At 73.0% G+C, this 46,113-nt stretch carries 53 protein-coding genes, 1 pseudogene and 1 riboswitch (1 of these 55 only partly in view); of the genes and pseudogenes, 34 read left to right on the plus strand and 20 right to left on the minus strand.

Annotated features, from left to right (window positions below; genetic code table 11):
• Nucleotides 1–541: the 5' portion of an aminoglycoside phosphotransferase family protein gene (locus ACFYOS_RS24300; RefSeq protein ID WP_387145829.1), read on the minus strand. 440 nt of this gene lie to the left of the window's left edge; the window shows 541 of its 981 coding nt (coding positions 1–541); the start codon lies at nt 539–541; the stop codon falls past the left edge of the window.
• Nucleotides 542–604: 63 nt separating this feature from the next.
• Here ACFYOS_RS24300 and ACFYOS_RS24305 point away from each other — a divergent pair, with 63 nt between their 5' ends.
• From ACFYOS_RS24305 to ACFYOS_RS24335, 7 genes are all read left to right on the plus strand, one after another.
• On the plus strand, nt 605–1,141 hold the full coding sequence (locus tag ACFYOS_RS24305) for a DUF4240 domain-containing protein (protein ID WP_387145831.1): 537 nt from the start codon (nt 605–607) through the stop codon (nt 1,139–1,141).
• A 93-nt stretch (nt 1,142–1,234) separates the two neighbouring features.
• Nucleotides 1,235–3,112, plus strand: a complete 1,878-nt coding sequence (gene lepA, locus ACFYOS_RS24310; protein ID WP_387145834.1) for a translation elongation factor 4 — start codon at nt 1,235–1,237, stop codon at nt 3,110–3,112.
• A gap of 275 nt (nt 3,113–3,387) precedes the next feature.
• Nucleotides 3,388–3,669 carry a GlsB/YeaQ/YmgE family stress response membrane protein gene (locus ACFYOS_RS24315; protein WP_387145836.1) on the plus strand — a complete coding sequence of 94 codons (282 nt, stop codon included), beginning with the start codon at nt 3,388–3,390 and terminating at the stop codon, nt 3,667–3,669.
• 230 nt (nt 3,670–3,899) lie between these two features.
• Nucleotides 3,900–5,192 carry a sugar ABC transporter substrate-binding protein gene (locus tag ACFYOS_RS24320; protein WP_387145839.1) on the plus strand — a complete coding sequence of 431 codons (1,293 nt, stop codon included), beginning with the start codon at nt 3,900–3,902 and terminating at the stop codon, nt 5,190–5,192.
• Nucleotides 5,189–6,175 carry a carbohydrate ABC transporter permease gene (locus ACFYOS_RS24325; RefSeq protein WP_387145842.1) on the plus strand — a complete coding sequence of 329 codons (987 nt, stop codon included), beginning with the start codon at nt 5,189–5,191 and terminating at the stop codon, nt 6,173–6,175. Before ACFYOS_RS24320 ends, ACFYOS_RS24325 begins: the two co-directional genes overlap by 4 nt.
• The gene (locus ACFYOS_RS24330) at nt 6,172–7,002 is read left to right on the plus strand and encodes a carbohydrate ABC transporter permease (RefSeq protein WP_387145845.1); all 831 of its coding nucleotides are present in this window, start codon (nt 6,172–6,174) and stop codon (nt 7,000–7,002) included. The genes ACFYOS_RS24325 and ACFYOS_RS24330 overlap by 4 nt, the downstream gene beginning before the upstream one ends.
• Before the next feature lie 46 nt (nt 7,003–7,048).
• Nucleotides 7,049–7,693: an MOSC domain-containing protein gene (locus tag ACFYOS_RS24335; RefSeq protein WP_387145848.1), complete on the plus strand. Its 645-nt coding sequence runs from the start codon at nt 7,049–7,051 to the stop codon at nt 7,691–7,693.
• Nucleotides 7,694–7,717: 24 nt separating this feature from the next.
• Here the strand turns inward: ACFYOS_RS24335 and ACFYOS_RS24340 are convergent, their stop codons facing one another.
• On the minus strand, nt 7,718–8,515 hold the full coding sequence (locus tag ACFYOS_RS24340; protein ID WP_387145978.1) for a hypothetical protein: 798 nt from the start codon (nt 8,513–8,515) through the stop codon (nt 7,718–7,720).
• Between the two features lie 177 nt (nt 8,516–8,692).
• Nucleotides 8,693–9,502: an enoyl-CoA hydratase-related protein gene (locus ACFYOS_RS24345; protein WP_387145852.1), complete on the minus strand. Its 810-nt coding sequence runs from the start codon at nt 9,500–9,502 to the stop codon at nt 8,693–8,695.
• 19 nt (nt 9,503–9,521) lie between these two features.
• Between ACFYOS_RS24345 and hemW the strand changes: the two genes are divergently transcribed.
• A complete protein-coding gene (gene hemW / locus ACFYOS_RS24350; protein ID WP_387145855.1) occupies nt 9,522–10,745 on the plus strand; it encodes a radical SAM family heme chaperone HemW in 1,224 nt (407 codons plus the stop codon).
• A gap of 38 nt (nt 10,746–10,783) precedes the next feature.
• Here hemW and ACFYOS_RS24355 read toward each other — a convergent pair whose 3' ends face one another.
• Nucleotides 10,784–11,308: a DUF4870 domain-containing protein gene (locus ACFYOS_RS24355; protein ID WP_387145858.1), complete on the minus strand. Its 525-nt coding sequence runs from the start codon at nt 11,306–11,308 to the stop codon at nt 10,784–10,786.
• 194 nt (nt 11,309–11,502) lie between these two features.
• Between ACFYOS_RS24355 and hrcA the strand changes: the two genes are divergently transcribed.
• The 3 genes from hrcA to ACFYOS_RS24370 all read left to right on the plus strand — a co-directional run bounded on the left by hrcA (nt 11,503) and on the right by ACFYOS_RS24370 (nt 14,477).
• Entirely contained in the window at nt 11,503–12,525 is a 1,023-nt protein-coding gene (gene hrcA / locus ACFYOS_RS24360; protein ID WP_387145861.1) for a heat-inducible transcriptional repressor HrcA, read from the plus strand.
• Nucleotides 12,526–12,598: 73 nt separating this feature from the next.
• Entirely contained in the window at nt 12,599–13,741 is a 1,143-nt protein-coding gene (dnaJ, locus tag ACFYOS_RS24365) for a molecular chaperone DnaJ (protein ID WP_387145864.1), read from the plus strand.
• Nucleotide 13,742: 1 nt separating this feature from the next.
• The gene (locus ACFYOS_RS24370; RefSeq protein ID WP_387145867.1) at nt 13,743–14,477 is read left to right on the plus strand and encodes a 16S rRNA (uracil(1498)-N(3))-methyltransferase; all 735 of its coding nucleotides are present in this window, start codon (nt 13,743–13,745) and stop codon (nt 14,475–14,477) included.
• A gap of 121 nt (nt 14,478–14,598) precedes the next feature.
• Here ACFYOS_RS24370 and ACFYOS_RS24375 read toward each other — a convergent pair whose 3' ends face one another.
• The gene (locus tag ACFYOS_RS24375) at nt 14,599–15,360 is read right to left on the minus strand and encodes an SDR family NAD(P)-dependent oxidoreductase (RefSeq protein WP_387145870.1); all 762 of its coding nucleotides are present in this window, start codon (nt 15,358–15,360) and stop codon (nt 14,599–14,601) included.
• A gap of 46 nt (nt 15,361–15,406) precedes the next feature.
• Between ACFYOS_RS24375 and ACFYOS_RS24380 the strand changes: the two genes are divergently transcribed.
• The 8 genes from ACFYOS_RS24380 (at nt 15,407) to ACFYOS_RS24415 (ending at nt 22,898) form a co-directional block, all read left to right on the plus strand.
• Nucleotides 15,407–15,757, plus strand: a complete 351-nt coding sequence (locus ACFYOS_RS24380; protein WP_387145873.1) for a histidine triad nucleotide-binding protein — start codon at nt 15,407–15,409, stop codon at nt 15,755–15,757.
• 21 nt (nt 15,758–15,778) lie between these two features.
• Nucleotides 15,779–17,155, plus strand: coding sequence for a serine hydrolase domain-containing protein (locus tag ACFYOS_RS24385; protein ID WP_387145876.1), 1,377 nt, complete (start codon nt 15,779–15,781; stop codon nt 17,153–17,155).
• A 168-nt stretch (nt 17,156–17,323) separates the two neighbouring features.
• Nucleotides 17,324–18,379 (plus strand): PhoH family protein, encoded by a 1,056-nt coding sequence (locus ACFYOS_RS24390; protein ID WP_387145879.1) that lies wholly within the window; start codon nt 17,324–17,326, stop codon nt 18,377–18,379.
• 17 nt (nt 18,380–18,396) lie between these two features.
• Complete coding sequence (gene ybeY, locus ACFYOS_RS24395; RefSeq protein ID WP_387145882.1) at nt 18,397–18,870, plus strand: rRNA maturation RNase YbeY; 474 nt, start codon at nt 18,397–18,399, stop codon at nt 18,868–18,870.
• The gene (locus tag ACFYOS_RS24400; RefSeq protein ID WP_387145981.1) at nt 18,846–20,255 is read left to right on the plus strand and encodes a hemolysin family protein; all 1,410 of its coding nucleotides are present in this window, start codon (nt 18,846–18,848) and stop codon (nt 20,253–20,255) included. The genes ybeY and ACFYOS_RS24400 overlap by 25 nt, the downstream gene beginning before the upstream one ends.
• Complete coding sequence (locus ACFYOS_RS24405) at nt 20,248–20,634, plus strand: cytidine deaminase (protein WP_387145885.1); 387 nt, start codon at nt 20,248–20,250, stop codon at nt 20,632–20,634. Before ACFYOS_RS24400 ends, ACFYOS_RS24405 begins: the two co-directional genes overlap by 8 nt.
• Nucleotides 20,635–20,639: 5 nt before the next feature.
• Nucleotides 20,640–21,542, plus strand: coding sequence for a GTPase Era (era, locus tag ACFYOS_RS24410; RefSeq protein WP_387145983.1), 903 nt, complete (start codon nt 20,640–20,642; stop codon nt 21,540–21,542).
• Nucleotides 21,543–21,734: 192 nt separating this feature from the next.
• The gene (locus tag ACFYOS_RS24415; protein ID WP_387145888.1) at nt 21,735–22,898 is read left to right on the plus strand and encodes an acyltransferase; all 1,164 of its coding nucleotides are present in this window, start codon (nt 21,735–21,737) and stop codon (nt 22,896–22,898) included.
• Between the two features lie 81 nt (nt 22,899–22,979).
• Here the strand turns inward: ACFYOS_RS24415 and ACFYOS_RS24420 are convergent, their stop codons facing one another.
• Nucleotides 22,980–23,777 (minus strand): DUF4097 domain-containing protein, encoded by a 798-nt coding sequence (locus ACFYOS_RS24420; RefSeq protein WP_387145892.1) that lies wholly within the window; start codon nt 23,775–23,777, stop codon nt 22,980–22,982.
• A 102-nt stretch (nt 23,778–23,879) separates the two neighbouring features.
• Here ACFYOS_RS24420 and recO point away from each other — a divergent pair, with 102 nt between their 5' ends.
• The 5 genes from recO to ACFYOS_RS24445 all read left to right on the plus strand — a co-directional run bounded on the left by recO (nt 23,880) and on the right by ACFYOS_RS24445 (nt 26,950).
• Nucleotides 23,880–24,755 carry a DNA repair protein RecO gene (gene recO, locus ACFYOS_RS24425; RefSeq protein ID WP_387145895.1) on the plus strand — a complete coding sequence of 292 codons (876 nt, stop codon included), beginning with the start codon at nt 23,880–23,882 and terminating at the stop codon, nt 24,753–24,755.
• A 32-nt stretch (nt 24,756–24,787) separates the two neighbouring features.
• Nucleotides 24,788–25,564 carry an isoprenyl transferase gene (locus ACFYOS_RS24430; RefSeq protein WP_387145899.1) on the plus strand — a complete coding sequence of 259 codons (777 nt, stop codon included), beginning with the start codon at nt 24,788–24,790 and terminating at the stop codon, nt 25,562–25,564.
• Between the two features lie 69 nt (nt 25,565–25,633).
• Nucleotides 25,634–25,819 (plus strand): hypothetical protein, encoded by a 186-nt coding sequence (locus ACFYOS_RS24435; protein ID WP_363880164.1) that lies wholly within the window; start codon nt 25,634–25,636, stop codon nt 25,817–25,819.
• A 139-nt stretch (nt 25,820–25,958) separates the two neighbouring features.
• Nucleotides 25,959–26,183, plus strand: coding sequence for a thioredoxin reductase (locus ACFYOS_RS24440; protein ID WP_387145903.1), 225 nt, complete (start codon nt 25,959–25,961; stop codon nt 26,181–26,183).
• Complete coding sequence (locus ACFYOS_RS24445) at nt 26,180–26,950, plus strand: pirin family protein (RefSeq protein WP_387145906.1); 771 nt, start codon at nt 26,180–26,182, stop codon at nt 26,948–26,950. The genes ACFYOS_RS24440 and ACFYOS_RS24445 overlap by 4 nt, the downstream gene beginning before the upstream one ends.
• Nucleotides 26,951–26,953: 3 nt before the next feature.
• Here the strand turns inward: ACFYOS_RS24445 and gndA are convergent, their stop codons facing one another.
• Both gndA and ACFYOS_RS24455 read right to left on the minus strand, forming a co-directional pair.
• Complete coding sequence (gene gndA / locus ACFYOS_RS24450) at nt 26,954–28,396, minus strand: NADP-dependent phosphogluconate dehydrogenase (protein ID WP_387145909.1); 1,443 nt, start codon at nt 28,394–28,396, stop codon at nt 26,954–26,956.
• Between the two features lie 108 nt (nt 28,397–28,504).
• Entirely contained in the window at nt 28,505–28,801 is a 297-nt protein-coding gene (locus tag ACFYOS_RS24455) for an MTH1187 family thiamine-binding protein (protein WP_387145912.1), read from the minus strand.
• 242 nt (nt 28,802–29,043) lie between these two features.
• On the opposite strand from ACFYOS_RS24455, the gene ACFYOS_RS24460 reads away from it, so the two are divergent.
• Entirely contained in the window at nt 29,044–29,280 is a 237-nt protein-coding gene (locus tag ACFYOS_RS24460; protein ID WP_387145915.1) for a hypothetical protein, read from the plus strand.
• Nucleotides 29,281–29,339: 59 nt separating this feature from the next.
• Here the strand turns inward: ACFYOS_RS24460 and ACFYOS_RS24465 are convergent, their stop codons facing one another.
• The 3 genes from ACFYOS_RS24465 to ACFYOS_RS24475 all read right to left on the minus strand — a co-directional run bounded on the left by ACFYOS_RS24465 (nt 29,340) and on the right by ACFYOS_RS24475 (nt 32,248).
• The gene (locus ACFYOS_RS24465; RefSeq protein ID WP_387145918.1) at nt 29,340–30,140 is read right to left on the minus strand and encodes an energy-coupling factor transporter transmembrane component T family protein; all 801 of its coding nucleotides are present in this window, start codon (nt 30,138–30,140) and stop codon (nt 29,340–29,342) included.
• Nucleotides 30,137–31,564, minus strand: coding sequence for an ABC transporter ATP-binding protein (locus ACFYOS_RS24470; protein ID WP_387145921.1), 1,428 nt, complete (start codon nt 31,562–31,564; stop codon nt 30,137–30,139). Before ACFYOS_RS24470 ends, ACFYOS_RS24465 begins: the two co-directional genes overlap by 4 nt.
• 99 nt (nt 31,565–31,663) lie before the next feature.
• Nucleotides 31,664–32,248: an ECF transporter S component gene (locus tag ACFYOS_RS24475; RefSeq protein ID WP_387145924.1), complete on the minus strand. Its 585-nt coding sequence runs from the start codon at nt 32,246–32,248 to the stop codon at nt 31,664–31,666.
• A 74-nt stretch (nt 32,249–32,322) separates the two neighbouring features.
• Nucleotides 32,323–32,430: riboswitch (TPP riboswitch) on the minus strand.
• A gap of 89 nt (nt 32,431–32,519) precedes the next feature.
• Here ACFYOS_RS24475 and ACFYOS_RS24480 point away from each other — a divergent pair.
• The 5 genes from ACFYOS_RS24480 to ACFYOS_RS24500 all read left to right on the plus strand — a co-directional run bounded on the left by ACFYOS_RS24480 (nt 32,520) and on the right by ACFYOS_RS24500 (nt 37,740).
• A complete protein-coding gene (locus ACFYOS_RS24480; protein WP_387145927.1) occupies nt 32,520–33,344 on the plus strand; it encodes an alpha/beta fold hydrolase in 825 nt (274 codons plus the stop codon).
• Nucleotides 33,341–34,153, plus strand: coding sequence for an aminoglycoside N(3)-acetyltransferase (locus ACFYOS_RS24485; protein WP_387145930.1), 813 nt, complete (start codon nt 33,341–33,343; stop codon nt 34,151–34,153). Before ACFYOS_RS24480 ends, ACFYOS_RS24485 begins: the two co-directional genes overlap by 4 nt.
• Complete coding sequence (locus tag ACFYOS_RS24490) at nt 34,150–34,899, plus strand: sugar isomerase domain-containing protein (RefSeq protein ID WP_387145933.1); 750 nt, start codon at nt 34,150–34,152, stop codon at nt 34,897–34,899. Before ACFYOS_RS24485 ends, ACFYOS_RS24490 begins: the two co-directional genes overlap by 4 nt.
• 150 nt (nt 34,900–35,049) lie before the next feature.
• Nucleotides 35,050–35,553, plus strand: a complete 504-nt coding sequence (locus ACFYOS_RS24495; RefSeq protein WP_387145936.1) for a DUF6328 family protein — start codon at nt 35,050–35,052, stop codon at nt 35,551–35,553.
• Nucleotides 35,554–35,673: 120 nt separating this feature from the next.
• Nucleotides 35,674–37,740 (plus strand): acyl-CoA dehydrogenase family protein, encoded by a 2,067-nt coding sequence (locus ACFYOS_RS24500; protein WP_387145939.1) that lies wholly within the window; start codon nt 35,674–35,676, stop codon nt 37,738–37,740.
• Nucleotides 37,741–37,781: 41 nt separating this feature from the next.
• Here ACFYOS_RS24500 and ACFYOS_RS24505 read toward each other — a convergent pair whose 3' ends face one another.
• The 8 genes from ACFYOS_RS24505 to ACFYOS_RS24540 form a co-directional block, all read right to left on the minus strand.
• Nucleotides 37,782–37,952, minus strand: coding sequence for a hypothetical protein (locus ACFYOS_RS24505; protein ID WP_387145942.1), 171 nt, complete (start codon nt 37,950–37,952; stop codon nt 37,782–37,784).
• Between the two features lie 9 nt (nt 37,953–37,961).
• Nucleotides 37,962–38,567 carry a hypothetical protein gene (locus tag ACFYOS_RS24510; protein ID WP_387145944.1) on the minus strand — a complete coding sequence of 202 codons (606 nt, stop codon included), beginning with the start codon at nt 38,565–38,567 and terminating at the stop codon, nt 37,962–37,964.
• A gap of 47 nt (nt 38,568–38,614) precedes the next feature.
• Nucleotides 38,615–39,007 (minus strand): Fur family transcriptional regulator, encoded by a 393-nt coding sequence (locus ACFYOS_RS24515; RefSeq protein WP_387145947.1) that lies wholly within the window; start codon nt 39,005–39,007, stop codon nt 38,615–38,617.
• Nucleotides 39,004–39,306: an ArsR/SmtB family transcription factor gene (locus ACFYOS_RS24520; RefSeq protein WP_387145949.1), complete on the minus strand. Its 303-nt coding sequence runs from the start codon at nt 39,304–39,306 to the stop codon at nt 39,004–39,006. The genes ACFYOS_RS24515 and ACFYOS_RS24520 overlap by 4 nt, the downstream gene beginning before the upstream one ends.
• 44 nt (nt 39,307–39,350) lie before the next feature.
• Complete coding sequence (locus ACFYOS_RS24525; protein WP_387145952.1) at nt 39,351–40,235, minus strand: metal ABC transporter permease; 885 nt, start codon at nt 40,233–40,235, stop codon at nt 39,351–39,353.
• Nucleotides 40,235–40,996, minus strand: coding sequence for a metal ABC transporter ATP-binding protein (locus tag ACFYOS_RS24530; protein WP_387145954.1), 762 nt, complete (start codon nt 40,994–40,996; stop codon nt 40,235–40,237). The genes ACFYOS_RS24525 and ACFYOS_RS24530 overlap by 1 nt, the downstream gene beginning before the upstream one ends.
• Entirely contained in the window at nt 40,993–41,934 is a 942-nt protein-coding gene (locus ACFYOS_RS24535; RefSeq protein ID WP_387145957.1) for a metal ABC transporter substrate-binding protein, read from the minus strand. The genes ACFYOS_RS24530 and ACFYOS_RS24535 overlap by 4 nt, the downstream gene beginning before the upstream one ends.
• Before the next feature lie 74 nt (nt 41,935–42,008).
• Entirely contained in the window at nt 42,009–42,266 is a 258-nt protein-coding gene (locus ACFYOS_RS24540; RefSeq protein WP_387145960.1) for a DUF6703 family protein, read from the minus strand.
• A 27-nt stretch (nt 42,267–42,293) separates the two neighbouring features.
• On the opposite strand from ACFYOS_RS24540, the gene ACFYOS_RS24545 reads away from it, so the two are divergent.
• The 4 genes from ACFYOS_RS24545 (at nt 42,294) to dusB (ending at nt 45,942) form a co-directional block, all read left to right on the plus strand.
• Nucleotides 42,294–42,635 (plus strand): antibiotic biosynthesis monooxygenase family protein, encoded by a 342-nt coding sequence (locus ACFYOS_RS24545; RefSeq protein WP_387145963.1) that lies wholly within the window; start codon nt 42,294–42,296, stop codon nt 42,633–42,635.
• A gap of 25 nt (nt 42,636–42,660) precedes the next feature.
• Nucleotides 42,661–43,221 carry a hypothetical protein gene (locus ACFYOS_RS24550; RefSeq protein ID WP_387145966.1) on the plus strand — a complete coding sequence of 187 codons (561 nt, stop codon included), beginning with the start codon at nt 42,661–42,663 and terminating at the stop codon, nt 43,219–43,221.
• 117 nt (nt 43,222–43,338) lie between these two features.
• Complete coding sequence (locus ACFYOS_RS24555) at nt 43,339–44,718, plus strand: glycine--tRNA ligase (protein WP_387145969.1); 1,380 nt, start codon at nt 43,339–43,341, stop codon at nt 44,716–44,718.
• A 51-nt stretch (nt 44,719–44,769) separates the two neighbouring features.
• Nucleotides 44,770–45,942 carry a tRNA dihydrouridine synthase DusB gene (gene dusB / locus ACFYOS_RS24560; protein ID WP_387145972.1) on the plus strand — a complete coding sequence of 391 codons (1,173 nt, stop codon included), beginning with the start codon at nt 44,770–44,772 and terminating at the stop codon, nt 45,940–45,942.
• Between the two features lie 77 nt (nt 45,943–46,019).
• Here dusB and ACFYOS_RS24565 read toward each other — a convergent pair.
• Nucleotides 46,020–46,113 (minus strand): annotated as a pseudogene (locus ACFYOS_RS24565) (phytochelatin synthase); the annotation flags it as partial.

The raw sequence follows: 46,113 nt of genomic DNA on the forward strand, positions 1-46,113 counted from the left end.
GCTCGCGGCCGGCGGCCACCTCGCCCCACCACAGGATGTCGTCGCGGGCCAGGTCGGCGAGGCGGGGCAGCCCGAGCGTGACGAGGTCCGCCGGCGGGGCGGCGAGCGCGGCGGCGACCTCGGCGTACGCGGCGAGAGCGGCGTCCAGCTCGGCCGGGTCCCAGGGCAGCCGGGGGGTGCGCCCGTCGACGGCCGTCAGGGCGAGCGCGTACCAGCCGGCCTCGGTGAACGCCCAGCGTGGCCGGGGAACCGGCAGGCCGGCGGGGAGCCGAGCCAGGATCGCGGCCTCGTGGGCGTACCAGTCGACCAGGTGCCGCTGCCCGGCCAGTGCGGCGGCTTTGACGAAGACCCGGTCGCCGTCGGGGCCGGTGAGCACCGCGGCGAAGCCCCGGGTGAAGCCGGCACCGGCCACCCGGACCGCGGTCGGGGTGCCGCCGAGCCGCGCGGCGACCGCGTCCCGCAGCCCGGCCGGGAGCGCCGCCCAGTCGGGGCGGACGGCCGTCGCGTCGTACGGCACCGGGGGGAGGGAGATCCTGCGCACCGGTCCATGCTGCCCCACCGGCGCGGAGCCGGCTGTCGGTCCGCTCTGCCAGACTGGCCAGCCATGAGGACCGACGAGTTCTGGCAGCTGATCGACTCCGCCCGCGCCGGGGCCGGGGGCGAGCCCGACGCGGTGGCCGCTCGGGCGGTCGCCCTGCTCGCCGAGCGGGCCCCGGACGAGATCGTCGGGTACTTCCAGCACCAGCGGCGGGTGCTCGCCGCCTCGCACCAGGTCGACCTGTGGGGCGCGGCCTACCTGATCAACGGCGGTGCCTCGGACGACGGCTTCGAGTACTTCCGGGGCTGGCTGATGACCCAGGGCCGGGCGGTGTTCGCGAAGGCGGTGGCCGACCCGGACTCCCTGGCCGAGCTGCCCCAGGTCCGGGCCGCGGCGCTCAGCGGCGAGGAGTTCGAGTGCGAGGACATGCTCGCGGTGCCGTGGGAGGCGTACCGGAAGGCGACCGCGGCCGAGCTGCCGGCGGACCGTGAGCCGGCCGCGGAGCCGGACCTCAACGACTTCTGGGACTTCGACGACGAGGACGAGGCACGGCGGCGGCTGCCCCGGCTCGCCGCCCTGTTCGTGGCGCCGCCCGAGGAGTGACGGGGGAGGACCGGCGTCCCGCGCGACGTGGGAGCATAGAGGGGGCCGGCGTCGCGCCGGCCCGCTCACGTCAGCCGACCAGAACGGACCGCTGTGCCACCGACGCTCGATCCCGGCGCGAACGCTCCTGGTGCCACCGACCCGGCGCGCATCAGGAACTTCTGCATCATCGCCCACATCGACCATGGGAAGTCGACCTTGGCCGACCGGATGCTGCAGCTCACCGGCGTGGTCGACCCCCGGCAGATGCGCGCCCAGTACCTCGACCGGATGGACATCGAGCGCGAGCGTGGCATCACCATCAAGAGCCAGGCCGTCCGCATGCCGTGGACCATCCGGGAGGGCGACCGGGCCGGCGAGACCGCCGTGCTCAACATGATCGACACCCCGGGCCACGTCGACTTCACCTACGAGGTGTCCCGGTCCCTCGCGGCCTGCGAGGGCGCGATCCTGCTCGTCGACGCCGCGCAGGGCATCGAGGCGCAGACCCTCGCCAACCTCTACCTGGCCCTCGAGAACGACCTGCACATCATCCCGGTGCTCAACAAGATCGACCTGCCGGCCGCCCAGCCGGAGAAGTACGCCGAGGAGCTCGCCCACCTGATCGGCGGGGACCCGGCGGACTGCATCAAGGTCTCCGGCAAGACCGGTGAGGGCGTGCCGTACCTGCTCGACGAGATCGTCCGGCAGTTCGTGCCGCCGGTCGGCCAGGCCGAGGCCCCGGCCCGGGCGATGATCTTCGACTCGGTGTACGACGTCTACCGGGGCGTGGTCACCTACGTCCGGGTGGTCGACGGCCGGATCGGCGCCCGCGACCGGATCAAGATGATGTCCACCGGCGCCACCCACGAGCTGCTGGAGATCGGCGTCATCTCCCCGGAGATGGAGAAGGCCGACGCGCTGGGCGTCGGCGAGGTGGGCTACCTGATCACCGGCGTGAAGGACGTCCGGCAGTCCCGGGTCGGTGACACGGTCACCATCAACGCCAACCCGGCGAAGGAGGCGCTCGGCGGCTACAAGGACCCGAAGCCGATGGTCTACTCGGGCCTCTACCCGATCGACGGCTCCGACTATCCGAACCTGCGCGACGCCCTGGACAAGCTCAAGCTCAACGACGCCGCGCTGACGTACGAGCCGGAGACCTCCGGGGCGCTCGGCTTCGGGTTCCGCTGCGGCTTCCTCGGCCTGCTGCACCTGGAGATCATCCGGGAGCGGCTGGAGCGGGAGTTCAACCTCGACCTGATCTCCACCGCGCCGAACGTGGTCTACCGGGCCGTCCAGGAGGACGGCGAGGAGATCGTGGTGACCAACCCGAGCGAGTACCCGACCGGCAAGATCGCCGAGGTGTACGAGCCGACGGTGCGGGCCACCGTGCTCACCCCCAACGACTACGTCGGCGCGGTGATAGAGCTGTGCCAGGGTCGCCGGGGCAGCCTGCTCGGCATGGACTACCTTTCCGCCGACCGGGTGGAGCTGCGCTACACCCTGCCGCTGGCCGAGATCATCTTCGACTTCTTCGACCAGTTGAAGAGCCGCACCAAGGGGTACGCGTCGCTGGACTACGAGCCCTCCGGCGAGCAGGTGTCCGACCTGGTCAAGGTGGACATCCTGCTGCACGGCGAGCCGGTGGACGCGTTCAGCGCCATCGTGCACAAGGACAAGGCGTACAACTACGGCACCACCATCGCCGCGAAGCTGCGCGCCCTGATCCCGCGCCAGCAGTTCGAGGTGCCCATCCAGGCCGCCATCGGCAGCCGGGTGATCGCCCGGGAGACCATCCGCGCCATCCGGAAGGACGTGCTCGCCAAGTGCTACGGCGGTGACATCAGCCGGAAGCGCAAGCTGCTGGAGAAGCAGAAGGAGGGCAAGAAGCGGATGAAGATGGTGGGCCGGGTGGAGGTCCCGCAGGAGGCCTTCATCGCGGCGCTCTCGTCGGACACCGGCGACGCCAAGACGGCCGGCAAGAAGTAACCGCCCGACGCCGACGCACGGCCGGCGCCCCGCTCGCGGCGACCCGTACCACGGGTCCGTCCGCCCGGGGCGCCGGCCGTTTCGCGTACCTGGGCTGTCAATGCGAAACCACCGGCGGCCGGCGCATGTCCGGGGAGAAGGCCCTGGTCGGAGCTGTTTGGTGGGGTTCGTCATCGAATTCGGTTTGGGTTTTCGGCCGCTCGGGAACTTAGCGGTCACGACAGCGGACACACGACACCGTGTGACACATCTTGAGGATGAGGAGGAGAGCGACCATGACCGTCTGGGGCATCATCACCGCGCTTTTCGTTGGTCTGATCGTCGGCGCGCTGGGTCGCCTGGTCGTTCCGGGCCGGCAGAACATGCCGATGTGGCTGCACATGCTGATCGGCGTGGGTGCGGCGCTGCTCGGCACCGTCGTCGCCCGGGCTCTGGGTATCGCCACGGCGACCGCCGGTATCGACTGGATGGAGTTGCTGGTGCAGGTCGTGCTGGCCGCCATCGCCGTGGCCCTGGTGGCCGGCGTGGGTCGCCGGCGCCACCTCTCGCGCTACTGACGCACACCCCCGAAACGCCCCAGCGGGCGCCCGGCCTGACGGTCGGGCGCCCGCTCGCGTCTGCCCCACCCGTCGTGAGCTGCCCGGACGGCACCCCTGCCGTCCGGGCGGCAGCCTGCGATACCGTCGCCTCGCCCGGACGTCGCGAGTACCCCCTGTTGTAAAGGAAATTTTCCTACTAAGGTGCGGCGGGGAAGGTTAGTGCCAAGCGGCGCGAGGGGAGATGTGGCGTGAACAGGTGGAAGCGGCTGGCCCCGGTCACCGCCATCGTGGCCTCGGCCGCGATGGTGCTGGCCGGGTGCGGTGGCTCCGGCGACGACGACAAGGCCGCCGACAACAGCAAGCTGACGGTCTGGATGATGGGTGAGGGCGGCGACGCCCAGACCAAGTTCCTCGACGGCGTCGAGGCCGAGTTCAAGAAGAAGCACCCCGAGACCGACGTCGTGGTGCAGTACATCCCCTGGCTCGAGGCGCCGAAGAAGTTCCAGGCCGCGCTCGCCGGTGGTGAGGGACCGGACGTCACCGAGCTGGGCAACACCGAGACCCAGGGCTGGGCGGCGCAGGAGGCTCTCGCCGACGTCACGGGCAAGTTCAACGGCTGGGGCGAGGGCAAGGACATCCTCCCCGACCTGGTGAAGAACGCCCAGCTCGACGGCAAGCAGTACGGCGTCCCGTGGTACGCCGGCGTCCGCGCCATCTACTACCGCACCGACTGGTTCGCCGAGGCCGGCGTGAAGCCGCCGACGACCTGGGACGAGCTGGTCGCCACCGCGAAGGCCGTCCAGGCCAAGAAGCCGGGCACCTACGGCATCGCCCTGCCCGGCAACTCCGAGCTGCCGTTCTACTCCTTCCTGTGGGCCTCGGGCGGCGAGATCGCCACCAAGCAGGGCGACACCTGGAAGTCCGGCTACAACACGCCCGAGGCGCAGAAGGCGGTCAAGTTCTGGACCGACCTGGTGACCGTGCACAAGGTCGCCCCGCCGGCCGCCGCCAACTGGAACGAGATCGACGCCCGGACCCAGTTCTCCACCGGCAAGGCCGCCATGGCGTTCGCCGGTAGCTGGCAGGGCGGCGCGATGAAGAAGGACAACCCCGCCATCGAGAAGGTGTGGGGCACGTTCCCCATCCCCGGCCCGGACGGCAAGCCGGCCCCGGCCTTCGCCGGCGGTTCCGACATCGCCCTGTGGAAGGACAGCAAGAAGCAGGACCTGGCCTGGGACTACCTGACCGTGCTGCTGAGCAAGCAGAAGGACCAGGAGTTCGCCAGCAGCCTCGGCTTCTTCCCGGTGTACAAGGACCTGGTCAGCGGCGGCAACTACGCCAACGACAAGGTGATGGCCGCGTTCGCCACCGCCATGCAGAACACCAAGCTGACCCCGCTCACCCCGAAGTGGGTCGAGGTCAGTCGCACCAAGACGGTGACCCAGGCGATGAACAGCTCGGTCATCAAGGGCCAGAAGACGGTCGAGAAGGCCACCGCCGACGCGGCCACCGAGATGGAAAGCATCCTCAACGCCAAGTGACCACGCTGACCGAGGCCACCGGCACAGCCGCCGCGCGGGAGACCCCCGCGCGGCGGCGTCGCCGCGTGGATCACCTGCCGTACGTACTGCTCCTGCCCTGTCTGGCGATCATCGCGGGGCTGCTGCTCTGGCCGCTCGGCCAGGTCGTCGCGATGTCCTTCTTCAAGCTGGACAGCGTCCGGCAGCTGCGCGGAGACCGCGAGTGGCCGTGGGTGGGCCTCGCCAACTACGCGCAGATCCTCGGTGACCCGTTCTTCCGTACGGTGCTGCGCAACACTGTGCTGTTCGCCGCGGCGAACGTGGTGCTCACGATGATCCTGGGCACCCTGGTCGGGCTGCTGCTCAACCGGCTCGGCCGGAAGATGGCCACCTTCGTGGCGAGCTGCGTGATGCTGGCCTGGGCCACCCCGGCGCTCACCGGCACCATCGTCTGGAAGTGGATCTTCGACGACACCAGCGGCCTGGTCACCTGGTTGTTCAACGCACTGCCGGACGGGCTCTCCACCGCGCTCTTCGGGCGCAGCGACTGGACCGGCTACGGCTGGTTCAACGACCCGCTGCTCTTCTTCGCGATCCTCACCCTCGTGGTGGTCTGGCACTCGTTCCCGTTCATCGCGGTGAGCGTGCTGGCCGGGCTGAAGAGCGTGCCGAGCGAGCTCCAGGAGGCCGCCCGGGTGGACGGAGCCGGGCCGTGGCGGGTCTTCTGGTCGGTCACCTTCCCGATGCTGCGCCCGGTCTTCGGCATCCTGGTGGTGCTCTCCACGATCTGGGACTTCAAGGTCTTCACCCAGCAGTTCGTGCTGGCCGGCGGCACCCAGGACCGGTCGACGTTCATGCTCTCGATCTACTCGTACGCGGAGGCGTTCTCGCCGCCGCCCAAGTACGGCCTCGGGTCGGCGATCGCGGTCATCCTCACCCTGATCCTGCTCGTGGTGACCGCCCTGTACGTCCGCATGGTGCTCCGGCAGGAGGACGAGGCGTGAAGAAGATCGCCCTCAACGGTGCCGGCCTGCTGGTCGCGCTCTTCGCCGCGTTCCCGGTCTACTGGATGGTCGCCACCTCGCTGAAGCCCAACCGGGAGATCTTCTCGGCCACCCCGCATCCGGTGCCGACCGAGCCGACCCTGGAGCACTTCCGGGAGATCCTCACCGGCAACCTCATCCCGGGCGTCACCTTCACCGACTTCTTCCTCAACAGCGCCCTGGTCGCGGTGGCGACCGTGCTGCTCAGCGGGCTGGTCGCGCTGCTCGCAGCGACCGCGGTGGCCCGGTTCCGGTTCCGGCTGCGCACCACGTTCCTGATCCTGCTGCTCGTGGTGCAGATGATCCCGCTGGAGGCGCTGGTCATCCCGCTCTTCCTGATGATCCAGCGGCTCGGGCTCTACAACACCCTGCCCAGCCTGATCCTGACCTACCTCGGCTTCTCGCTGCCGTTCGCGGTCTGGATGCTGCGCGGCTTCGTGGCCGCGGTGCCGAAGGAGCTGGAGGAGGCGGCGGCGATCGACGGCGCCAGCCGGATCCAGACCTTCCGCAAGATCCTCTTCCCGCTGGTCGCACCCGGGTTGGTGGCGACCAGCATCTTCTCCTTCATCACCGCGTGGAACGAGCTGATCTTCGCGCTGACCTTCATCAACGACCAGGACCGGTACACCCTGCCGGTCGCGATGACCTTCTTCTTCGGGCGGGACGACACCGCCTGGGGATCGGTGATGGCCGCCTCGACGCTGTTCACCCTGCCGGTGATCGTCTTCTTCCTGCTGGTCCAGCGCCGGATGGTCTCCGGCCTGGTCGCCGGGGCCGTCAAGGGCTGATCACCTGGTGCCCCGGTCCGCCCGGGCCACGGTTAGGCTCACGGCCATGACGGGCAGGCTGGCGGCGGTGAATCTCGGCGTGGTGACCGACGCGGAGTGGGCTGGCGATCCGAGCGGCCGCAGCGGGATCGACAAGCGGCCGGCCGACGGCCCGGTGTCGATCCGGTTCGCCGGGGTGGCCGGCGACTTCATCGGCGAGCGGGCCCACCACGGCGGCCCCGACCAGGCCGTCTACGCGTATTCCGAGGAGGACGCCGGCTGGTGGGCGGCCGAGCTGGGCCGGGCGCTGCGACCGGGTGCCTTCGGCGAGAACCTCACCACGTACGCGGTGGACGTGACCGGCGCGGTGATCGGCGAGCGGTGGGCCGTCGGCTCCACCCTGCTGGAGGTGACCAAGCCGCGCACCCCGTGCGCCACCTTCGCCGGATTCTGGGGTGTGCCCGACCTGATCAAGCGGTTCACCGTGCGGGCCGCGCCCGGGGCGTACCTGCGGGTGCTGCGGGAGGGCGAGGTCGGCGCGGGCGACCCGGTCGAGGTGGTGGAGCGCCCCGCGCACGGGGTGACCATCGGCCAGGTGTTCCGGGCCACCACGCTGGAGCCCGAGCTGCTGCCCGCGCTGCTCGACGTGCCGGGGCTGCCCGAGCCGGTCCGGAAGAAGGTCCGCCGCCGCCTCGGCGTCACCGCCGCCTGACTGGCGCGGGGACCCGGTCGCGGGTCAGGTCGCGGCGAAGACCTCGGCGAGCACCTGGGTCGAGGCAGCGCCCTCGTCGCGGACCTTGGCCCAGGTGCCGTGCTCGGCGGTCCACTCCAGGCCGCCGAAGCGGACCCGCTTCACGCCGTGGTCGTCGGCGTGCGAGACCAGCCAGTGGGCGTACCGCCAGCCGTTGCGGCTGTCGGTCGCCGGGACGGCGAAGTCGGTCAGGTCGATCGGCGCGGTGAGCCCGGGCAGGCCCCAGTCCAGGGCGAGGTTCTCCGCCAGCGCCGCCGCCGCGGCCGGGCCGCGCATCGTCGGGTTCGGCCCGACCGTGCAGGCCACCGCGCCGGTCGCATTGCCGAGCAGCGCGCGGGTGAGGACCGCCGACTCGTCCGCCCACTTCTGGTACGCCTCGGGGTAGGCCGACCGCTGCACCCGCTGGGCGGCCTCGGTGACCCGCAGCTTCTCCCAGCCCTTGACCTTCTTCAGCGCGGCGTAGAACTTGTTCGCCGCGTAGCGCGGGTCGCGGATCTGCTGCGGGGTGCCCCACCCCTGGCTCGGGCGCTGCTGGAACAGCCCCAGCGAGTCCCGGTCGCCGTGCGCGATGTTGCGCAGGTGCGACTCCTGGTACGCGGTCGCCAGCGCCACCACCACCGCCCGCTCCGGCATCTGCCGCTGCGCGCCGATCGCCGCGATGGTGGCCGCGTTGGCCATCTGGTCGGCGCTGAGCACGACCTCACCGTCGGCCTGCACGGTGCAGGTACGGCTGGCCATGGGGAGCTGGAGGCGGTGCCCGAACTGCTTCGCGACGAACCACACGCCGAGCAGGGCGACCACCGCCACCACCACACCGGCTGCCACGATTGCCGCTCGAGTTCGCACCCGCACCCCCTGTCCCGACAGTCCGACCAGCGTACGTCCCACGGCGCGCGACACGGGTCGGCCGACCGGTTGCCTCCCGCTGCGTCACCACCCCGCCACCGCGCGGGGTCAGGTCTAGTCGGCGTGCTCTGCCGCACCACCGTCCAGAGCGGCCACCCATCGTGCCAATCTCTTCTCGCGGAACGCGAGCACGCCCTCCCGGCCCTCGTCGGAGAGGAAGTACCCGGTGGAGAGCGCGGCCAACTCGGCGATCTCCGCGCGCAGGTCGGTGGCGGCCGGCCGGCGCAGCAGTTCCTTGGTGCCGGCCAGGGCCCGCGGGGCGCCCTTGACCAGCGAGGCGCAGTAGCGCCGCACCGCGGCGTCCAGCCCGTCCGCCGGCACGGCGGCGGTGACCAGGCCGATCTCGGCGGCCCGCCGGCCGTCGAAGGTGTCGCCGGTCAGGTACAGCTCGGCGGCGGCGCGCGGCTGCAGCCGGGGCAGCACGGTCGCCGAGATCACCGCCGGGATCACCCCGATCCGGACCTCGGTGAAGGCGAACGTCGCCTCCTCCGCGCAGACCGCGAGGTCGGCCGCGGCGATCAGGCCCAGGCCGCCGGCCCGCGCCGGCCCGGCCACCTTCGCCAGCACCGGCTTCGGGCACTCCCGGACCGCGACCAGCACGTCGCCGAGCATCCCGGCGGGCACCGTCCCGCTGGCGTACGCGGCGGCGGTCTCCTTCAGGTCCGCCCCGGAGCAGAAGACCGGCCCGGTGTGGTCCAGCACGACCGCCCGGACGGCGTCGTCGGCGACCGCGGCGGCCAGCCCGGCCAGCAGCTCGGTCATCAGCGGGGTGGAGAGCGCGTTGCGGTTGTGCGGGCTGTCCAGGGTGAGGGTGGTCACCCCACGGGCCGTGGCGACCCGCACGAGAGCGTCCGGAGAGGTCATGCCGGGCACACTAGTGGCCATGCCCGGCGCTCTTCCAGAAGGCGAATCCGTCCCGCGCGACGGGTCGCTGCCCGCTGCCGCCCTTCGCTCCGTCGGCGCGCGCGGCTTCGGGGTGTACGTGCACGTCCCGTTCTGCGCCAGTCGCTGCGGCTACTGCGACTTCAACACGTACACCGCCGCCGAGCTGGGCGGTGGGGCCGGCCGCGAGTCGTACGCGGACAGCGTGCTGGCCGAGCTGGCCCTCGCCGGCCGGGTGCTCGGGGACACCCCGCCGCCGCGGGTGGACACGGTCTTCGTCGGCGGCGGCACCCCCACCCTGCTCCCCGCCGACGACCTGGCCCGGATCCTCGACGGGATCGACCGCACCTGGGGGCTGGCGGCCGACGTCGAGGTGACCACCGAGGCCAACCCGGAGTCGGTCACGCGTGAGTCGCTGAAGGCGCTGCGGGCGGCCGGCTACACCCGGATCTCGCTGGGCATGCAGTCCGCCGCCCCCGGGGTGCTGGCGATCCTGGACCGGCAGCACAGCGCCGGACGGGCCACCGCCGCCGCACTGGAGGCGCGGGACGCCGGGTTCGACCACGTGAACCTGGACCTGATCTACGGCACGCCGGGGGAGAGCGCGGCGGACTTCGCCGCCTCGCTGGACCAGGTGGTCGCGGCGGGCGTGGACCACGTCAGCGCGTACGCCCTGATCGTGGAGGACGGCACCCGGCTGGCCGCGCGGATGCGGCGCGGCGAGCTGCCGTACCCGAGCGACGACGTGGCGGCGGACCGCTACCTGGCCGCGGAGGCGGCGCTCGACGCGGCCGGCCTCTCCTGGTACGAGGTCTCCAACTGGGCCCGCTCCGAGGCGGCCCGGTGCCGGCACAACCTGCTCTACTGGACCGGCGCCGACTGGTGGGGCCTCGGTCCGGGGGCGCACAGCCATGTCGGCGGGGTGCGCTGGTGGAACGTCAAGCACCCCACCACGTACGCCCAGCGCCTGGCGGCGGGGGAGTCCCCCGGCCTGGCCCGGGAGGTGCTCACCCCCGACGAGGCGCACATGGAGGACGTGATGCTGCGGCTGCGGCTCGCCGCCGGCCTGCCCCTGGCGGTGCTGGACGACGCGGGGCGGGCGGCCGCCGACCGCGCCCTGGCCGACGGCCTGCTGGACCCCGACGGGTACGCGGCCGGCCGGGCGGTGCTCACCCTGCGCGGCCGGCTGCTGGCCGACGCGGTGGTCCGCGACCTGCTGCCCTGACCCGACCCGGCCGGCCCGTGGGCCGGCCGGGTGAGGGGTCATTTGATCAGGCTGGCTGACATCGGGTAGCGGTAGAGCTGCCCCTCGTTGGCCTTGACCCCGGCGAGGACGCCGAAGATGATGCCGACGATCATCGCGCCGAAGCCGATCACGATGCCGATCAGGATGCAGGTGAGGATCCAGCCGACCAGCGCGATGATCGACCAGATGAGCTGGAAGTTCAGCGCGGCGATCGCGTGTGCGCGGACGGTCGGCGACTGGTTTCCCCGGGCCAGCAGCGCGACGAGCGGGGCCACCCAGCCCAGCACGCCGCCACCGATCAACATCCCGGCCGCGCCGCCGAAGTGCGCGACCAGGGCCCAGGTCTTGTCGTCGTTGTTCGCGTAGCCGGCGGGGGGACCGTACGCGCCACCGGTCGGATAGCCGACACCCGGCGGGGGGTAGCCGCCCGGCGGGGGGTTGCCACCGGGGGGTGGGTAGCCACCCGACGGCGGCTGGCCGCCGGAGGGCGGCGGGTTGTCGCCGGGGTCCCCGGCTCCGGGAGGGCGAGGAGGTTCTGTCATGGAGGTCACGGTAGGTCTCCCGGGCAAGGGTGCGCTAGAGCGAGATCGCCCGCCATGTCCGGCGATCGGCACTGGCGGGCTTCTGCGGCCGGCCGCACCGGAGGTCCGTCCCTGATCATCGCGTCGGCGGGTACGCCGACGTAGACTGGCACTCGTTACAGTCGAGTGCCAGACGGCGTCAGGAGGTGGGGGAGATGGGTCTCGACGACCGCAAGCTCGCCGTGCTGCGCGCGATCGTCGAGGACTACGTCGCCACGCAGGAGCCGGTGGGCAGCAAGGCGCTGGTCGAGCGCCACCAGTTGGGCGTCTCCCCGGCGACCGTCCGCAACGACATGGCGGTGCTGGAGGAGGAAGGCTACATCCGGCAGCCGCACACCAGCGCCGGCCGGGTGCCCACCGACCGCGGCTACCGCCTCTTCGTCGACCGGCTCTCCCGGGTCAAGCCGCTCAGCCCCGCCGAACGCCGGGCCATCGAGCGCTTCCTGGTCGGCGCGGTCGACCTGGACGATGTCGTGCACCGCACGGTCCGGCTGCTGGCCCAGCTCACCCGCCAGGTCGCCGTGGTGCAGTACCCGAGCCTGGCCCGGTCGCGGGTGCGCCATCTGGAGCTGGTGCCGATCTCCACCACCCGCCTGATGGTGGTCATGATCGCCGACACCGGCCGGGTCGAGCAGCGGCTGGTCGAGTTGCCCGCGCCGACCCCCGCCGACGACGTCACCGACCTGCGCCGGTTGGTCAACGAGAAGCTGGTCGGCAGCCGGCTGTCGGACACCCCGCCGCTGGTGCAGGCGCTGGTCGACGAGTCCTCGGCGCAGCTCCGGCCGGCCATGGCCACGCTCTCCAGCGTGCTGCTGGAGACGCTGGTCGAGCGGCACGAGGAGCGCATCGCGCTGGCCGGCACGGCCAACCTGACCCGGGGCGGCCTGCTCGACTTCCAGGGCTCGCTGCGCCCGATCCTCGAGGCGCTCGAGGAGGAGGTCGTGCTGCTCAAGCTCATCGGCGAGGCCGAGCCGAGCACCACCCGGGTGCTGATCGGCGACGAGAACGAGATCGACAACCTGCGCGCCGCCTCGGTGGTCAGCACCGGGTACGGCCCGGGCAGCACCATCGTCGGCGGGCTCGGCGTGCTCGGGCCGACGCGGATGGACTACCCCGGCACCATCGCCACGGTGCGGGCCGTGGCACGCTACGTGGGCGAACTGCTGGCCCAGAACTGACCAGTCAGGGCCGACGGCCGACCTGTGGCCGACGCGGCGCGACGCGAGACGAAACACGAGGACACCGAACGCAGTGGCCAGGGACTACTACGGCATTCTCGGCGTCAGCCGGGACGCCTCCGACGACGAGATCAAGCGCGCCTACCGCAAGCTGGCGCGGCAGTTCCACCCGGACGTGAATCCGGATCCGGAGGCACAGGAGAAGTTCAAGGACATCAACGCCGCGTACGAGGTCCTCTCGGACGACCGGAAACGGCAGATCGTCGACCTGGGCGGCGACCCGCTCGCGCCGGGCGGCGGCGGTGCCGGCCCGGGCGGTCCGGGCGGCGCCGGTCCGTTCGTCGGCTTCCAGGACATCATGGACGCGTTCTTCGGCGGCGCGGCCGGCGGCGCGCGCGGGCCACGGCCGCGTACCCGGCCGGGCGCCGACGCTATCCTGCGGCTGGAACTGGACCTCAACGAGACCGCGTTCGGCGTCGAGGCCCCGATCACCGTCGACACGGCGGTGCTCTGCACCACCTGCTCCGGCGCGGGCACTGCGGCCGGCACCCACCTGGCCACCTGTGAGGCGTGCGGCGGCCGGGGCGAGGTGCAGTCGGTGCAGCGGACCTTCCTCGGCCAGGTGGTCTCCGCCCGGCCGTGCACGGTCTGCCAGGGCTACGGGACCACCATCCCGCACCCCTGCCCGACCTGCGCCGGCGACGGCCGGGTGCGGACCCGCCGCTCGCTCACCGTCAAGATCCCGGCCGGGGTCGAGGACGGCATGCGGATCCGGCTGGCCCAGCAGGGCGAGGTCGGCCCGGGCGGGGGCACCGCCGGCGACCTCTACGTGGAGATCCACGAGCGGCCGCACGACGTCTACTCCCGCAAGGGCGACGATCTGCACTGCCGGGTCACCGTGCCGATGACCGCCGCCGCGCTGGGCACCCGGCTCACCATCAAGACGCTGGACAGCGAGGAGACGGTCGACGTCAAGGCCGGCACCCAGCCCGGCAGCACGTTGCGGCTGCGCGCCAGGGGCGTACCGCACCTGCGCGGCACCGGTCGGGGTGACCTCTACGTCCACCTGGACGTGCGTACCCCGACCAAGCTCGACGCCGAGCAGGAGCGGATGCTGCGCGAGTTCGCCAAGACGCGGGGCGAGGAGGTCGCCGAGCTGACCAAGCAGGGCGGCTTCTTCTCCCGGATGCGCGACGCCTTCAACGGGCACGCCTGAGGTGTCCGCGCCGCTGTTCCTGGTGGACGCGCTGCCCACCGGCGACACGCTGACGCTCGACGGCCCGGAGGGGCACCACGCGGCGACCGTGCAGCGGCTGCGCGTCGGCGAGGAGTTGCTGCTCGCCGACGGCCGGGGTGGCACCGCCACCGCCGTGGTCACCGCCGTCGGCAGGGGCACCCTCGACCTGTCGGTCACCTCCCGGGGGTACGTCGACGCGTCGGTCCCCCGGCTGGTGGTGGTGCAGGGCATCGCCAAGGGTGACCGGGGTGAGCTGGCTGTGCAGGCGATGACCGAGGTCGGGGTGGACGAGATCGTCCCCTGGGCGGCGTCCCGCTCGGTGCCGCAGTGGCGCGGTGACCGGGGCGTACGGGCCCGGGAGAAGTGGGCGGCCACCGCCCGCGAGGCGGCCAAGCAGGCCCGTCGCGGTTGGCTTCCGGTGGTCGCCGGGACCCCGGACGAGTCGACGACCACGGTCGCCCGGCGGATCGCCGGCGCGGCCGCCGCGTTCGTGCTGCACGAGGAGGCCGGCGACCGGCTGGCCACCGCCGAACTGCCGGAGACCGGTGAGATCGTGCTGGTGGTGGGCCCGGAGGGCGGCATCGCCCCCGCCGAGCTGAGCGCCTTCCAGGAGGCCGGCGCCCGTACCGTGCGCCTCGGCCCGTCCGTGCTGCGCACCTCGACGGCCGGCGTGGCCGCGCTGAGCGTACTGGCCACCCGCCTCGCCCGCTGGTAGCCCCGCCCGCGTCCGCCACCCCGCGCCCCTTCCCCGCGTCGATCATGGGGTCGTGGCACCTAACAAAGGCCAGATAACGGTCGAAGCGGGTGCCGCAAGTCCATGATCGCCGGGGTGGGCGTCAGGTGCGCAGGTACGAGGCGCCGTTGAGGTCGAGGATGGTGCCGGAGGCCCATTCCGCCTCGGGGCTGGCCAGCCAGTGGACGGCGGCGGCGATCTCCTCGGCACGGGCCACCCGGTTGAACGGGGACTGGGCCCGGATGGCGTCGCCCCGCTCGCCGCTGAGGTGGGTGGTGGTCATGTCGGTCGCCACGAACCCGGGCGCCACGGTCGCCACCGCGATGCCGTACGGGGCCAGAGCCAGGGCCAGCGACTGACCGAGCGCATTCAGCCCCGCCTTGCTCGCCCCGTACGCCGGCTGCTCCGGCTCGCCCCGGAAGGCGCCCCGGGACGACACGTTGACGACCCGGCCGCCCCGCTCGCGCATGTGCTGGGCGGCACACCAGGTGACGTTGGCGGCGCCGGTCAGGTTGGTCTCCATGACCAGCCGCCACTGCTCCTGCCACTGCAGGTACGTGTTGCCGAAGACCGGGTGCGGCAGGTCCCGCGGGCCGTAGACGCCGGCGTTGTTGACCAGCACGTCGAGGCCGCAGAGCCGGTCGGCCGCCTGGTCGACCATGGCCCGCACCGCGTCCGGGTCGGCCAGGTCGGCGCGGACCACCACGTGCCCGTCGCCGGGCAACTCCGCACGCAGCGCCTCGGCCAGCGCCGCCGAGTCCCGGTGGTGGATCGCCACCCGGTCCCCGCCCGCCGCGAACGCCTGGGCGATCGCGCGCCCGATGCCGCGCGAGGCCCCCGTCACCAGTACCGCCCGAGAAGTCACGCGGCACATCATGCCCCAGCGGATCGGGACGACTTACCATGCCCCGATGGGAACCGACTGCCTGTTCTGCCGGATCGTCGCCGGGGAGATCCCGGCCACCATCGTGCGGGAGACCGCCACCACCCTCGCGTTCCGCGACATCGACCCCAAGGCCCCCACCCATGTGCTGGTGATCCCCAAGGAGCACTACGCGGACGTGGTGACCCTGGCCGAGGGCGACCCGGGGCTGGCCGGTGAGTTGCTGGCCACCGCCGCCGTGGTGGCCGAGGAGGAGGGGCTGACCACCGACGGCTTCCGGCTGATGTTCAACACCGGCCCGTGGGGCGGCCAGGAGGTCTTCCACGTGCACGCCCACCTGCTCGGCGGCGCCCCGCTCGGCCCGATGCTCTGCCGCTGAGGCACTCCCTAGACTGCTCTCATGATCACGGTGCATGACCGGCTCGGCCGGATGGTGCGGCAGGCCCAGGCGCACGGTCGGATCCCGGCGGTCTCGGTCGCCCTGCACCGGGCCGACCGGCCGCTCTGGACCTGCGCGGCCGGCGGGACCGGCAACGACACCCCGCTCGGCCCGGAGACGGTGTTCCGGATCGGCTCGGTCACCAAGACCTTCACCTCGGTGCTGGTCATGCAGTGCCGCGACGAGGGGCTGCTCGACCTGGACGACCCGATCGGGCGGCACCTCGACCTGCCGGCGCACGGCGAGCTGACCGTACGCCGGCTGCTGTCGCACACCGCGGGCCTGCAACGCGAGCCGCACGGCGACGTCTGGGACAGCCTGCGTGCGCCCGACGTGGCCCAGCTCGTCGCCGACCTGGCCCAGGTGGAGCGGGTGCTGCCGACCGGGCGGCGCTACCACTACTCCAACCTCGGAATGGCGCTCCTCGGCGAGCTGGTCGCCCGGCTGCGCGGCGGCACCTGGGCGGAGGTGCTGGCGGAGCGGGTGCTGGTGCCGCTCGGGTTGACCGGCACCGGCCCGACGCCGGGGGAGCGGGCGGCGACCGGGTTCCTGGTCGACGCGTACTCCGACGAGGCGCACCCGGAACCGCCGACCGACTTCGGCGCGGTGGCCCCGGCGGCGCAGCTCTGGAGCACCGCCCCGGACATGGCCCGCTGGGCGGCCTTCCTGGCCGACCCGGCCGCGCTCGACCCGGCCGGCGCGGTGCTCGCCCCGAGCACCCTGGACGAGATGCGCTGGCCGCTCACCACCACCGACGAGACGCTCTGGGCGGGCGGCTTCGGGCTCGGCCTGATCCTGGTGCCACAGCCGGGGCGGGTGATGCACGTGGGGCACGACGGGGCCATGCCCGGTTTCCTGGCCGCCGTCTACGGCCGGCGTGGTGGCGACGGCACCGCCGGCGCGATGGGCTGCGCGGTGCTCGGCTCCTCCGGCACCGGCGTGGCGGTGTTCGACCTGCCGCACCAGCTGCTCGCCGCCGCTGCCGAGCACGACCCGGCCGACATCGAGCCGTGGCGCCCCGGCCCGCCGGCCCCGGAGCACCTGCGCGGGATGCTGGGCCGCTGGTGGGGCGAGGGCTTCGAGTACGTCTTCTCCTGGCACGAGGGGACGCTGCGGGCCCGGGGCGCGGACGACCCGGCCGGCCGGCCGCCCGCCGTGTTCGCGCCGCTGCCGGACCGCCCGGATGTGTTCCGCACCGTCTCCGGCCGGGAGGTGGGCGAGCTGCTCCGGCTGACCCGCGACGAGCACGGCGCGGTGGTCCGGATGCACTGGGCCACGTACCGCTTCACCCGGCACCAGGAGACCTTCGAGGGGTACGACTTCCGCGCCGGCAATTGATCTCCTGGCAGCGACAACAGGTCTGTTCGCCGGGCTGCGCCCGGCGGAAATGGGCGCGGTGCGTACGGTGTTGACCCGATACGATGGGTGTAACGTCCGCACGCCGCGCCAGCAGGGCCCGGCGCCGAGATCGAGAGCAGGTGGCGCAGGGCCCGACGGGCCCGACCTATGACCGGCACCCCACCTCCCGGCCCGCCCCGGGTGCAGACCAGGATCACGGTCCCCGAGCAGAAGATCATGGTGAACCTGCTCGGCGCGGGCGACGAGATCCTTCGACTCGTCGAACGCTCGGTCAACAGTGACGTCCACGTGCGTGGCAACGAGATCACCATCACCGGCGCGCCCGCGGACAACGCCCTCGCCGAGCGCCTCTTCAGCGAGCTGCTCGAACTCATCGAGAAAGGCGAGACCCTGACCACCGACGCCGTACGGCGTACCGTCGGCATGCTCGAGCAGGGCAGCACCGAGCGGCCCGCCGAGGTCCTGACGCTCAACATCCTCTCCCGGCGCGGCCGCACCATTCGTCCCAAGACGCTCGGGCAGAAGCGCTACGTCGACGCGATCGACGCGCACACCATCGTGTTCGGCATCGGTCCCGCCGGCACCGGCAAGACCTACCTGGCCATGGCGAAAGCCGTCCAGGCGCTCCAGGCCAAGCAGGTCAACCGGATCATCCTCACCCGGCCGGCGGTCGAGGCGGGGGAGCGACTGGGCTTCCTGCCCGGCACCCTGAACGAGAAGATCGACCCCTACCTGCGGCCGCTGTACGACGCGCTGCACGACATGCTCGACCCGGAGTCCATCCCGAAGCTGATGGCCGCCGGCACCATCGAGGTGGCGCCGCTGGCCTACATGCGGGGTCGGACGCTGAACGACGCGTTCATCATCCTGGACGAGGCGCAGAACACCACGCCCGAGCAGATGAAGATGTTCCTCACCCGGCTCGGCTTCGGTTCCAAGATCGTGGTCACCGGTGACGTCACCCAGGTGGACCTTCCCGGCGGGACGACCAGCGGCCTGCGGGTGGTCCGGGAGATCCTGAGCAACGTCGAGGACGTGCACTTCGCCCAGCTCTCCAGCTCCGACGTGGTCCGCCACAAGCTGGTGGGCGAGATCGTCGACGCGTACGCCCGCTGGGACGAGCGGGAGAACCAGCAGGCGCAGAGCGTGCACGCCGTGCCCGGGCGCACCGCCCAGGGCGGCCGGGCCGGCCGGCGCCGCTAACCAGCAGAGGAAGACAGTTGTCCATCGAGATCGCCAACGAGTCGGGTGTCGAGGTCGACACCGACGCCGTGCTCGCCGTCGCCCGGCACGCCCTCGACGAGATGGGGGTAAACCCCCTCGCCGAGCTCTCCATCCTGCTGGTCGACATCGACTACATGTCCGAGCTGAACCATCGCTGGATGGGCGGCGACGGCCCCACCGACGTGCTCGCCTTCCCCATGGACGAGGGCAGCGTCGACCACGGCCCGGGGGAGAGCAGCCCGGCCGGCGGTGAACCCGCCCTGCTCGGCGACATCGTGCTCTGCCCGGAGGTGGCGGCCAAGCAGGCGGCCACCGCCGGCCACTCGCCCGCCGACGAACTGCACCTGCTCACCGTGCACGGTGTGCTGCACCTGCTCGGCTACGACCACGCCGAGCCGGAGGAGGAGCGGGAGATGTTCGGTCTCCAGGCCCGACTGCTGGCCAGCTGGCGGTCGACCCGGTCGAAGTGATGACAACCATGGCGGCCGGCGTTCCCGCTGGCCTGCCCGATGTCCAGCTCATCGTCTTCGCGGCGGGGCTGGTGGTGCTCGCCGGCCTGATCGCGATGACCGAGGCGGCGCTGGCCGCCGTCTCCCCGGCCCGGGCCGCCGAGCTGGCCCGCGACGGGGCCCGCGGCGCGCGTACCCTCCAGACGGTCGCCGGTGACGTGGTCCGCCACCTCAACCTGCTGCTCCTGGTCCGGTTGCTGGCCGAGCTGACCGCAACCACGCTGGTCGCGCTGGTGGCGGTGGACAGCTTCGGTGCCGGCTGGCGGGCCGCCCTGGTCACCGCCGGGGCGATGACCGTGGTGAGCTTCGTGGTGGTCGGCGTGGCGCCGCGCACCATCGGCCGGCAGCACGCGTACGCGGTGGGGCGGACGGTCGCCCCGCTGGTGCGTTGGCTGGGCCGGGCGCTCAACCCACTGGCCTCGCTGCTGATCCTGATCGGCAACGCGGTCACTCCGGGCAAGGGCTTCCGGGAGGGGCCGTTCGCCAGCCAGGTGGAGCTGCGCGAGGTGCTCGACCTGGCGGAGCAGCGCGGCGTGGTGGAGCACGGCGAACGCCAGATGATCCACTCGGTCTTCGCCCTCGGCGACACCATCGCCCGCGAGGTGATGGTGCCGCGTACCGAGATGGTGTGGATCGAGGAGCGCAAGACGCTCAGCCAGGCGCTGGTGCTCTTCCTGCGCTCCGGCTTCTCCCGCATCCCGGTGATCGGCGAGAGCGTGGACGACGTGCTCGGGGTGCTCTACCTCAAGGACCTGATCCGGCGCACCCAGGGCGGTGACCCGCGCACCGCCCAGCTCCCGGTGTCGGAGCTGATGCGCCCGGCGACCTTCGTGCCGGAGTCGAAGCCGGTCGACGACCTGCTCTCCGAGATGCAGGCGGCCCGCAACCACCTGGTCATCGTGGTCGACGAGTACGGCGGCACCGGCGGCCTGGTCACCATCGAGGACATCCTGGAGGAGATCGTCGGCGAGATCACCGACGAGTACGATGTCGAGCGCCCGCCGGTCGAGCGCCTGGAGGACGGGTCCGTGCGGGTGGCCGCGCGGCTGCCCGTGGAGAATCTGGGCGAGCTGTTCGACACCGAGCTGCCCACCGACGAGGTGGAGACGGTCGGCGGCCTGCTCGCCCAGTCGCTGGGCCGGGTGCCGATTCCCGGTGCCGAGGCCGAGGTGGCCGGGCTCCGGCTGATCGCCGAGGGCACCACGGGTCGGCGCAACCGGATCGACACCGTGCTGGTGAGCCGGGTCGAGCCGACCGACGCACCCGACAGCGCGGGGCGCGGCGAGTCCGCCGAGTCCCGCGGCAACCACAACCGTTCCGAGGAGAGGCAACCCGCCGATGCCTGAGTCTTCCGCCGTGCCGGCCGCCCGGCCCACCCCGTCCGACCCGGCCAAGCTGAGCGCCGAGGACGGCAAGCTGGTCGTCCTGGCCCGGGGCGCGCGTGGCCGGGTCGGCGCCGTGGAGGGCGCGGCGGTCCGTGACCAGGACGGCCGGACGTACGCGGCGGCCAGCGTGGCGCTGCCGTCGCTGACGCTGACCGCGCTCCAGCTCGCGGTCGCCTCGGCGGTCGCCGCCGGCGCCGCCCGGCTGGAGGCCGCGGTGGTGGTGACCGAGGCCTCGACGCTGGACGGCGCGGGGCATGCCGCCGTGCGGGACCTCGCCGCCGACGCGCCGATCCACGTGGCCGCGCCGGACGGCACCGTCCTCGGTACGGTGATCGAGTGACCGGGCTGCGGGACCCGGAGGAGCCGCGCCCGTACCGGGCCGGTTTCGCCTGTTTTGTCGGGCGGCCGAACGCCGGCAAGTCGACGCTGACCAACGCGATCGTCGGCACCAAGATCGCGATCACCTCGAACAAGCCGCAGACGACCCGGCACGTCATCCGGGCGGTGCTGCACCGGCCGGACTCGCAGCTCGTCCTGGTCGATACCCCGGGTCTGCACCGGCCCCGGACGCTGCTCGGCGAGCGGCTGAACGACCTGGTGCGGGAGACCTGGAGCGAGGTCGACGTGATCGGCCTCTGCATCCCGGCGAACGAGCCGATCGGTCGGGGCGACCGGTTCATCACCGGCGAGCTGGCCAGCCTCAAGGCGACCGTGCTGGCCGTGGTCACCAAGACCGACCTGGTGGACAAGAAGCGGCTGGCCGAGCAGCTCCTCGCGGTGAGCGAGCTGGCCGACTTCGCCGACGTGGTGCCGGTGAGCGCGGTCTCCGGGCACCAGGTGGACACGCTGGCCGGCGTGATGACCGGCTACCTGCCCGAGTCGCCGCAGCTCTACCCGGACGACATGCTCACCGACGACCCCGAGCAGGTGCTGGTCGCCGAGCTGATCCGCGAGGCGGCTCTGGAGGGCGTCCGGGACGAGCTGCCGCACTCCATCGCCGTCGTGGTGGAGGAGATGATCCCGGAGGGCGGCAACCTCACCAAGATCTACGCCGACGTGTACGTCGAGCGGCCGAGTCAGAAGGCGATCGTGATCGGTCACCGGGGCAGCCGGCTCAAGGCGGTCGGCACCAACGCCCGCCGCCAGATCGAGGAGCTGCTCGGCACCCGGATCTATCTGGACCTGCACGTCCGGGTCGCCAAGGACTGGCAGCGCGACCCGAAGCAGCTGCGCAAACTCGGTTTCTGACCGCACGTCCGCACCGCCGGTCCCGGCTCCCGGGGCCGGCGGTGCGCGTTTTAGGGGGCCTAGCCGGGCTGGTCGCAATCGGCCGGCTTTATGGGAAGTTTCACTTTTGACCCCCGCCTGTTGCTCGTTTCGCCGCGGCCGGTCGGAGGGTAGGGGAACGTTGAACCCGCCCCCGGACATAGATGCAGGCTGATGCGAAACCGATACCTGGACCTGCTCCGCTTCCTGGCCATCGTCCGAGTCGTCGTCTATCACGTGACGGGCTACGCCGCGCTCGCGCTGGTGTTCCCGGCCATGTCGGTGATGTTCGCCCTCGCCGGTTCGCTGATGGCCGCCTCGCTGGACCGGACCGGCGTACCGGCCGTGCGGCGCCGGCTGCGTCGCCTGCTGCCGTCGCTCTGGGTGCTCGCCGCGGTCTTCGTGCCGGCCATGCTGCTCACCGGGCTGCCGCTCACCCCGAAGGTGCTGCTCTGGCTCTTCCCGGTCAGCGACCCGCCGGCCAACCACTGGGGCGGGCTGGCCCTGAGCCCGATCTGGTACCTACGGGACTACCTGTGGTTCGTGCTCGCCTCGCCGCTCGTCCTCTGGCTGTTCCGGCGAGCCCCGCTGCCCACCCTCCTCGCCCCGTACGCGCTGCTCGCGGCGATCGAGTTCGGCATCCTCGCGGACGCCCCGACCGTGCTGCGCGAGTTCGGCCTGTACTTCGGCGCCTGGCTGCTCGGCTTCGCCCACCACGACGGCCTGCTGCGCCGGATGCGCAACCGGGTGCTGGTGCCCACCGGGCTGGTCCTCGGCGCGGCCGGCCTGACCTGGATCTTCACCCACCCCGGCCCGCGCGGCTACGACCTCAACGACATCCACCTCGGCAACGCGCTCTGGTCGGCGGCGTTCATCCTGGTGGCGATCGGCCGGGCACCGGCCGAGGCGGCCTGGGTCGACCGCAACCGGGTGCTGAGCGGGGCGGTCACCCTGCTGAACCGGCGGGCGCTCACCATCTACCTGTGGCACATGCCGTTCGTGGTGGCGCTCACCCCGCTGGTCCACCTGGTCGGCTGGTCCCCGCGCGACCCGGTGGGCCTCGCCATCCGGGTGGTGCTGGTCTTCGCGCTGGTCGGCGTGGTCACCCTGCTGGTCGGCTGGGTGGAGGACGTGGCGGCCCGGCGTACCCCGGAACTGTTCCCCGGCCGGCCCCGGCGGACGGTGGCCGAGCGGGCGGCGGCCGCCCCGGCCAGCCCCGCGCCGGCCGGCGCGGAGTCCGAGCTGGTCGGCGCCGGCGCGGCAGCCGCCCGTCCCGCCGCCCCCCGCGTCCCCGCGCCACGTCCCGCGCTCGGCGAGCGCGTGACCCGAGGGGCCTGATGCACGGAAAGAGTGGCCATGGCGGAAGGATGGCCACTCTTTCCGTGAATTTGCGCGAATCTCGCGGGCGGGGCGGGTGGGTCAGCGTCGGGTGATGGTGACGTTGCCGCTGGTGGCGGTCACGTCCAGCAGCAGGGACGCGGTCGGGTCGTCGCTCACGCCGCCCAGGTCGGTGTCGCCGGACTCGGCGCTCGCCCGCACCCGGTACCGGTCGTCGGGCACGGTCAGGTTGATGTCGCCGCTGGTGGCGCGCAACCGGACCGGGGCCGGCTTGTCCAGCTCGACGGTGACGTTGCCCGAGGTGGCCTCCGCGTCCACCGCGCCGGCCAGCCGTCGCGCCTGGACGTCGCCGGAACTGGCCCGCAGCCGGACGGCTCCGGCGGCGTCGACCACCTCGATGTTGCCCGAGGTGGTCGCGGCGCGGACGTCGCCGCGCGCCCCGCTCACCCTGATGTCACCGGAGCTCAGGGTGAAGTCCACCGTGCCGACCTGGGTCAGCTCGACGTTGCCGGAGCTGCTCTCGCCGCGTACCGCCACGCCCTCGGGGGCGGTCACCTCATAGGAGACGCTGCACTGGGAGCCGCAGTCGGTGTCGAGGACCAGCTCGTCGCCGTTCATCTCGTACCGGGTGTCGGGCTGGGCGCCCTGGTAGCGGACCACCCGCTTGATTCGTACCTGCGGGGCGGTACCGGAGGCGTGGACCGTGATGTCGCCCGAGCCGCCGGGGCGCACGGTGATCCGGGTGATCTTCACGGCCTCGGTGTTGTCGTAGTCGAGCCGGCGGAACGACAGGGTGTCACACCCGGCGAGGAGGATCAGGGTGGTGGCCGCGCCGACGGCGACGGCGGTCCGGTGTGCAGCCTTGGGGTGTGCAGCCATGGTGAGCACCGTAGGGCCGGGCGGCCCGATCACACATCGGGGTTTGTCCGCCCGTGCACCCCGAACCGACCCTGAGATCGCACCCCGAGGGAGAATGGCCCGATGGCCGGGTACCGCCGACAGCTCTACCGCGACGACGCGGTGGTGCTGCGCGTGCAGAAGCTGGGCGAGTCCGACCGGATCATCACCCTGCTCACCCGCCGGCACGGCCGGCTGCGCGCGGTGGCCCGCGGTGTCCGGCGCACCACCAGCAGGTTCGGCGCCCGGCTGGAGCCGTTCGGGCACGTCGACCTCCAGCTCGCCGGGGACCCGAAGGGCAACCAGGGCAGCTCGCTGCACACCATCAGCCAGGTCGAGGGCATCGACCTGTACGGCAAGCGATTCCTCGGCGACTATCCCCGCTACACGGCGGCCAGCGCCATCGCCGAGACCGCGGAACGGCTCACCCCGGTCGAGCGCGAGCCGTCGACGCGGCTGTTCCAGCTCACCCTCGGCGCGCTGCGCGCGCTGGCCCGCGGCGAGCACGCCACCACGCTGGTGCTCGACGCGTACCTGCTGCGCGGGATGGCGTTCGCCGGCTGGGCGCCGGCGCTGACCGCCTGCGCGGTCTGCGGCACCCCCGGGAAGCACCGGGCGTTCTCCGTGCCGGCCGGGGGTGTGGTCTGCCCGGACTGCCGCCCGCCCGGCGCCGCCCATCCCGCCCCGGCGACCGTCGACCTGATGTCCGCGCTGACCACCGGCGACTGGGCGTTGGCCGACGCCACCGAGACCGGCGTACGCCGGGAGTGCAGCGGCCTGGTCGCGGCGCACCTCCAGTGGCACCTGGAGCGCGCGCTACGCTCGCTGCCGCTGGTCGACCGGGGTGCCCCGGCGTCCGGCGCGGTCCCGCCGCCCGGCGGCGCGGGGCCGGGTGTGGTCCCGCCGCGCGCCGGCGAAGGGCCCGCCGCCGCTGGTGTGAACAGGGAGAGGACCGAGTGATCCGATCGAAGAGGGCCGTCCGGCGTGAGCCGGTGCCACCGACTCCGCACCCGTCGGGTGCCCGGCCGCCGGCCCTGCCGGCCGACGCGCTGCCGAAGCACATCGCCGTGGTCATGGACGGCAACGGCCGCTGGGCCAAGGAGCGCGGCCTGCCCCGCACCAAAGGTCACGAGCAGGGCGAGCACAGCCTCTTCGACACCGTCGAGGGCGCGATCGAGCTGGGCATCCCCTACCTGTCGGCGTACGCCTTCTCCACCGAGAACTGGCGGCGCTCGCCGGACGAGGTCCGCTTCCTGATGGGCTTCAACCGGGACGTCATCCGTCGCCGCCGGGACCAGCTCGTCGACCTGGGCGTCCGGGTGGTCTGGTCCGGCCGGGCCGGGCGGCTCTGGAAGAGCGTGATCTCCGAGCTGCAGACCGCTGAGGAGATGTCCCGGGGCAACTCGACGCTGACCCTGCAGTTCTGCGTCAACTACGGCGGCCAGGCGGAGATCGCCGACGCCGCCGCCGCGATCGCCCGCGACGTGGCCGCCGGCAAGCTCGACCCGGGCAAGGTCAGCGAGAAGACCATCTCGAACTACCTCTACCACCCGGAGGTCCCCGAGGTGGACCTCTTCCTGCGCCCCTCCGGCGAGCAGCGCACCTCCAACTTCCTGCTCTGGCAGAGCGCGTACGCCGAACTGATCTTCCTCGACACCCTCTGGCCGGACTTCGACCGCCGTCACCTCTGGTACGCCTGCGAGCTCTACGCCCAGCGGGACCGCCGCTTCGGCGGTGCGCTACCCAACCCGGTGGCCCCGGGAGTCTGAGGTCACGCTTATCGACGTGACGCGCTGGGTACCAGTACGGACAGCAGCCGATCACGGAGGTGAACCCACATGATTCAGAAGCGGATCGCGCAGTGGGCGGTCATGGCGGTCGCCGTGCCGCTGGCGGCGGCCGGTGCGCGCCGGCTCAGCCACTCCCTGGAGGCTCGTCGCGGCCCGACCGGGGTGAGCCGCCTGCTCGCCAAGGGCGCCGACATGCTCCGGCCGCAGAAGGCCAAGCGTCGTCGGTTCTGGTGACGTCGACGGTCCGCCGCAGCGTTGCGGCGGACCGTACCCGCGGGCGCCCCGCATCCGGCTTTCCGGCCGGGAGCGGGGCGCCCGCGCGTACGATCGGCGCAGGGCGCGCCGCCCGGACGTGCCCGCCACGGGGGTGGGGATGCGGGATCTCCGGTACAAGATGATCATGGCGCTGAACGCGGCCGACCTCGGCAGCCCGATCTGCGAGCAGGTCGCCGAGATCTGCGCCGAGATCGCCGAGCAGCACTGCGCCGAGTTCGGGCACGTGCCGAGCGTGCGTTCCGGCGAGATCGCCGAGCTGGCGGGCACCGGCGAGCCGGCGCTGACCTGGGCGCCCACCGAAACCGGGCAGCGTGCCTGGTGACCGCGGCAGTGGTACCCACGCCCTCGGTGGACGTCCGGACGGCCGACAGCCGGTTCAAGACCCGACTGTCCTGGCTCGATTCGAAGCACTCGTTCTCGTTCTCCCGGCACTACGACCCGGCCAACACTCATCACGGACTGCTGCTGGTCAACAATGACGACGTGGTGCGCCCGGGCACCGGCTTCGAGACCCACCCGCACCAGGACATGGAGATCGTGACCTGGGTGCTGCGCGGCTCGCTGGTGCACCAGGACTCCACCGGCCACTCCGGCGTGATCTATCCGGGGCTGGCCCAGCGGATGAGCGCCGGCACCGGCATCCTGCACTCGGAGAAGAACGACTCCTGGCGGCTGGAGGGTCAGGCCCCGCACCGGGACCCCGTCCACTTCGTCCAGATGTGGGTCGTCCCCGACACCGAGGGCGTCGACCCCGGCTACGAGCAGCTGGAGATCGGCGACGAACTGCTCCGCGGCGGCCTGATCCCGGTCGCCTCCGGCATGGACCGGTACGACGGCGCGTCCGCGATCCGGATCCGGAACCGGTACGCCACCCTGCATGCCGCGCGGCTCAGCCCGGGCGACGAGGTGGCCCTCCCGGACGCGCCCTTCCTGCACCTGTACGTGCCGGCCGGCGCGGTGACGCTGGAGGGCAGCGGACGGCTCGCCGAGGGTGACGCCGCCCGGATCACGATGACCGGCGGCCAGCGGGTGGCCGCCACCGAGCCGGCGGAGATCCTGGTCTGGGAGATGCACGCCACCCTCGCCTGAGGGTCAGGCCTCCACTTCGGAGCGGTCCCCGGCCCAGCGGGTGTGGAACGAGCCCTCCCGGTCCACCCGGTGGTAGGTGTGCGCCCCGAAGTTGTCCCGCAGGCCCTGGATCAGCGCGGCCGGCAGCCGCTCGGCGCGCAGGCCGTCGAAGTAGGCCAGCGACGACGAGAAGGCCGGCGTCGGCACGCCCGCCCGGGCCGCGTCGGCCACCACCCGCCGCCAGCCCGGCACCCCGGCGTCGACCCGGTCGGCGAACCACGGGGCCACCAGCAGCGTGGCCAGCTCCGGCTCGGCGTCGTACGCCTCCCGGATCCGGTCCAGGAAGCGGGCCCGGATGATGCAGCCGCCCCGCCAGATGGTGGCCGTGCCGCCCAGGTCGATGCCCCAGTCGTACTCCCGGCTGCCGGCGCGGATGTGGTCGAAGCCCTGCGCGTACGCGACGATCTTGCTGGCCAGCAGCGCGCGCCGGACGTCCTCGACGAACGTCTCCCGGTCGTCCACCTGCCACTTCTCGCCGGCGTCGGGGAAGGCGCGGCGGGCGGCGGCCCGCTGGTCGGCGTGCCCGGACAGCGACCGCGCGAAGGTGGCCTCGGCGATGCCGGTGATCGGGATGCCCAGGTCGAGCGCGCTCTGCACGGTCCACCGGCCGGTGCCCTTCTGCTCGGCCTGGTCGAGCACGACGTCGACGAAGGGCCGGCTGGTCGCCGCGTCGGTGTGCGCCAGCACGTCGGCGGTGATCTCGATGAGGAAGGACTCCAGCTCGCCGCCGTTCCACTCCCGGAAGATCTCCGCGAGCTCCGCCGGGCTCGCCGACAGCCCGGCCCGAAGCAGGTCGTACGCCTCGGCGATGAGCTGCATGTCGGCGTACTCGATGCCGTTGTGGACCATCTTCACGAAGTGGCCGGCGCCGTCCGGGCCGATGTGCCGGCAGCACGGGACGCCGTCCACCTGGGCGGCGATCTTCTCGAAGATCGGGCCGAGCTTCCGGTAGGACTCGGCCGAGCCGCCCGGCATGATGCTCGGGCCGTGCAGCGCGCCCTCCTCGCCGCCGGAGACGCCGGTGCCGACGAAGTGCAGCCCGTGCCCGCGCAGCGCCTCCTCCCGGCGGCGGGTGTCGGCGAAGTGCGCGTTGCCGCAGTCGACCACGATGTCCCCCGCCTCGAGCAGGGGGACCAGTTCGTCGATCACCGCGTCCGTGGGGGCGCCCGCCTTCACCATGACGATCACCGCGCGGGGCCGCTCCAGCGAGGCGACGAAGTCCGCGAGGGACTCCGACGGCACGAAGGTGCCCTCGTCGCCGTGCTCGGCCATCAGGCGGCGGGTGCGTTCGGGCGAGCGGTTGTGCAGCGCCACGGCGAAGCCGTTGCGGGCCAGGTTCCGGGCCAGGTTGCGGCCCATCACCGCCAGCCCGGTGACCCCGATCTGCGCCGTCGCCTGCTGTGCCATGCGTACCGCCACCTCTCCTCGGGCTGCCCGTGCTGCGACCGTATCGCGGCCGGTGCGGGTCCGGGCCGGGACGTCGACGCCGGGTGAGGGCGCGGTGGCGGGGTGTCCTCAGCCCTCCGCGAGGCGGGCCTCGACGTGGGCGACCTTCGCGGTCATCGCGTCGGTGACCCCGGGACGGAGGTCGGCCTTCAGCACCAGGCTGACCCGGGGCGCCTGCGCGGCGACCGCGTCCACGGCCCGCTTCACCACCGCCATCACCTCGTCCCACTCGCCCTCGACGGTGGTGAACATGGCGTCGGTCCGGTTGGGCAGGCCGGACTCGCGGACCACCCGGACGGCGTCGGCGACCAGGTCGCCCACGGACTCACCCACGCCGAGCGGGGTGATCGAGAACGCGATCAGCATGCCGCCGATCGTGCCAGTAAATCGGCTGCGGGGGGCGCCGGCGGTGGGTTAGCGTGGCGGCATGCGTAACTGACGCCCCTCTTTCGAGCTGGTCCGCCGCCCGCAGCGCCGCGGACCCGTCCTGCTCCGGGCGTCCGCATCCTTCCCGCCGCGTCGGTCGCGGCGTCTTCCTGGTCGGACCGCCCGGAGCTCGCCCGCTCGCCGCGCCGCGCCCGGCGCCCGACAGTCAGGAGGTACGCGGTATGCCCGCCAAGCGCAGTCCGAAGAAGTCCCGCAAGCCGTCGCCGTCCCTGGTGGACGTGACCCCGACGGATCTCGACGCCCTCACCGTGGCACCGGCGGTGCCGGTGGCCCTGCCGGACCGGGCGGACAGCCCACCCCCGCCGAAGGCCGGCCCGCCGGCCGGCCGTGACGCCCGCCTCGCCGGGCGCAGCCAGCGCGCCGGCCAGACCCGGTTCTACGCCTTCCGGCGCAGCTGAGGTCGCCGCTGTCGGGGGTGTCGCGGCCCGATCGACGCCGCGGCACCCCCCGATCCGGCTCAGCCGATCAGGGGGCGGAAGGTGCCCAGCACGACGCTGACCGTCAGCGCCGCCCCGGCCAGCACCACCGCACCGGCGACCAGCAGCCCGTCCGCCCGGTCGAAGCGCTGCCGGCGGGCGACCGTACGCGGAGTGCCGGCGTCGAAGCCACGGGCGTCCATCGCCACGGCCAGCCGGGTGCCCCGCCGGATCGCCCCGACCAGCAGGGCGAACGCCGTGGAGACGAAGAGTCGCAGCCGGGCCACCGGGTTGCCGCCGGCGTCCACGCCCCGGGCCCGGCGGGCCATGCTGATCATCCGCCACTCCTGTTCGAGGAGCGGCACCAGCCGGAACGCGGCCAGCGCGCCGATGGCGAACCGGGCCGGCGCCTTCGCGTTCTGGATCAGCGCGTCGGCCAGGTCGGTGGCGTCGGTGGTGGCGAAGACGATGATCCCGGGCAGCGCCACCGCGAGCATGCGCAGCACCAGGCCCAGTGCGGTGACCAGCACCCCCTGGGTGACCAGGACCGGGCCGGCCTCGACCAGCACCGGGCCGGACCGGTCGGCGGCGAAGAGCACCAGGGTGACCAGGATGCCGCCGGCGCTGGCCAGCAACGGCCAGGCCCGCCGGGCCAGCACCCGGTAGCGGATGCCGAACAGCGGCAGCACCGCCAGCTCGACCGCGATGGCGATCGCCGGGGCCACCGGGTCCAGGGTGGCGATCAGGAGGAACGAGAAGAGCAGCGCGGCGGCCAGCTTCGCCACCGGGTTGCGCCGGGCCAGCGGCGCGCCGGGCACGGCCACCGGTTCGACGCCGATCACTGGTGACCCCCGGTGCGCGGCAGGGTGACCGTGCGGTCGGCGAGCGCCGCGACGAAGTCCGGGTCGTGGGTGACCGCGACGACGGCGTGGCCGGCGTCGCGCAGCTCGGCGAAGAGATCGACCAGCTCCCGCCAGGTCCGCCGGTCCTGGCCGAAGGTCGGCTCGTCGCAGATCAGCAGGCGGGGAGCGGTGGCCAGGGCGGTCGCCACGCTCAGCCGCCGCGCCTCGCCGCCGGAGAGGGTGTACGGGTTGGCCCCGGCCAGCCGGGCCAGGCCGAGCCGCTCCAGCAGGCCGTCGACGGTGGCGCGGACCACCGGTTCGGGCTGTCCGGTCCGGCGCGGCCCGAGTGCCAGTTCGTCGTGGACGGTGCCGGTGACGAACTGGTGCTCCGGGTCCTGGAAGACCGAGCCGATCCGCCGGGCCAGGGCGGGTGCCCGCCAGCGGTGCGGGGGCGTACGCGCATCCCGGCCGGCCAGCGTCCCGGTGGCGGTGACCGTGCCGGTGCCGGGGCGGAGCAGGCCACCGAGGAGCAGGGCCAGGGTGGACTTGCCGGCGCCGTTCGGGCCGAGGACGGCGAGCGCCTCGCCGGCGCGTACCTGAAGGTCGGTGGGGGCCAGCCGGGGCGGCAGGCCGAGCCGGTCGGCGGTGAGCAACCGGTCGCCGGGCGTCCCGGTGGCGTGCCGGGGTAGCACGGTGCGGCCCGGTACCCAGACGCCGGCCGCGGCGAGCGCGTCGCCGTGCGCGGCGAAGACCGCGTCGGGCGGACCGTCGGCCCGCACCCCGCCGCCGGCTTCCAGCACGACCACCCGGTCCACCAGCGGCAACGCCTCGGCCACCCGGTGCTCCACCAGGATCAGCGTGGTGTCGGCGTCGAGGGCGTCCGCGACGGCCCGGCGGACCAGCGTGGCGCCGGCCGGGTCGAGGTTGGCGGTGGGCTCGTCGAGCAGCAGCAGCCCCGGGCGCAGGGCGAGCGCCCCGGCCAGGGCGAGCCGCTGCTGCTCGCCGCCGGAGAGGGCCGCGGTGGGCCGGTCCCGGTGGTACGGGAAGCCGACCCGGCGCAGCGCCTCGTCCACCCGGGGCCAGATCTCCTCGGCGGGTACGCCCCGGTTCTCCAGCCCGAACGCGACGTCGTCGCCGCAGCGGGCCATCACCAGCTGGGTCTCCGGGTCCTGGAAGACGATGCCGACCCGCTCCCGGGCCTTGCGCGGGTCGAGTCCGTCGATCTCGGCGATGCCCTCCTGCTCGCCGGAGTCCTCCGGCAGCAGTCCGGCGAGCGTCGCCAGCAGGGTGCTCTTGCCGGCCCCGGAGGGCCCGAGCAGCAGCACCCGCTCCCCCCGGTCGATGCGCAGGTCCACCCCACGCACCGCCCACTCTTTCCGCCCGGCGTGCCGCCACCCGAACCCCCGCAACTGCACCGCGCTCACCGCGCCACCCCCTCCCCTCCGATGATCATGAAGTTGGCGGCAGTTTCAGAGATCCACATCGCCGTCAACTTCATGATCAACACGATGAGGGTGGGGGCGTCAGACCGTGGCGCGGTCGCGGCCGGCGGGGAAGCGGTCCAGGACGCCGGTGTTGGCCAGGGCACGGGTGAGGTAGACGCTGCCCAGGCCGGCGATGACCGTGGCGCTGACGACGGTCAGCAGGGCGTACGGGATGCGGTAGCTGACCAGGTCGGTGGCCTTGTTCCAGTACACGAAGTCGAAGATCGCCGCGGTCAGGCCGGTCAGCGCGCCGGCCAGCAGGGCGGCCGGCAGCCGGTACGAGCGGTAGCGGAACGCGGCGAAGGCCAGCTCCGCGCCGACGCCCTGCATCAGCCCCTGGACGATGACGATGCCGCCCCACTGGCTGCCGAGCAGCGCGGAGACGATCGCCGCCACCAGCTCGCAGTAGAGCGAGGCGCCGGGCTTGCGGATGACCAGGCCGCCGAGGACGGCCGGCACCAGCCAGACGCCGTAGATGAGGGTCTGCGCCGGCGGGAAGAAGGCGAAGGCGGCGTCGGTGGCGCCCCAGACCAGGCCCCAGGCCCAGAAGATGACGCCGAAGGCGACCGCGATCACCGAGGCGACCACGATGTCGATGGTGCGCCAGCGGTTGTTGTTGTCCATTGGTGAGCTCCCAGTTCTCAAGGGGGAACCAGGAGAAGACGCACGCCGCGTCCGGATCACCGGACGGCGGCGCGGCTGGAGGTCGACCGAACTCCCTGCGCTGGCATTACCCAGATCAGGTACCGAGGGTCTGCGGGCACCGGCCCGCACTCTCAGCGCTGTGCGCTCCCCTGTCGGATATGAAGTTGTCTCGACGCAGACGCTAGCACCGACCCCCGTCCGCGGCCCAGCAGGGCGATCGCCGACGGGCCCGGTGGGTAGGGTGGCGATCATGCGGGTCGACGCGCGAGGTCTGACGTTCGAGGTACGCACCGGTGGCCCGGAGGGCGCCGAACCCGTCCTGCTGCTGCACGGCTTCCCCCAGCACGGCGGTGAGTGGGACGACGTGGTGCCCGCGCTGCACGCCGCCGGGCTGCGCACGTACGCGCTGGACCAGCGGGGCTACTCGCCGGGCGCGCGGCCGACGGCGGTCGAGGCGTACCGGATCCCGGAGCTGGTGGCGGACGTGGCCGCCGTGCTCGACGCGCTCGGGGTGACCTCCGCCCACCTGGTCGGGCACGACTGGGGCGCGATCGTGGCGTGGGGCCTCGCGGCGGCCCACCCGGAGCGGGTCCGGACGCTGACCGCGGTCTCGGTGCCGCACCCGGCGGCGATGGGCCACGCGCTCGCCACCGACCCGCGGCAGAAGGCCCGCTCGTCCTACATCGCGCTGTTCCGCAAGCCGGGCAAGGCGGAGAAGGTGCTGCTGGCGCTGCGCGCCGCCGCCCTGCGCCGGATGCTCGGCGGGGTGGGCGACGCCGCGCGGGTGGCCCGGTACGCCGACCCGATGCGCGAGCCGGGCACGCTGACCGCCGCGCTGAACTGGTACCGGGCCATGTCGGGGTCGGACATGAAGGCCGTCGGGCCGGTGGCCGTGCCGACCACGTTCGTCTGGAGCGACCGGGACATCGCGATCGGCCGGACCGCCGCCGAGGCGTGTGCCACCCACGTGGTCGGCGACTACCGCTTCGTCGAGCTCAGCGGCGTCACCCACTGGATTCCCGACGAGGCGCCCGGCCCGCTGGCCGAGGCGATCCTCGCCCGGGTGGGCGGGTGATCGCGACGTCCGGGCCACCCCGGCCGCACACCCGCGCGTCGCTCGCCGCCCAGCTCCGCGCCCTCGGCGTACGCCCCGGCGGGACCGTCCTGATGCACGCCGCGCTGCGCCCGCTCGGCTTCGTCTGCGGCGGCCCGCAGGCCGTGGTGCTCGCCCTGCGCGACGTGCTCGGTCCGGACGGGACGATCGTGGTGCCCACCCACACGCCGGAGAACAGCGACCCGGCGGCCTGGCGCAACCCGCCGGTGCCGGCGGACTGGTGGCCGGTGATCCGGTCGGAGATGCCCGGCTTCGACCCGGCGATCACGCCGAGCCGGTTCATGGGCGCCCTGGCGGAGCTGGTCCGCACCTGGCCGGGCGCCCGGCGCAGCGACCACCCGGAGGTCTCCTTCGCCGCACTCGGCCCGGCCGCCGAGCGGATCGTCGCCGGCCACGCGCTCGCCGACAGGCTCGGCGAGCGCTCACCGCTGGCCCGGCTCCACGACCTCGACGGCGACGTGCTGCTGCTCGGCGTGGACCACGGTTCCAACACCTCGCTGCACCTGGCCGAGTACCGCCAGCCCACCCCGCCCCGGCAGCGCTGCGGCGCGGCCGTGCTGACGCCCGACGGCGACCGGGAGTGGGTGTGGTGGGAGGACATCGTCCTCGACGAGAGCGACTTCGCCCGGCTCGGCGTCGACCTGGAGGCGACCGGCGCGGTGCGGCTCGGGCCGGTCGGTGCCGGCACGGGCCGGTTGATGAGGCAGCGGGCGGCGGTCGACTTCGCGGTGGACTGGCTGGCCCGGAACCGACGGACGGAGCAAGCATGACAGTGAGCGCCGAGGCGTACCTGGCGGTGGTGACCGAGACGATCGGTCGGGTGGCCGCCGGGCAGCGGGACAACGTGGGCCGGGCGGCGGACCTGATCGCCGAGTCGCTGCGCGCCGACGGCGTCGTCCACGCGTTCGGCACCGGGCACTCGGAGGCGCTGGCCATGGAGATCGCCGGCCGGGCCGGCGGGCTGGTCCCGACCAACCGGATCGCCCTGCGCGACCTGGTCCTGCACGGGGGTGAGCCGGCCGACGTGCTCGGCCCCAAGCTGGAACGCGAGCCCGCCGTGGCGCGCCGCCTCTACGAACTGGCCCCGGTCCGGCCGCAGGACGTCTTCGTGCTCGCCTCCAACTCCGGTGTCAACGGGGCGATGGTGGAGTTCGCGTCGATCGTCAAGGAGCGGGGGCACGCCCTGGTCGCGATCACCTCGGCGGCGCACTCCGCCCGGATGACCTCGCGCCACCCGTCCGGGCGCAAGCTCGCCGACTTCGCCGACGTGGTGCTCGACAACGGCGCCCCGTACGGCGACGCCACCCTGCCGCTCCCCGGCGGGGGCGCGGTCGGTGCCGTCTCCTCGATCACGGCCGCGCTGCTCGCGCAGCAGATCGTGGCGGAGGTGGTGGCCCGGCTGCTGGCGGCGGGGGAGCGGCCCCCGGTCTACCTGTCGGCCAACATCGCCGGCGGCGACGAGCACAACGCCGAGCTGGAGGCCCGGTACGCCGGCCGGATCCGCCGGGGGGCGTGAGCGCGAGGAGTGAGCCGGGTCTGCGAGCCCCGCAGTCGCGAACGAGGGGCGGCACGGTGAACCGGTTTCCCGCGAGTCCGGGGCGGGCAGAAGCGTTGTTGCCGGCGGGGTGGTCCCTGCCGGCAGTAGCGTCTTCCCCGGAGGTGGTGGGTGGCCAAGGAGACCGAGAAGCAGCGCTGGCAGCGCAACTTCGCCGACCTGCTCCAGGAGCTGCGGGTGGCGCAGACCGGCGTGCAGATCCTCTTCGCGTTCCTGCTCACCCTGCCGTTCAGCAACGGTTTCACCCGGGCGACGCCCTTCCAGAAGGACGTCTACATCATCGCGTTGCTGTCCGCCGCCGCGGCGGCCGCGATGATCATCTCGCCGGTCGCCTTCCATCGGGCGCTGTTCCGGCAGGGCCGCAAGCCGGAGCTGGTCCGCTTCTCCCACCACATGGCCACCGGCGGGCTGGCGTTCATGCTGATCTCGATGGTCAGCGCGGTCCTGCTCATCACCGACTTCGTGCTCAGCCGGCCGATCGCCGTGGTGCTCTCCGCGATCACCGCGGTCTGGTTCCTGGCCTTGTGGCTGGTCCTGCCGTTCGCCCGGCGCAACTGGGGCGAGGACGACATCGACGACGAGGACGACGACCCGGTGGTGCTGCCCGGCGACTGACCTGCGCCGGTCCCGCCAAATCGGACGTGCGGCAACGCTACCGCTGGGTAACACCCGGGAGTAACGTCGATGTCGTCGAGCACGTCGACGCAGCCGGACCGAGGTCCCCAGGAGGCAGCCGTGACCACGACGCAGAACAGCCGGCCCGACCCCGGGAACGCGCCCGGAGCGGGCGGCCCCACCGGTCGGGTGGCCCCAATCGACGACGCCGAGCCGCCGGCCGGCACCGCCGCCGCCATCGACGCGGCGGGCGGGGCCGGGCCGCTGCCCACGGAGGCCGGCCAGGTGTCCGAGAAGGAGGCCCGCCAGGTCGCCGAGGCGGCCCGCGAGGCGGCCTGGGACCGGCCCAGCTTCGGCAAGGAACTCTTCCTCGGCCGGTTCCGGCTGGACCTGATCAACCCGTGGCCGCGGTCCGACCCCGCCGACGTCGTCCGGGCCGAGGAGTTCCTCGGCGCGTTGGGGGCGTACCTGGATGCCGACGTGGACGGCGCGGCCATCGAGCGCGACGCGCACGTCCCCGACGAGGTGTTCCACGGGTTGGCCCGGCTCGGCGCGTTCGGCATGAAGATCGACCGCAAGTACGGCGGCCTCGGGCTGAGCAATCTGCACTACTGCCGGGCACTGATGCGGGCCGGCTCGGTCAACCCGGCGATCGGCGCGCTGCTCTCCGCGCACCAGTCGATCGGCGTGCCGCAGCCGCTGAAGATGTTCGGCACGCCGGAGCAGAAGCAGCGCTTCCTGCCCCGACTGGCCGCCGGCGAGGTCTCCGCGTTCCTGCTCACCGAGCCCGACGTCGGCTCCGACCCGGCCCGGCTCGCCACCATCGCCGAGCCCACCCCGGACGGCACCGGCTACACGCTCAACGGGGTGAAACTCTGGGCCACCAACGGCACGGTCGCCACCCTGCTGGTGGTGATGGCCCGGGTGCCGGCCGCCGAGGGGCGGCGCGGCGGCATCACCGCCTTCGTGGTGGAGGGCGACAGCCAGGGCATCACCGTGGAGCGGCGCAACGCCTTCGTCGGCCTGCGCGGCCTGGAGAACAGCCTCACCCGGTTCCACGACGTCTTCGTGCCCACGGAGAACGTGATCGGCGGCGAGGGGAAGGGTCTGAAGATCGCCCTGACCACGCTGAACACCGGGCGGCTCTCGCTGCCGGCCATGTGCGTCGGCGCCGGCAAGTGGTCGCTCAACGTGGCCCGGGAGTGGGCCGCCGACCGGGTCCAGTGGGGACGGCCGGTCGGCGAGCACGAGGCGGTCGCCAAGAAGTTGGCCTTCATCGCCGCCACCACGTACGGCATGGAGAGCATGCTCGACCTCTCCTGCCTGCTCGCCGACGACGACCGCAACGACATCCGGATCGAGGCCGCGCTGGTGAAGCTCTACGCCAGCGAGATGGCCTGGAAGATCGCCGACGAGCTGATCCAGATCCGGGGCGGGCGGGGCTACGAGACCGCCGAGTCCCTGGCGGCCCGGGGTGAGCGGCCGGCCGCCGCCGAGCAGATCCTGCGCGACCTGCGGATCAACCGGATCTTCGAGGGGTCCACCGAGATCATGCACCTGCTGATCGCCCGGGAGGCGGTCGACGCGCACCTCTCGGTGGCCGGCGACATCATCGACCCGGACGCCGGGCTGGGCCGCAAGGCCAGGGCGGGCGCCCGGGCCGGCGTGTTCTACGCGAAGTGGCTCCCCACGCTCGCCGTCGGCAAGGGCCAGGCACCCCGGGCGTACGCCGAGTTCGGGCCGCTCGCCGGCCACCTGCGGCACGTCGAGCGGACCTCCCGCAAGCTGGCCCGGTCGACCTTCTACGCGATGTCCCGCTGGCAGGGAAAGATGGAGCGCAAGCAGGCGTTCCTCGGCCGGGTGGTGGACATCGGCGCGGAGCTGTTCGCGATGTCCGCGGTCTGCGTACGAGCGGTCGCCGAACGGGCCGAGCACCCGGAGAACCTGGAGCTGGCCGACCTGTTCTGCCGGCAGGCCCGGCTCCGGATCGACGAGCTGTTCACCGGGCTCTGGTCCAACACCGACTCGCTCGACGTGGCGGCGGCGAAGCGGATCCTCGCCGGCCGGTACGCCGCCTTGGAGGAGGGCGTGGCCACCCCGCCGGCGGGCCAGCCGTGGGTGGCCCGCTGGCAGCCCGGCCCGTCCACGGCCGAGGACGTCCGCCGTCGGATCCCACCGGCTGGCTGACGCCGCGCGTTCGCGACGGCGTGCGGCATGGGGAGGGGGTGTCAGCGGCTCACGATCGCCCAGGCGATCACGCCGGCCAGGATGAGCCCGTTCAGCCCGGCCAGCACCAGGTACGCGGCCGGCGGGATCTTGCGGCCCTTGCGGACGAAGCTCACCAGGACGCCCGCGTAGATCAGCAGCAGGACCGCGACGACGATCAGGAAGTACAGCACCGCCACACCTTAGCGGCCCGCCCTCAGGCCGAGTCTGCGCAGCTCCAGTGCGGCGAGCGCGTCGACGGTCGCGTCGTCGCCGCGCCGCCACGCCTCCGCCACGTCCGGGGCGATTCGGGTCAGCCGGCCGAGCGGCTGCCCAGCCAGCGCGCGCAGGGCCAGCAGGTCCCGCCCGGCGGGGGCGGCGGCCAGGGCCTTCGCCGCGCCGGCCCGGCGCATCCAGCGCACCCGCAGCGGCAGCCAGCCGAAGAGCACCAGGCCGAGCGGGAAGACCAGCACCGCGATGCTCAGCCCGAGGGCCAGCTGACCGACCAGCTCCTGCTGGTCGCGGCCCGCCTCGGCGACCGCCCGGGCCGCGTCGGCGGCGTTGGTGAAAGGGGCGGTCAGCTCGTCGCCGACCAGCGGCACCCGGCCGACCTTGCCGCCGGCCTCGGCGAGGTTGTCGGCGAGGCCGGCGCCCGCTCCCTCCAGCTTCTGTCCGGGTACGGCGAGCTTTTCGATCAGGTCGTGCAGCCAGAGCGCGAAGCGGATCGCCGCGTAGACCCAGACGACCACGAGCAGATCGGTGAGGAGCTGACGGAGGGCGGTCGGAAAACGATCAGCGTAGATCTTCACGCCGGACAGCGTGCCACGGTCCGGCCGCGGTGGCACGGTGAGGATGCTCAGCGGGCGCAGGCCGGGCAGCTGCCGAAGATCTCCAGGGTGTGGCTGACCTGGGCGTACCCGTGCTCGGCGGCGACCCGGTCGGCCCAGCTCTCCACCGCCGGTCCGGCGACCTCCACGGTCCGCCCGCAGTCCCGGCAGACCAGGTGGTGGTGATGGCCCTCGCTGCACCGCCGGTAGAGATGCTCCCCGCCGGGCGGGCGCATCACGTCGATCTCGCCGGCGTCGGCGAGCCCCTGCAACGTCCGGTAGACGGTGGTCAGGCCGACCCGGTCGCCGCGCTGGCGCAGCATGGCGTGCAGGTCCTGCGCGCTGTGGAAGCCCTCCACCTCGGCCAGCAGCGCGCTCACCGCCGTCCGCTGCCGCGTGTTCCGCTGCGCCGCCTCGGTCATGAGGGCCCCTCCCCGGCGTGGCTGACCGCGTCCGCGACGATGTGCGCGACGTGCTCGTCCACCAGGGCGTACGCGATCTCGCGCCCGCGCCGGGAGCCCCGGACCACGCCCGCGCCGCGCAGCACCCGCAGGTGCTGGGAGACCAGCGGCTGCGGGGCGCCGAGCTTCTCCACCAGCTCGTGCACGCAGCGCTCGCCCGCGGCCAACTCGCTGACGATGGCCAGTCGGATGGGCGCCGACAGCGCGCGCAGGAGGTCGCCTGCGCCCTCGAAGGCGTCGTACCCGTTCGCGGCGGTCACCCCGTAACGGTAACCAATGCCAGCAGAACCGGGCCGGGGGCGGTTCACCGGAGGGCGACCTCGTGCTCCGGCGGGTCGGCGACCGGCTCGACCGCCGGCCCGGCGGCCGGGCGGGACCGCCGGCGCAGCGCCCGCCAGCCGGCGGCGGCCAGCGCGACCACCAGGAACGAGGCGATGGCCAGCAGCACCACCGAGGCACCGGGCGCGGTGTCGGCGGTGGCCGCCACGACGACGCCCGCGCCGGCGGCGAAGAGGCCCAGCGCCATCGCCGCCGCCATGGTGCCCCGGAAGCCCCGGGTCACCTGTTGCGCGGTCGCCACCGGCACCACCATCAGCGCGCTGATCAGCAGTACCCCGACGGCCCGCATGGCGATGGTCACGGTCACCGCGGTGGTCACCGCGAGCAGCAGGTTGAGTGCCCGGACCGGCAGGCCGGAGACCCGGGCGTACTCCTCGTCGTGGCAGACCGCGAAGAGCGCCGGGCGCAGCGCCAGCATGACCACCAGGATCGCCACGCCGAGCACCAGGATGGTGGTCAGGTCACCCACCGACGTCGTGGTCAGCGACCCGAAGAGGTACGAGTTGAGCGACGCGCTGCTGGCGTCGGAGAGCCCCACCAGCATCACGCCGCCGGCGATGCCCCCGTAGAACAGCAGTGCCAGGGCCAGGTCGCCGGAGGTGCGCCCGCGGGAGCGGACCACCTCGATGACGACCGCGCCGAGCGTCGCCGCGAGCACCGCGACCAGCACGGGGGAGCGGTTGAGCAGCAGCCCGGCGCCGACGCCGGTGAGCGCCACATGCCCGATGCCGTCGCCGATCAGCGCCAACCGCCGCTGCACCAGATAGATGCCGAGCGCCGGGGCGGCCAGCCCGATGACCAGCGCGCCGACCAGGGCGCGCAGCATGAAGTCGTACTGGAAGAGGTCCATCACATGCTCCACAGCCCGGCGGGCTCCTCGTCGCAGTGCGGGTGCACGTGGTCGTGGCCCGGCTCGGCATGGTGCCCGGCCGGCTCCGGCACCGGGCCGTCGTGGCAGATGCCGCCCTGGTGTACGACGACCGCGCGGCTGATCAGCGGGCGCAGCGGCCCCAGTTCGTGGGCGACCAGCAGGACCGTGCCGCCGCCGGCGACGAAGCCGTGCAGCGCGGCGGCGAACGCCTCCTGGCTGGCCGCGTCCACCCCGGCGGTCGGCTCGTCCAGCACCAGCAGTTCCGGCTGGCCGGCGAGGGCCCGGGCGATCAGGGTGCGCTGCTGCTGGCCGCCGGAGAGGGTGGCCACCGGGTCGCCGGCCCGATCGGCGAGCCCGACCGCGTCGAGCGCCGCGGCGACCGCCGCGCGGTCGGCCCGCCCCGCCGGACGCAGCACGCCCCGGCGGGCCAGCCGGCCTGAGGCCACTACCTCGCCCACCGTGGCCGGTACGCCGCTGCCCGCGCCGAGTCGCTGCGGGACGTACCCGATGCGGTGCCACTGCCGGAAGCGGCGCTGCGGGGCGCCGAAGAGGGTGACCGACCCGGCGCCGAGCGGCACCAGGCCCAGCACGGCGCGGATCAGGGTGGACTTGCCGGAGCCGTTGGCGCCGAGCACGGCGACCACCTCGCCGGCGGTGACGGTGAGCGAGACGTCCCGCAGCACCGCCCGGCCGTCGTAGCCGACGGCGGCGTGCGCGACCTGGATCACGGGTGCGGTCATGAGCAGTCCAAGGCGGTCCGCAGGGTCTGGAGGTTGGTATGCATCGCCGAGAGGTAGTCGCCGTCGGCCGGCGGGCCCTCGATCGGGTCGAGCACGGCGGTCTTCGCCCCGATCTCCCGGGCCACGGTCTCGGCGACCTTCGGGCTGACCAGCGTCTCGAAGAAGATGGTGGTGGCGTGGTGCTCCCGGGCCTCCGCCGCCACCTCGGCGAGGTGCTGCGGGGCGGGCTCGGCGTCCGGGCTGAGGCCGGTGATGCCGACCTGTTCGAGCTGGTAGCGGGCGGCCAGGTAGCCGAAGGCGGTGTGGCTGGCCACGATCTCCCGGCGCTGGCAGGTCTTCAGGCCCTGCGTGTAGTCGGCATCGAGCCGCTCCAGGTCGGCGCGGAGCGCCTTGGCCCGGGCGGTGAAGTCGGCGGCCCGGTCCGGGTCGGCCTTGCCGAGCCGCTCGGCGAGCCGGTCCGCGATGGTGGCCAGCCGGGTCGGGTCGAGCCAGACGTGTGGGTCCTTGCCGCCGGTCTCCTCCTCGTGCCCGGCCTCGCCCTCGTGCCGGTGTCCGCCGTCCGCCGCGTCCCGCAGCGGCTGCACGGCGGCGACGTCGAAGGCCCGGTCGCCGGCGTTCTGGGCGACCGCCTCGTCGACGGCCGGCTGGAACCCGGCGAGGTAGACGATCAGCTCCGCGTCGGTGAGCTGGCCGACCTGGCGCGGGTTGAGCTCCAGGTCGTGCGGCTCGGCGCCGGGCTTGGCCAGGTTGGTCACCTTCACCGTGTCGCCGCCGATCCGCTCGGCCAGGAACTGCAACGGGTAGAAGGCGACCACCACGTCGACCCGATTCGGGTCGGCGTCGGCCGACCCGTCGGTGGAGCAGGCGGCCGCGCCGCCGAGGGTGAGCACGGCGGCGGTGGCGGCGGCGAGGGCGCGTACGGCGGTGCGGACGGTCATGCCGTCAACTGTCCGCGATAACGAAATTGATTGTCAAAAACGCATGATTGCATGTCAGCGCGGGTCGGCCCGGGTCAGATCAGCTTCGCCAGGGCGATCGCGAGCAGCAGCGTCAGCATCACCAGCCGCAGCACCCGGGTCGCCGGCGCCTGCACCGACCAGGTGACCGCCATCAGCCACACCAGCATCGCCGCCAACAGCAGCAACAGCGCGCCGCCCATCGGGCCGGGGGCGAAGAGCCCCACCAGCACCAGGACCAGCGTGGCCAGGAACACCACGGTCGGGTTGAGCCGGGCCAGCCGGGCCAGCAGGGGAGTCTGCGTACTCTGCATTTCACAAACTCTACGAGGAGGACGCCGGTGCTGGTCACCAACCGGTTCGTGGTGGACACCGAGGTCGCGCCCGACTTCACCGAACGGGCGCACGCCGCGCTCGCCGCGCTCGCCGCCCGGCCCGGCTACCTGCGTGGGGAGCTGCTGCGGGCGCTGGACGACCCGACCAACTGGTGCCTGCTCACCGAGTGGGAGTCGGTCGGGGCGTACCGGCGGGCGCTGGGCGGCTTCGACGTCAAGGTCACCGCGGTCCCGTTGCTCGCCCAGTCGGTGGACGAGCCCTCCGCCTACGAGACACTCGCCAGTGCCGCGCCGGAGGGCGAGATCGTCGTCGTCGCCAGTGATCGGGCCGCAGGTCCTTACCGCTGAGTCCGGGGGCACTACCCTCTGCCGTATGACCGCACCCGGCCCGGCCGCCCCACCCCCGCATCCCGTGCCGTCCGACGGGCCGGCGGTACCGGGCCCGCCGGCCGAGCCCGGCGTCCCCGCACCGCCGCCCGGCCCCGGGGTCGCCCCGCCGTTCGCCGCCCCGCCCACCGAGGGCGGCCGGGCCCGGCTCTGGCTCGGCCTCGGCGTCGGCGCGCTCGCCGTGCTGCTCTGCTGCGGCGGGGGCGGCGCGGCTGTGGTCGGGCTGGCGGTGAGCAACGTCCAGGCCGTCGAGGAGCAGGGCCGGGCGGTCACCGACGACTACTACCAGGCCCTCGTCGAGAAGGACTGGTCCAAGGCGTACGACCAGCTCTGCGACGACGCCCGGCGGCGCGAGTCCCGCGGGGAGTTCGAGCAGCGGGTGGCCACCGAGCCGCAGATCTCCGGCTACCGGGTGGGCAAGGTCGACCCGCAGACGCTGACCGTGCCGGTGGACGTGACCCTCGCCGGCGGCAAGCGCGAGGCCCAGACGGTGACCCTGGCGCCGGATCAGCAGACGGGCGGCATGGAGGTCTGCGGCGTGAGCTGAGCGCGCCCCGGTATTCTGCTGGGTTCGGGGACCGTGGTGGTCGTACCGTTGTCCCGAACCGTCCGGTTCCATAACCAACATCGCCCCCGCCGACCGCCAGCCGGCGTAGGAGGAAACATGCCAGCCGACCGTATCGACGCCGTCGTCAGCCTCGCCAAGCGCCGGGGCTTTGTCTTTCCCTCCAGCGAGATCTACGGGGGCACCCGGTCGGCGTGGGACTACGGTCCGCTCGGCGTGGAGCTCAAGGAGAACGTCCGCCGGCAGTGGTGGAAGACCATGGTCCAGCAGCGCGACGACGTCGTCGGCCTGGACTCCGCGGTCATCCTGTCCCGCCAGGTCTGGGAGGCCAGCGGCCACATCGCCGAGTTCGTCGACCCGCTGACCGAGTGCCAGTCCTGCCACAAGCGGTTCCGCGCCGACCACCTCGAGGAGGCGTTCGAGGCCAAGCACGGCCGGCCGCCGACCTCGCTGGCCGAGATCAACTGCCCGAACTGCGGCAACAAGGGCACCTTCACCGAGCCGAAGATGTTCAACGGCCTGATGAAGACCTACCTGGGCCCGGTGGAGAGCGAGGAGGGCCTGCACTACCTGCGCCCGGAGACCGCCCAGGGCATCTTCGTCAACTACAAGAACGTGGAGACGGTCGCCCGCAAGAAGCCGCCGTTCGGCATCGCGCAGACCGGCAAGTCGTTCCGCAACGAGATCACCCCGGGCAACTTCATCTTCCGCACCCGCGAGTTCGAACAGATGGAGATGGAGTTCTTCGTCGAGCCGGGCACCGACGAGGAATGGCACGAGTACTGGCTCCGGGAGCGCTGGAACTGGTACCTCGACCTGGGCCTCTCCGAGGAGAACCTGCGCTTCTACGAGCACCCCAAGGAGAAGCTCTCCCACTACTCGAAGCGCACCGTCGACATCGAGTACCGGTTCCAGTTCGGCGGCACCGAGTTCGCCGAGCTGGAGGGCATCGCCAACCGCACCGACTTCGACCTGTCCACCCACGGCAAGCACTCCGGCGTGGACCTGTCGTACTTCGACCAGACCAAGGGCGAGCGCTGGATCCCGTACGTGATCGAGCCGGCCGCCGGTCTGACCCGCGCGGTGCTCGCCTTCCTGCTCGAGGCGTACGACGAGGACGAGGCCCCGAACACCAAGGGCGGCGTGGACAAGCGCACCGTCATGCGCTTCGACCCGCGGCTGGCCCCGGTCAAGGTGGCGGTGCTGCCGCTGTCCCGCAACGAGGCGCTCTCGCCCAAGGCGAAGGGCCTCGCCGCCGACCTGCGCAAGCGCTGGGTGGTCGAGTTCGACGACTCGCAGGCGATCGGCCGCCGCTACCGCCGGCAGGACGAGATCGGCACCCCGTTCTGCGTCACCGTCGACTTCGACACCCTCGACGACAACGCGGTGACCGTGCGGAACCGCGACACCATGGCCCAGGAGCGCATCTCGCTGGACCAGGTCGAGCGCTACCTGATCGAGCGCCTGCCCGGCTGCTGAGCCGGTCACGGGGCCCCGACCGCGCTGGTCGGGGCCCCGTACACTTGTCCGGTGACCGCCCCGACCCTGCCCGCGCTGCGCCCGTTGACCGTCGGGCGGCACCAGGTGTGGCCGCCGGTCGTGCTCGCGCCGATGGCCGGCATCACCAACGTCGGCTTCCGCCGGCTCTGCCGGGAGCAGGGCGGCGGCATCTACGTCTGCGAGATGATCACCACCCGGGCGCTGGTCGAGCGGAACCCGAAGACGCTGCGCATGATCGCCTTCGGCGAGGAGGAGCAGCCGCGCAGCCTCCAGCTCTACGGCACCGACCCGGAGATCACCGCGGCCGCCGTGCGGATCGTGGTGGAGCAGGACCTCGCCGATCACATCGACCTCAACTTCGGCTGCCCGGTCCCCAAGGTCACCCGGCGCGGCGGCGGGTCGGCCCTGCCGTGGCGGCGCCGGCTCTTCGCCCGGCTGGTCAAGGCCGCGGTGGACGCCGCGTCACCCGCCGGGGTGCCGGTCACCGTCAAGATGCGCAAGGGCATCGACGACGACCACCTGACGTACGTCGAGGCCGGGCTGGCCGCCCAGGACGCCGGCGTCGCGGCGGTCGCCCTGCACGGGCGTACGGCCGCCCAGCGCTACTCGGGCATCGCCGACTGGGACGCGATCGCCACCCTCAAGCAGGCGCTCGACGTGCCGGTGCTCGGCAATGGCGACATCTGGGAGGCCGACGACGCGCTGCGGATGGTCGCCCACACCGGTGCCGACGGCGTGGTGATCGGGCGCGGCTGCCTGGGCCGGCCGTGGCTCTTCGCCGACCTGGAGGCCGCCTTCAACGGCCGGACCGAGCGGCGGCTGCCCACCCTCGGCGAGGTGGCGGTGACCATGCGCCGGCACGCCGAGCTGTTGGTCGAGCAGTTCGTGGCCGGCGCCCGCAACCCGGCCCGGGGCGAGCGGGATGGCTGCACCGACTTCCGCAAGCACGTCGCCTGGTACCTCAAGGGCTTCCCGATCGGTAGCGAGCTGCGCCGCTCCCTGGCGATGATCGACAGCCTGGTGCAGCTCGACGACCTGCTCGGCAAGCTGGAACCGGAGGTGCCGTTCCCGGTCGAGAACCTGGGCCAGCCGCGCGGCCGGACCAACTCGCCGGGCAAGGTCTTCCTCCCCGACGGCTGGCTGGCCAGCCGCGACGACGACACCCCGCCGGACGGCGCCGAGCTGGACGACTCCGGCGGCTGACCCAGGTACGTCGAAGGGCCCGACCCCTTGTGGGGGTCGGGCCCTTCGTGGTTGTGCGGGTTTGTTGCCGTGGATCGTCAGGAGGTGCTGTAGCCGCGGGTGGCGATCCAGTCGGCGAGGTGGTCGACGCTGATGCGGTAGGAGGCCATGTTCGGGTCGGCCGAGTCCGCG

Origin of the sequence: Micromonospora sp. NPDC005806 (genome assembly GCF_042871425.1) — a bacterium.
Lineage (GTDB): Bacteria > Actinomycetota > Actinomycetes > Mycobacteriales > Micromonosporaceae > Micromonospora.

Coding starts and splice junctions, on each gene's coding strand:
- ACFYOS_RS24405 (WP_387145885.1), top strand. CDS start 20,248: ATGCCTGAGTCTTCCGCCGTGCCGGCCGCCCGGCCCACCCCGTCCGAC.
- ACFYOS_RS24380 (WP_387145873.1), top strand. CDS start 15,407: ATGGGAACCGACTGCCTGTTCTGCCGGATCGTCGCCGGGGAGATCCCG.
- hemW (WP_387145855.1), top strand. CDS start 9,522: ATGCCCGGCGCTCTTCCAGAAGGCGAATCCGTCCCGCGCGACGGGTCG.
- ACFYOS_RS24515 (WP_387145947.1), bottom strand. CDS start 39,007: ATGACCGAGGCGGCGCAGCGGAACACGCGGCAGCGGACGGCGGTGAGC.
- recO (WP_387145895.1), top strand. CDS start 23,880: ATGGCCGGGTACCGCCGACAGCTCTACCGCGACGACGCGGTGGTGCTG.
- ACFYOS_RS24460 (WP_387145915.1), top strand. CDS start 29,044: ATGCCCGCCAAGCGCAGTCCGAAGAAGTCCCGCAAGCCGTCGCCGTCC.
- ACFYOS_RS24420 (WP_387145892.1), bottom strand. CDS start 23,777: ATGGCTGCACACCCCAAGGCTGCACACCGGACCGCCGTCGCCGTCGGC.
- ACFYOS_RS24345 (WP_387145852.1), bottom strand. CDS start 9,502: ATGACCTCTCCGGACGCTCTCGTGCGGGTCGCCACGGCCCGTGGGGTG.
- ACFYOS_RS24355 (WP_387145858.1), bottom strand. CDS start 11,308: ATGACAGAACCTCCTCGCCCTCCCGGAGCCGGGGACCCCGGCGACAAC.
- gndA (WP_387145909.1), bottom strand. CDS start 28,396: ATGGCACAGCAGGCGACGGCGCAGATCGGGGTCACCGGGCTGGCGGTG.
- ACFYOS_RS24415 (WP_387145888.1), top strand. CDS start 21,735: ATGCGAAACCGATACCTGGACCTGCTCCGCTTCCTGGCCATCGTCCGA.
- ACFYOS_RS24530 (WP_387145954.1), bottom strand. CDS start 40,996: ATGACCGCACCCGTGATCCAGGTCGCGCACGCCGCCGTCGGCTACGAC.
- ACFYOS_RS24390 (WP_387145879.1), top strand. CDS start 17,324: ATGACCGGCACCCCACCTCCCGGCCCGCCCCGGGTGCAGACCAGGATC.
- ACFYOS_RS24555 (WP_387145969.1), top strand. CDS start 43,339: ATGCCAGCCGACCGTATCGACGCCGTCGTCAGCCTCGCCAAGCGCCGG.
- ACFYOS_RS24455 (WP_387145912.1), bottom strand. CDS start 28,801: ATGCTGATCGCGTTCTCGATCACCCCGCTCGGCGTGGGTGAGTCCGTG.
- ACFYOS_RS24440 (WP_387145903.1), top strand. CDS start 25,959: ATGCGGGATCTCCGGTACAAGATGATCATGGCGCTGAACGCGGCCGAC.
- ACFYOS_RS24335 (WP_387145848.1), top strand. CDS start 7,049: ATGACGGGCAGGCTGGCGGCGGTGAATCTCGGCGTGGTGACCGACGCG.
- ACFYOS_RS24475 (WP_387145924.1), bottom strand. CDS start 32,248: ATGGACAACAACAACCGCTGGCGCACCATCGACATCGTGGTCGCCTCG.
- ACFYOS_RS24385 (WP_387145876.1), top strand. CDS start 15,779: ATGATCACGGTGCATGACCGGCTCGGCCGGATGGTGCGGCAGGCCCAG.
- ACFYOS_RS24525 (WP_387145952.1), bottom strand. CDS start 40,235: ATGGACCTCTTCCAGTACGACTTCATGCTGCGCGCCCTGGTCGGCGCG.
- ACFYOS_RS24535 (WP_387145957.1), bottom strand. CDS start 41,934: ATGACCGTCCGCACCGCCGTACGCGCCCTCGCCGCCGCCACCGCCGCC.
- ACFYOS_RS24550 (WP_387145966.1), top strand. CDS start 42,661: ATGACCGCACCCGGCCCGGCCGCCCCACCCCCGCATCCCGTGCCGTCC.
- ACFYOS_RS24540 (WP_387145960.1), bottom strand. CDS start 42,266: ATGCAGAGTACGCAGACTCCCCTGCTGGCCCGGCTGGCCCGGCTCAAC.
- ACFYOS_RS24490 (WP_387145933.1), top strand. CDS start 34,150: ATGACAGTGAGCGCCGAGGCGTACCTGGCGGTGGTGACCGAGACGATC.
- ACFYOS_RS24315 (WP_387145836.1), top strand. CDS start 3,388: ATGACCGTCTGGGGCATCATCACCGCGCTTTTCGTTGGTCTGATCGTC.
- ACFYOS_RS24305 (WP_387145831.1), top strand. CDS start 605: ATGAGGACCGACGAGTTCTGGCAGCTGATCGACTCCGCCCGCGCCGGG.
- ACFYOS_RS24435 (WP_363880164.1), top strand. CDS start 25,634: ATGATTCAGAAGCGGATCGCGCAGTGGGCGGTCATGGCGGTCGCCGTG.
- hrcA (WP_387145861.1), top strand. CDS start 11,503: ATGGGTCTCGACGACCGCAAGCTCGCCGTGCTGCGCGCGATCGTCGAG.
- ACFYOS_RS24480 (WP_387145927.1), top strand. CDS start 32,520: ATGCGGGTCGACGCGCGAGGTCTGACGTTCGAGGTACGCACCGGTGGC.